Raw genomic sequence first — 57,671 nt, forward strand, 5'->3', positions numbered from 1 at the left:
TCTTGGCAGCCTGATTGGCTGGCGTAACGTCTTTATCCTCTGCATTCTGCCGAGCATGCTGGCGTTGCTGTGGCAGCTCTGGGTACTGCCGTCAATGAAGCCGGAGAGCAGCGGCAGCCTGGGCACACTGTTCCGCGTGCTGCGTCGTCCGGGAATGATCGGTGGAATGCTGGCGACCATTCTGATCTTCAGCGGTCATTTTGCCTTCTTTACCTATCTGCGTCCGTTCCTTGAAACGGTGGGGCAGGCAAGCGTGGAGAGCATCTCGCTGATCCTGCTGGGCTTTGGGATTGCCAACTTTATCGGTACCTCCGTAGCCGGACATCTGCTGGCGCGTAATCTGCGCCTGACGCTGGCGCTGGTACCGTTCGCCATGGGCGTGCTGGCACTCACCATGGTGGCGTTTGGTCATCTGGCGATACTGGATGGATTACTGGTGGCGATGTGGGGCTTTGCGTTTGGTCTGGTTCCGGTGGGCTGGTCAACCTGGCTTGCCACGACGGTGCCAGATGAAGCCGAAAGCGCAGGTGGTTTGCTGGTGGCCTCTATCCAGCTGGCAATCAGCGCCGGTGCGGCCGTGGGCGGGGCGGTATTTGACCTCAACGGCGCCAGCGGCGTCTTTGCCGGAAGCGGTTTCCTGCTGGTAACGGCGATGGTGATTGTGTTGATGGGCGTGAAGGTTAAAGCGGAGTGAATTATTAGCCGGGTAAGCGCAAGCGCCACCCGGCTTAAACCTTACAACCCTTTCTTATCCATCAGTACCGCCAGATCCACCAGGCGGTTAGAGAAGCCCCACTCGTTGTCATACCACGCCAGAATTTTCACCATCCGACCACCAATCACCAGGGTGGAGAGACCGTCAATAATCGAAGAGCGCGGGTCGCCCTGATAATCGCTGGAGACCAGCGGTTCATCGCTGTATCCCAGAATGCCTTTCAATGGCCCGCTGGCCGCGGCTTTGCGGAACGCATCGTTCACCTCTTCGGCCGTAACGTCACGGCTCAGCGTTACCGTTAAGTCCACAATCGAGACCACCGGAACCGGTACGCGCAGGGAATAGCCGGTCAGCTTGCCGTCCAGAGACGGAATGACTTTCCCCAGTGCCTTCGCGGCACCGCTGGAGTACGGCACAATCGACAGGGCTGCTGCACGTGCGCCGCGCAGATCTTTTTCCGGCTGGTCGTGTAGCGCCTGACTGTTGGTATAAGCGTGCGTGGTGTTCATCAGGCCATGCTCAATACCAAACTGCTGATGCAGGACCTGAGCGGCCGGGGCCAGGCCGTTCGTGGTGCAACTCCCGTTGCTCACTACCACGTGCTTAGCCGGATCGTACTGCTCGTGGTTAACGCCCATCACCACCGTCAGATCGTCATTTTTACCCGGCGCGGAGATGATGACGCGCTTCGCCCCACCGTGGGTGATATGCACCAGCGCTTTTTCGCGCTCGGTGAAGAAACCGGTCGCTTCAATCACCACGTCAACGTCCGCATCGCGCCAGGGAATATTCGCCGGATCGCGTTCGCTAAAGACGGTAATGCGCTGGCCGTCAACCTGCAGCGCGCCGTCCGCCGCTTCAACGGGGGCCGGTAGCGTGCCGAGCAGGGAATCATGCTTAAGCAAATGGGCGAGGGTTTTGCTGTCCGTCAGATCGTTAATCGCCACAATCTGCAGGTCCGGATTGCCCAGCGCCGCGCGCAGGAAATTACGTCCGATACGGCCGAAACCGTTAATGCCGACCTTAACCATAATGCACTCCTTATCTCTGTTGTCTGGAGTCACTGTAGGCTTCAGGCCGGATGGCGTAAACGACAAAAAAGGATCACATTACGCCATTTTACGGCAGTGAAAACGCTGACGGTATTCACCGGGTGTGAGGTGAAGTTGTTTTTCAAATACGCGACGCAGGTTGATGCTGGTGCCAAATCCGCTTTTCTCGGCGATAACGGACAGCGGATCGTCGGTCTGTTCAAGCAACTGTCGGGCTGCGGCAAGGCGCGCTTCGGTCACATAGCGTGCCGGAGACGCCCCCGTGTCGCGGGTGAATACCCGGGTGAAATTGCGCGGGCTCATGGCTACTTTTTCCGCCAGCTTTTCGACGCACAGATCGGCCGTCAGGTTTTGCAGGATCCAGGTTTGCAGCTCGCTGATGGGGCCGGAGGAGCCGGACTGCGACAGGTTATAGCGGCTGAACTGTAGCTGTCCTCCCGGGCGGCGCAGATACATCACCATATCCTGCGCCACGTCGCGCGCGAGGCTGAAGCCATAATCGTCTTCCACCAGCGCCAGGGTCAGATCAAAGCCGGAGCTCACGCCACCGGAGGTCCAGATGGGGCCATCCTGAATATAGAGCGGTCCTCCCTCAACACGGATGGTGGGGTACTGCGCTTGCATGGTTTCCAGCAGCCGCCAGTGGGTGGTTGCCCGACGGCCGTCAAGCAAACCGGTCTGGGCCAGCAGCATTGCGCCACCGCAAATGGAGGCGATCCGCCGCGCATGGGGGGCTGCAAGATGCAGCCAGTCCACCACGGCGGTGCTCTCCTGCTCGTTCATGCCGCGCCCGGTAATGATGATGGTATCAAGCGGCTCACGGGGATCCAGCTCCGGCAGGCGATAATCTGCCAGCAGATTGAGACCAGACTGGCCGTGGATCACCTGGTGCGGCTGGGTCGTGGCGATGATGATGCGATAGCAGGGCTGCGCAAGGCCTCCCGGGTGCAGGCGGTTGGCCTGCATCAGAATGTCGGCGATGCCGGCGGCTTCAAACAACATGCCGCCGTCAGGAACAATAATCAGGATCTTCTTCATGTCCTGAAAAGTACCTTTATTGCAAAATAAGTCAAGCGGAGGGCAAGGGGGTTAACGGGCGCTACGCGCCTTTCTGGCAAAGCAAAGTGATTTAAGTTCTTTGTTATTTCAGGCGTTATCCCGGATCGTCAGCATATTATCTCTGGCGAAACGGCTCTGAAGGAATGGGTAAACGAAGCTCCCTCTATTTACATCCGCAGCAACGCGACCAAATTCACCATCTCGCCTCGGGGTTTCTCTGGCGAACCGAACTGCCCACGTGGCTGTTGATCGCCACCATTTATGGCGGCTGGTTCTCGACGCTGGCATTCTGGCACATCCTCGGTCTGCTGCCTGCCACGATGTTGCTGATTGGGTTTACCGCCTGGTATATGTCTCTTCAGCATGAATTGATCCACGGCCATCCCACGCGTTTCGTGTGGCTGAACCAGCTCTTTGGCACGCTGCCGCTGGCGGTCTGGTATCCGTATGGCCTGTACAGGGATTCTCATCTGGCCCACCATCGTCACGACCATCTCACCATTCCGGTGGATGACCCGGAGTCATACTACTTTACGCAGGCGAGCTGGGCGCGATTGTCGTCCTGGCAGAAGCGGGTGATCCACGCCCGAAACACCTTTATCGGGCGACTGTTGCTGGCGCCGCTGCTGGATATTCTCCAGACGCTGGGCAGCGCGGTGGCGGCGTTTCGCCATCTGCAACTGCGGGCGATGGTGATGTGGCTTGTGCATATGGCGTTATTGGCGCTGCTTTTTACCTGGATGATGCACAACGGTTTCTCTCCGCTCTGGTTTGTGCTGGCGGTAAGCTACCCGGCGCTGGCGCTGACAAAAGTACGCTCTTTTCTGGAACATCGCGCGGCGGACGACCCGCTGGCGCGTTCGGTGATTAACGAAGCAGGCTTGTTCTGGCGCGTGCTGTTTTTAAATCTTAACTACCATTCAGTACATCACGATTTACCCGGCGTGCCCTGGTACGGGCTTAAGACGATCTACCTGCAAAACAAGCAGGCGTACCGGGAGCGTAACCACGGGTTTCTGGTCAGAGGATATGGCGAATGGATGCGACGGTTCTGGAAAACGTCGGTGGACGTCACCGTACATCCAAGGCGTCAACAGGAGGAAGGAGATGAGTAACCGGCTGGCGTTTCCGATGTATGCGGTGGATAGTACCGATACTCTTGCCCTGTGGCGGGCCGTCCAGCGTCTGCTGGTGGCGCGTGGTCTCCCGGTGGAGGAGCTTATTCCCGGCAGGCCTGAGCCTGACCTGCTGACACACTGGCAGCAGCCTAATCTTATTCTGAGCCAGACCTGCGGCTACCCGCTGATGACACAACTGCCGGAGGTGCAGGTCGTCGGCTGTTTTCACTATCGGGTACCGGGCTGCGAAGGCATTCACTACCGCAGTTTTCTGGTGGTACGTGATGAGGATAAACACCGCACGCTGGCTGATTTTCGCGAACGGCGGGTGGTATGTAACGCGCCCGATTCCCAGTCTGGCTACAATGCGCTGCGCAACCGCGTGCCGTCACGTGCGTTAAACGCCTGGTTCTCAGAGGTTATCTTTAGCGGCAGCCATCGCCAGTCGCTGATCGAAGTAAAACGTGGGGGAGGGGATATCGCGGCGATCGACTGCGTGACGTATGCGCTGTTGCAGCGGCATGAACCGACCCTGCTGGCGGGGCTAACTGTGATTGACCAGACGCCCCTTACGCCAGGACTGCCGCTAATCACTGCGTCCGGCACCACCCCCGAAACGCTTCATGCCATCCGTGATGCGCTAACCACGCTGGTGAGCGCCCCGGAATACCGGGGCGTGTGTGATGCGCTGTTTATCGGCGGGTTTAGCGTCGTGGCGCGTGAGGCCTGGTCTGTGTTAACCGGGATTACAGCGGACGGATCTCTTTCGAGCGCAGGGTGAGGCGGACAGGCACCGATTTATACGACGGCGTGCCGCTCTCTTTATCCAGATAGTCGAGCGGAACCAGCACGTTAGCCTCAGGATAGTAGGCCCCGACCGAGCCCGGGGCGATGGCATACGCCACCACAGTGATATCCTCCAGACGCTGAGCGCTGCCTGGCAGGGCGGTTTCGATATCCACCCGGTCGCCGTGCTCCAGTCCTGACTGCGCCATATCCGCTTCATTCATAAACAGCACGTCGCGACGGCCAAAGACGCCCCGGTAGCGGTCGTCGAGAGCGTAAATCGTGGTGTTGTACTGGTCGTGACTGCGCAGCGTGATCAGACGCAGGACGTTATCGCCTTCACCGCTGGCATCTTCATTGACCCCTTCAAATACCGAGAACATCGCTTTGCCCGTCGCCGTCGGCCAGATACGTTTCGTGGGCGGCAGCGGCATACGGAATCCACCGGGTACCCGGATCCGCGCGTTATAGTCCTCAAAGCCCGGAATGGTTTGCTCAATCAGATCGCGAATGCGATCGTAATCCGCAACCAGGTGCATCCAGTCCACGCGGGTTGTCTTCAGGGTCGCTTTCGCCATGCCGGCCACAATAGCCGGTTCGGCGCGAAGCAGAGGAGAGGCGGGTTTCAGCTTGCCTGAGGAGGCATGAACCATCGACATGGAATCTTCAACGGTAATGGACTGACGTCCGCTGGCCTGCATATCCAGTTCCGTGCGGCCAAGGCAGGGGAGAATGAAGGTCTCTTTACCCACCAGCAGATGCGTACGGTTCAGCTTGGTGCCAACGTGCACGCTCAGATCCAGCTTACTCATCGCCGGGAAGCCGTTTTCGTGATCGGGCATCGCCACCGCGAAGTTGCCGCCGAGGCAGATAAGCGCTCTGGCACGACCGTCAATCATGGCCTGGGTTGCCTGCACTGCGTCATGGCCATGGTGAGAGGGCGGCTCAAAGCCAAACACCTCCTTAAGACGGTTCAGAAATGCCGGGGTTGGTTTCTCGCTTATCCCGACGGTACGGTTTCCCTGAACGTTAGAGTGGCCGCGCAGCGGACAGATCCCCGCACCGGGCTTGCCTATATTGCCGCGCAGCAGCAGCACATCGGCGATCAGGCGGACGTTGGAAGTCCCTTTATTATGCTGCGTAATGCCCATGCCGTAGGTAATGATGGTGGCATTCGATTTCGCGTAGGCATCGGCGACCTGTTTCAGCGCCGCCTGGCTCAGCCCGGACTCGCGCTCAATAGCGTCCCAGCTCGTTTGCGCAATGTCTGCCGCAAAGTCTTCAAAGCCCTGTGTGTGTTCAGCGATAAACGCGTGGTCGAGCACGTTGCCGCGCCCGGCTTCCATTTGCAGCAGGTGTTTGGCGATGCCTTTTAGCGCGGCGGCATCGCCCCCGGCTTTAACCTGAAAGTAGGTAGAGGCGATGTCGGTAGAGCTGTAGGTCGCCATCTCAATCACGCTCTGCGGATCGGCAAACCGTTCCAGCGCGCGCTCGCGCAGCGGGTTCAGGACGATGATCGGCACGCCGGGGCGGGCCAGTTCATGCAGAGTGCCCATCATACGCGGATGGTTGGTGCCGGGATTATGCCCGATGGAGATCACCAGCTCCGTCTTGTCAAAATCGTCCAGCGAGACGGTGCCTTTCCCGATACCAATAGAGCGCGGTAAACCGACGCTGGTGGCTTTGTGACACATGTTGGAGCAGTCGGGAAAATTATTGGTTCCGTACTCACGGGCAAAAAGCTGGAACAGCCAGGCCGCTTCGTTGGAGGCGCGGCCGGAGGTATAAAACTCCACCTGGTCTGGTTCAAGCCCACGCAGAACCTCGCCGATGCGTTCGAAGGCATCCTCCCACTCAACGGGGCGGAAGGTGTCACTTGCCCGGTCATAGCGCAGGGGATGGGTCAGGCGCCCGTATCCTTCCAGCTCAAAGTCAGATTTTGCCAGTAACGACGTAACGGTGTTATGAGCGAGGAACTCAGGGGGCACCCGTTTGCTGGTGGCTTCCCAGGTGACCGCTTTTGCCCCGTTCTCGCAGAACTGAAATGTGGATTTATGCTCTTTGTCTGGCCACGCGCAGCCCGGGCAGTCGAAGCCGTCAGGCTGGTTGGTGCGCAACAGCGTGGCGGGAGCCTCCAGGGCATCCATCTGTGTTCGCACGGCAATTGCCGTCGCTTTTAATGCTCCCCAGCCGCCTGCAGGGCCGTCGTAAGGTCTGATGCCGGGAACGGCACGTCGTTTGTTATTCATTCCAGATTACCCTGTTAGACCGCCGGTCGTGCATGATGCGGCTGAGAAAAATTAAAGAAATCATAACTAATTTTTATCATGTCGATAATGTGTCCTGACCAAGGTGGCGTGAAGGCGACAATGTTAGTGACAGTAAAATTTTCAAACGAAAGGCGGGCAGGGGAACCTGCAATATATTTACCCGACGATGCTGAAGGCGATAAAGTGAACAATGCGCCTGGGAATAAAGATGTAGTCCTGCTTAACTGTTAATTCACTGCGGGTGGTGTAAATCGTGCCTCTAAAGGATTAAAGGCACCAGGTTATTTTGCGCCGTAAAATTAATTTTTTTCATCGTCTATGAATTGTCTTAATTCAGGGCGGAAAAGTCATCGCTATTAAAGATACGCTATCAATGCAACAAATAATTCATGGAAGATATATTCATACTCCCCCTGAAAAAATCCCCATTCTACTAATTATGGTAGTGGCGATAATAGCAGCATTGCGTTAATGACAATGGTTCTCTTTTGATTTTTTCATTTCTTAATCAATGGTTTGTGTTAGATGAACGCGTGATAATAAGACAAATTCAGCAAAGTAAGCTTTTTTTCTCAGATTAATCCTATAATGAGTCGGGTGCTTCATTAAGCAGCAGTTGTGAGGAAGGAAATATTGAATTGGTGACAAGCTCATGTAAACTTGTTTACCGTTTGTCAAAATATGTCAGGAAGACGCTGGGCCTTATTCTGAAGGGCTCGTGCGGTAGCTATGCCCGAATAATAGTAACGCCCCGAAAATATCCTGGCTATTTTAACGATAGCACTTAAGTCAAACTTCATCCCCTTTATCTCATCATCGAAATATCGCTACGGAAAAGCATATGAAAATGCGCGTATTGTTTTCACTTCTGTTTGTAATGGCGGTGGCGGGCTGTAAAGCGCCGCAGAAACCTGTGATCACCGACGATACGATCGTGACCAGCCAGGTCAACGGCGTCACCTTAACCCACCGTCATGCCATCACGCCTCCTGCTGAGTTCACTCAGGTTAACGAGCCATACCGTGCCATGTATCCGGCCTCCCTGATGAGCCGCCCTGATTTCGGTGGGAAAGTGGTCAGTACGCTTGTCACCGGTAAAACCTACGTGGTGCTGGGGCAGGTTGAACACTACTGGATGGCGCTTGCCGATGAAGGACAAGACCAGCTGATTGGTTACGTTCCAATGCGTGCGGTAATCAAAGCCGATCAGTACGAAGCCACCGTGCGTAAACAGGCTATTCGTCCTAAGGCGCGTAAAAAAGCGACCTGTGTCGATGTCGATGGTAACAGCAAAGCCTGCAAAGACAGCGCTAACGGTACCTGGATCCTGAACTAAACGGCTTTTCTGAGCGTATTTTTATGAATAATAAAAATTTTCATAAGCTGTGGTTCGTCTTTTACGCGGTGATATTCGCCCTGGTCAGTGGTTGTTCGTCGTCTTCACACAGCGACCCCTCCCGCTACAATCTGCAGTTTCAGGCTCATCCACAAATCAATGATTCTGCGCCGCTTAAAGTCAGAGTGCTGCTGTTGAAGTCCGATGCGGATTTCATGTCCAGTGACTTCTATTCCCTGCAGAACAACGCGTCAGCCACGCTTGGCGCGAATCTGCTGAACAGCGATGTTTTCTTCCTGATGCCGGGCCAGCTTTCGAAAACCCTTAGCGGACAAAGCTCACCCGAGGCGCGCTATATCGGTGTTATGGCCGAATATCAGATGCTGGATGGAAAGAAATGGCGTGTCTCACTCCCACTGCCTGTTCCGGGCGAAAACCATCTCTACCAGTTCTGGAAATGGTCATCCGATGAACTCCAGGCCAATGTCTTTCTCGACATAAATGGCATCCGGGTCATCAGCCAGTAACGCGCTTAAAAACAGGAAACCTATCATGACCAAAGCAGAGAAGGTCGTCTGGACCGAAGGCATGTTCCTGCGTCCACACCATTTTCAACGGACAGAAAGTTATCTGCTCAACCACGTTCGGGAATGGGGTGCGCTGCAGCGATCGTATCTTTGGGGCTTCCTCGATGTTGAACTGGACGAAGCGATGCTTCGCCAGGGCTGCATTGCCCTGAGCTATGCCAGCGGTGTGCTACCCGACGGTACGTTTTTCCAGGTTCGCAATGGGCGCAATGGCCCAGCCCCGCTGAAAATTCCCGACAATCTCACCAACGAAAAGGTGGTGCTCGCGCTGCCGGTACGTAGGGGAGAGCGTGAAGAGGTTATTTTCAGCGAAGAGCCCGCGTCACTGGCGCGTTTCATCGCCTTCGAGCAGGAAGTGGAAGACGATAACGCCATGTCGGTGGGGGATGCCACGGTGCAGTTTGGCCGTTTACGTCTGACCCTGATGCTGGAAAAAGATCTGACGGCCGAATGGACGGCGATTGGCATCGCGTTTGTCGCGGAAAAGCGCAACGACAACCATGTGCGTCTGGATAGCAGCTACATTCCGCCGATGCTGAACGCCTGCAACAGCCCGCAACTTTACAGCATGGTCAACGATCTCCACGGCTTGCTGGTGCAGCGCAGCCAGCAGATTGGGGGGCGTTTGCGCCAGCCTGGCCGCTTTAACACCTCTGAGCTGATCGAATTTACGCTGCTGTCGCTGGTTAACCGTCACCTGGGCGAAGTCTCCCATTTAAAAACGCTCCCGCTACTGCACCCGGAAACGCTCTGGCGCAGCTGGCTGCCGTTTGCCACGGAGCTTGCCACCTGGACCTCGCAACGCACCGCCGAAAGCGTGCTGCCGATTTACGATCACGACGACCTTGCGGGATGCTTCAGCAAGCTGATGCTGATGCTGCGTCAGGGGTTGTCGCTGGTGATGGAAGATCAGGCCATTCAGCTGCCGCTGAACGAGCGCTCTCATGGCCTGAACATCGCCACGGTGCCGGAAACCAGCATGGTGCGCGAGTTCGGCTTCGTCCTGGCGGTCAAAGCCAACGTGCCGGGCGAACACCTGCAAACCCATTTCCCTGCCCAGATGAAAGTCGCGCCGGTGTCGAAAATCCGCGATCTGGTTCAGTTACAGCTGCCGGGCATCATGCTGCGCGCCATGCCGGTTGCGCCGCCGCAAATCCCATGGCATGCGGGCTACAGCTACTTTGAGCTGGAGAAGGGCAGCGAGCTGTGGCACGAGATGGATAAGTCCGGTGCATTCGCCCTGCATCTCGCAGGGGAGTTCCCGGGTCTTGATATGGAGTTTTGGGCCATCCGTAGCCCGACTGAATAATAAAGCGAGCGCTTAATATGCAGGAACGACAGGATACCGGCAGTGATGCCGCGTTTACCGGAGCCAGTAGTAACAATCAGCTGGTGGCGGCCGCCAATCCGCTGCTCAACGCGATTCCGCAAATCCGTCATTCGGTGTCTCATGACGATCAGGTGGCACTGCGCCAGCGTCTGATCGACGAGATTCGCCGTTTTGAAGTCCGCTGCCAGCAGGCAGGGCTGGCTTATGAGGTGATCGTCGGGGCGCGCTATTGCCTCTGCACGGCGCTGGATGAAGCCGCGGCGCTGACCCCCTGGGGCAGCAGCGGTGTCTGGTCAAGCAATGGTCTGCTGGTCACGTTTCATAACGAAACCTGGGGCGGCGAAAAGTTCTTCCAGCTGCTGGCGCGTCTGTCGCAGAACCCGCGTGAACATATCCTCCTGCTGGAGATGATCAACTACTGCCTGCTGCTCGGTTTCGAAGGGCGCTATCGGGTTCTGGATAATGGCCGCACCCAGCTGGAAACTATCAAGCAGCGGCTGTGGCAGATGATCCGTGGCGTGCGCGGCAGCTATCCGGCACCGCTCTCTCCACACCCGGAAGATCGTCCCGTGCTGCGCAAGCTGTGGCGGCCGATGGTGCCGCTGTGGGCCTGTGTCGCGCTGGCCGGGTTTATCGCCTGCCTGTTCTACATCATTCTCAACTGGCGTCTTGGCGACAACACCAACCCGGTACTGGCGAAGATTTACCAGTCTCAGTTGCCTGAAACCACCATTCAGCAACCTGCGCGTCAACTGCCTGCGGTGCTTAACCTGCGTGGCTTCCTGAAGCCGGAAATCGACGCCGGTCTGGTGGCGGTGAAAGATGAAGCGGATCGCAGCGTGGTGATCCTGAAAGGAGACGGGCTGTTTGCTTCTGCTTCTACCGTGGTGCGTGACCGCTATGAGCCGGTCATCAACCGGATCGCCCAGGCGATGAACAACGTCAGCGGCAAAATTCTGGTGGTGGGCTACAGCGATAACGTGCCAATTCGCAGCGCGCGCTTCGCCTCCAACTATGAACTCTCTTTGGATCGCGCCCGGTCCGTGCAAAAAATGTTGCAGGGAAGCCTCTCCCAGCCTGACCGCGTGAAAGCGGAAGGGCGGGGAGAGATCAATCCTGTGGCGCCAAACAATACGCCTGAAAACCGCGCCCGTAACCGCCGTGTGGAAATAACTCTGCTGGTGTCGCCTGAAAATACGCAGGCTGAGCTGAACGGATTGCCGCAAGGAAACTAAGGATGCTGACGACTCTTCTTTCCATACTGACCAATCGCATTCTGTGGAGCTTCCTGGGCGTTACCGCGCTGTCGGCGGTGATCTGGATGATTGGTCCGCTGTTATCCATCGTGGATACCCGCCCGCTCGAATCTGAACAAAACCGCATCATCAGTATTGCGGTGGTTTATCTGCTCTGGGCGCAGGGGCATATTCTGCCGCGGCTCTACAACGCCTGGCTGAACCGCAAGCTGATGGACAAGCTCAATGAAAACACCGCCAAACCGGACGCGGCCGATCCCCAGAAGCGGCTGAACAGCGAGGAGCAGATCCTCGCCGGACGTTTTGATGAAGCGGCGCAAATGCTGAAGAAAGCCCACTTCAGCAAAGCGGGACACGGTGCCCAGTGGACGCAGCGCTTCAGTACGCAATATCTCTACCAGCTGCCGTGGTACGTCATTATCGGCGCACCGGGCGCCGGTAAAACCACGGCGCTGGTCAATTCCGGCCTGCAATTCCCGCTGGCGGATCGCTTCGGTAAAACCGCTCTGCGCGGCATTGGCGGCACCCGCAACTGCGACTGGTGGTTCACTAATGAAGCCGTCCTGCTGGACACCGCGGGGCGCTACACCACTCAGGAGAGCGAGCAGGTTCAGGATGCCGGGGAGTGGCTGGAATTTATCGGCCTGCTGCGTAAGTATCGCCGCCGCCAGCCTATTAACGGCGTCATTATCACCATCAGCATTTCCGATCTGCTGACGCTCTCCCCGGAAGCGGCGCGCCAGCAGGCGGTTAACCTGCGCCAGCGGCTGTCTGAGCTGCATGAACAGCTGGGTATCCGCTTCCCGGTTTACGTGATGGTGACCAAGGCGGACCTGCTTAAAGGCTTCCGCGCCTGGTTTGCTGACTACGACAAAGCGCAGCGCGACCAGATTTGGGGCTTCACGCTGCCGTGGGAACAGACCAAACACGCCGATTTCGACTTGATGGGGAACTTCCACCAGGAGTTCTCGCTGTTGCAGCAGCGTCTGGACGCCGGGCTGCCGGAGACCATGCTGAAAGAGCATGACGCCAAAACCCGTGCCGAAGCGTATCTCTTCCCGCAGGAGTTCGCGGCGCTGCGCCCGCTGCTGGCAGACTACCTGAGCACGGTCTTTGCCCGCTCTAACTTTGAGACCGAGTTCTCCCCACGCGGAATATACTTCGCCAGCGGCACCCAGGAAGGCATGCCGTTCGACCGCGTCATGGGTGAACTGAACCGCGCCCTGTCACTGCCGGAAGGGGCAGAGGCAGAGAAGTGGGATTCGGTCAGTAAAGAGGCGCCGATCCCCGGTGCAAAAGGGCAGAGCTTCTTCATTAAAAACCTGCTGCAAAACGTCATTTTCCAGGAAGCCGGTATTGCCGGTGAAAACCGCTGGTGGGAACTGCGCAACCGCGCGGTGATCTGGTCCGGATACGCGGCGCTGCTGGCGCTGCTGGTGATCCTTGGCGGACTGTGGCTGACCAGCTATGCCAAAAATAAGGCCTATCTGGAAGAGGTGGACGCTAAAGTCCCGCAGCTGGAGCAGCAGAGTAAAGCGTTACAGAATCAGCCCCAGCGCGATCTGTTCGCGCTCCTGCCGCTGCTGAACAGCCTGGTCGATCTGCCGAAAAGCGAGGCATTCGATGTCAACGACCCGCCGGTCTCCCGCCGTATGGGGCTCTATCGCGGGGATGACGTCAGCGATGCTTCCCAGTCGCTGTATCAGAAAGCGCTGGATCAGATGCTGCTGCCCGCCGTGGCGATGCATATCACCACCTGGCTGCGCAACGACAACGGCAGCGACGTGGAATACAGCTACGAGGCGCTGAAAGCCTACCAGATGCTGTATCAGCCTAAACACTACGACGGCAAATTCCTGCATTCCTGGGTGATGCTCAATTTACAGCGTAATCTGCCGCAGAACGTGACGCAGGCGCAGCTGCAACAGCTGGAGTGGCACCTGACGCAGCTGCTGGAGCCAAAAATTCAGGCTTCGCCGTATGCCCAGGACGAAGCGCTGGTGGCTCGCGAGAGGGCGCTCATCAACCAGCAGCCGCTCTCCACCCGCGTGTATGGGCGTCTGAAGCGTCTGCTGGAGCATGACGAAAACCTGAAGCCGGTCTCCCTGTCCGACCTGGGTGGCCCGCAGAGCGAACTGGTGTTCTCCCGCAAAAGCGGCAAACCGGTGAGCGAAGGCGTGCCGGGGCTCTACACCCCGGACGGCTACTGGAAGAGCTTTAACAGCCAGATTGACAGCGTGACCACGGCGCTGCACGAAGATGATGCCTGGGTGCTGGGCGCGACCACCTCCGGGGAAGACAAGCAGCAGATCGATAACGCCGTGCGTCAGCTCTACATGCGCGACTTTATCGCAAACTGGGATCGTTTCCTCGCCGACATTCAGCTTAACAACAGCGCCGATCTCTCGCAGCGCATCAACACGGCGCGCCTGCTCTCCGGCGCAAACTCGCCGCTGCGCCGTCTGGTGCAGAACCTGAGCCAGGTGCTGACGCTGTCGCGCAACGCGCCAGCGCCGGAGGACGCGGGGAAAGCGCAAGACCAGAGTAACCGCGCCACCCGTACCCTCGAAGCGCTGTTCCGCAATAACGACAATGCTCCGACGCAGGGGGCAGTAGTGACGCAGGCACCTGAACAGCTGGTGACCGACCATTACGCGCCAATGATCGAGCTGGCTCAGCCGCTGGAGAAGGGCGGCAAGACCATCGTCTTTGATGATTTCCTCAAGCAGGTGGATGAGCTGTATCGTTATCTGACCGCGGTGCAGGACGCTGCCAACAGCGGCATGCCAGCCCCGGGTGGTGAAGCAATCAGCCGTCTGCAGGCCAGCGCCGGGCGTCTGCCGGGCGGGCTGCAAACCATGTTCAGCAACATGGCGGTGGGGGCCAGCAGTGATACCCAGCGTCGCGATCTGGAAAACGTCCGTAAGCGCATTAACGTCGAAGTGGGTGGTTTCTGCCGTCAGGCAATTGCCGGTCGCTACCCGCTGGTGCGCAGCGCCAGCACCGAGGTGACGCCGGACGATCTGGCACGCATGTTTGCGCCGGGTACCGGGCTGATGGATACCTTCTTTCGCGACAACCTGACCAACAAAGTGGATACCACTCAGGCGAACTGGCGCTTTATGCCGGGGATCGACGGTAAAACGCTGCCGGGAAGTGAAGGACTGCTGCGACCGTTCCAGCAGGCCCAGTCCATTCGCGATGCCTTCTTTGCTAACGGTGCGACGACCCCCTCTTTCAAGGTGACGGTGCGTACCGTGCGGATGGATAACACCATTCTTAACCTGACGCTGGACGTTGACGGCCAACTGCTGCGTTACAGCCACGGTCCACAGGCGGTGCAGATCATGAACTGGCCAGGGCCGGGCGGCACCAACCAGGTGCGTATGCAGCTGGGTCTGGCCAACGGCAGCACCGCGACGCTGGTAACCAACGGCGCCTGGGCCCTGAACCGCTTCTTCGATAAAGCGCGCACCAGCCCTGGGGCAGGTAGTCTGAGCCGTCAGGCCACGTTCAACGTCGATGGCCATCAGGTCACGCTGGAGTTTGCGCCGAACAGCATTCGCAATCCGTTCCAGCTTCCTCGTTTCTCATGCCCATAACCGCAAGGACAGCCGTATGACGAATACCCCTGCGATGAACCGCTACAGCTGGTATGGCAAATTACCCAGCGCCGGAGATTTTTTGCAGCGTCGCTTTCCTGACACCCTACAGCGTCAGTGGTCACACTGGTTTCAGGTCGGCCTGCTGGCCTGGCAACAGGAAGAGCAGCGCAGCGGCGAACGCCAGTTTAACAAGGCGCCGGTGTGGAACTTTGTTGTCCCGCCGATGCTGGGCAGCCAGATGATCCAGATGGGCTGCCTGCTGCCGGGCCGCGACAGCGTGGGCCGACAATACCCGATCTGCATTCAACTGAGTTTCGCCCCGTCAGAGTGGTCGACCAACCTGCTCAGCCAGGCTGAAAGCTGGTATCAGCAGATTGGCCGTCTCGGGCTGCATGCGGTGCGCAACAGTTTTTCCGCCTCGCAGCTGGATGAGATGCTGATGTCGATTCCGGCGCCGCAGCCCGTCGAGCCGCAAAAGCGTTCCGACATCCTTGATGTGATTGGTTATGACGAAGACGGCCAGAGCACGCTGGGCTGGCCTCAGGCGGCGGAGTGTTTTGACCCGCTTCGTCAGACCAGCTACTGGTGGACCAACCGCTGCGACGGCTACCCGCTCTACACCCACGTCCACAGCGGAAACTTCACCGGGCAGCTCTTTACGCTGCTGTTCGATCCGGCTGGCGGCGCCCGACCAGGCCGTCACGGTCTTTATCCGCCTATGTTTGAATAAGCAGGGATCACATGAATATCGAAGAATTTCTCGCGCCGATAAGCCCCGAAAAACCCTGCGGCGACAACCTTGAGTACGACGCCGATTTTCAGGCTATGGGACAGGCAAGCCAGGGTAAAGCGGAACAGCAGTTCGGCGACACGATCATTCCCGCCGAGCCCGCTGACTGGAATACGGTAGAAAAGCTCGCCACCAGCCTGCTGGGGCGCACCAAAGATCTTCGCGTCATGCTGGCGTTAACCCATGCCTGGACCCGACGTCGTGGGCTGCCGGGCTACGCGGACGGCCTGCTGCTCGTGCAGGAGGCGATCACCCGCTACTGGGAGCCGCTCTATCCACTGCTGGAGGAGTATGGCGAAACGGACCCGTTCTATCGCATTAACGCCCTTGCCGCGCTGAGCGATAAATCTGACCTGACCGTCGCGCTGCGAAACGCCTCGCTGCTGCGCTCAAACGGCGATGAAATTTCGCTGCGTGACGCGCAGGCATTGCTGGATGGCAGCAAAACCGAATGCCCGGATTATCCCGGCGGCCGCCCAAGACTGATTGACGAACTGGCGCGCGGCGACCAGCCAGGTACAGAGGCCGTCATCCTGATTAATGAAAGGCTGCTGGCCATTCGCGATCTGCTTAGCGGTTACCTTGGTGAAAGCGGCGTACCGGAAATGGAGCAGTTGCTGAAAACCGTGGGCCTGGTCGCCAGCGCCTGTCAGGTGACCGACATCAGCAAACTGCTGCCCAATCGGGATGCACAGGCGGAACACCACGCTGAGCCGCAGACGGTGGCCACCCAACCCGTGCAGCAGGTCACCGACTGGCGCAGCGTGCAGGTTACCAGTCGCGCCGACGCCCAGCTGATGCTGGAGAAAGCGAAACAGTATTTTGCGCAGTACGAACCGAGCCACCCCGCACCGCTGATGATTGAACGGGTGCAGCGGCTGTCAGAACTTAACTTCATGGACATTATTCGCGACCTGGCGCCAGACGGCGTTAACCAACTGGAAAATATCTTTGGACGCCGCGAATGACGCGTCCAGGCATTATGACGACGGGCACGGAGCTTGTCGTTTCACCTTCACCGCGCATCTTTGATGGAGAACATCATGGCAATGAGTAACAGTGGGCAGAAATTTATCGCACGTAACCGTGCCCCCCGCGTGCAGATCGAGTACGACGTAGAGATCTACGGTGCAGAACGTAAAATTCAGCTGCCGTTCGTGATGGGCGTTATGGCCGATCTGGTCGGCAAACCGGTGGAAAATCTGCCGGCCGTCGATGAGCGTAAATTCCTCGAAATCGACATTGATAACTTTGACGAACGCATGAAGGCGCTTAAGCCACGCGTAGCGTTCCAGGTGGATAACACTCTCACCGGTGAAGGCAAGCTCAACGTCGACCTGACCTTCGACAGCATGGACGACTTCCTGCCGGATGCGGTGGCACGCAAGGTTGAGCCGCTGAACAAGCTGCTGGAAGCGCGTACTCAGCTTTCCAATCTGCTGACCTACATGGACGGTAAAAACGGCGCGGAAGAGCTGATCGCTAAAATTCTGCAAGATCCGACGCTGCTCAAATCCCTGAGCCAGTTGCCGAAAAATGACGAAAGTGCGAAAGGTAGCGAGGAGTAATCGATGAGCAACCAGACTCAACAACACGAGCAGCAGGCAGGTCAGGCGTTCAGTCAGGACGAGTTCAGCGCACTGCTGAACAAAGAGTTCCGTCCTAAAACTGACCAGGCGCGTTCCGCCGTCGAGAGCGCGGTAAAAACTCTGGCGCAGCAGGCGCTGGAAAACACCGTTACCTTCTCCAACGACACCTATCGCACCATCCAGAACCTGATTGCGGGTATCGACGAACAGCTCTCTCAGCAGGTGAATCAGATCATTCACCACGAAGAGTTTCAGAAGCTGGAGAGCGCCTGGCGCGGTCTGAGCTATCTTGTGAACAACACTGAAACCGACGAGATGCTGAAGATCCGCTTTATGAGCATCTCCAAGCAGGAGCTGGGCCGTACCCTGAAACGCTATAAGGGTGTGGGCTGGGATCAGAGCCCGATCTTCAAGAAAATCTACGAGCAGGAGTACGGTCAGTTTGGTGGTGAGCCGTTTGGCTGCATCGTCGGCGACTACTACTTTGACCACAGCCCGCAGGACGTTGAACTGCTGGGTGAAATGGCGCGCATCGGCTCTGCGGCTCACTGTCCGTTCATCACCGGTACCGCACCGGGCGTGATGCAGATGGAGTCCTGGCAGGAGCTGGCTAACCCACGCGATCTGACCAAAATCTTCCAGAACACCGAATACGCCGCCTGGCGTTCACTGCGTGAATCGGAAGATGCCCGCTATCTGGGCCTGGTGATGCCGCGCTTCCTGTCTCGCCTGCCTTACGGCATTCGTACTAACCCGGTCGACAGCTTTGACTTTGAAGAGCAGACCGACGGCGCGAACCACAACAGCTACGCCTGGGCGAATGCTGCTTACGCGATGGCGGCCAACATCAACCGCTCTTTCAAAGAGTACGGCTGGTGCACCTCCATTCGCGGCGTGGAGTCCGGCGGGGCGGTTGAAAACCTGCCGTGCCATACCTTCCCGAGCGACGACGGCGGCGTGGACATGAAATGTCCGACCGAGATCGCCATCAGCGACCGTCGCGAAGCCGAGCTGGCGAAAAATGGCTTTATGCCGCTGGTTCACCGCAAAAACTCCGACTTTGCTGCCTTCATTGGCGCGCAGTCGCTGCAAAAACCGGCCGAGTACCACGACCCGGATGCCACCGCCAACGCGCGTCTGGCCTCCCGTCTGCCGTACCTGTTCGCCTGCTGCCGCTTTGCGCATTACCTGAAGTGCATCGTGCGTGACAAAATCGGCTCCTTCCGCGAGCGCGAAGAGATGGAACGCTGGCTGAACGACTGGGTCATGAACTACGTGGACGGTGACCCGGCTAACTCCTCTCAGGAGACCAAGTCCCGCAAGCCACTGGCCGCTGCAGAAGTCCAGGTGCAGGAGATTGAAGACAACCCGGGCTACTATGCCGCGAAGTTCTTCCTGCGTCCGCACTACCAGCTGGAAGGTCTGACCGTTTCTCTGCGTCTGGTATCTAAACTGCCGTCGCTGAAGACGAAAGACGCGTAATTTTTGTGAGTTTCGCCCGGCGGCGCTACGCTTGCACGGGCCTACAATGCAACGTGAAATATAGTGACATCGCTGCACAGCGTAGGCCGGGTAAGCAAAGCGCCACCCGGCAAGAAAGTCTGGTCCTGAGAGGTTCCGGAATAACGTTCGGTAGTAAAAGACTTCTCATTCTTTCCTTTTATTCGGGAGGGAATGTAAGACTGTCAAATGACACGGGTCATTTGATGTGAGGCAGAGGTAAAATATGGACGGTTTTATTCAGCCCCATGCTTTCCTGTTTGCCATATAAGTGCTTTTTCGAAAGCAATATTGTTCATCCACGAAGAGTAGATATTATGGCTATTGATATGTTTCTGAAGGTCGAGGGTGTTACGGGCGAATCTAAAGATTCTAACCACACCGGCTGGACTGATATTACCTCCTTCTCCTGGGGCGCTTCCCAGCCAGGTAATATGAGCGTTGGCGGTGGCGGCGGTGCCGGTAAAGTTAACTTTAACGATCTGCACGTTAACGCTCTGATCGACAAATCCACCACAGCAATTCTGAAACACTGCGCCAGCGGTAAACACCTGACCAAAGTTGAGCTGTCCGTCTGTAAAGCCGGTGGCCAGCAGGTGGAATACTCTCGCATTACCCTGGAAGACGTTCTGGTAACGTCTGTTCAGTACACCGGTGCAGACAACGGCGATACCGTTGGTGTGACCTATGCATTCCAGGCTGCGAAAGTGAAACAGCAGTACTGGGAGCAGACCACCTCTGGTGGTAAAGGTGCTGAAAGCAGCGCTGGCTGGAACATCAAAGAAAACAAAGAAGCATAATAGTAGTGGGTCCGAAAGGGCCCACTTTTTCCTGAGCTTCTTTTCAAGGAGAAACAAGATGTCTCATATGCGTCCTGCTTTTGGTGCCGCCTGGAACCGATTTAAAGAAGTGAACGTCAACGTAGAACAGGTTGGCAAGTTATTGGGGGGGAAAGTTCAGCATAATATAGATGCTGGTATTTTTAAAAATGCCTGCCCCATTCGTATGAGCTATGTTTTAAATTATTGTGGCATTCCAGTTCCTTCTAATAGTAAATATGCAACTGTGACCGGGAGCGACAAGAAGCGATATATGTTCCGTGTTAAAGATATGATTGCTTTTTTACCCACGGTATTGGGAAAAGCTGACATATCTGTTTCTTCTCCAACCCCAGCACAATTTGCGGGCAAGCAAGGTATTATTATTTTTACCGGGCATGGCTGGCTTGATGCAACCGGGCATGTAACACTCTGGAACGGAAATATTTGTTCGGATGATTGTCATTTCCTTGGCTCACCGGGTAATGGTTCATTTATCCCTACTAACGCAACCTTCTGGAGCCTGAAATGAAAAAGCCATTGCTCTTTGTCTTAGCCTTCGTTGCCTCCGCCGCAAATGCCCAGACGTTGCCTGATATCAGTACTTTTTCTCAACAACAAATCTTCGAAAACTGGGTGCAGAATCGATGCATCGGTAAGATTGCGGACAGTAAAAGCCTGAAAGAAGATGCTGACGCCAGCGCCGCGGCATGGCTGGAAGCAAGCAATCTGCCTGCTGAGAATTTTGAAAAAGCTGATGAGGTGATTGTTTCTTTACTGAAACAGAAGGTAGGTGGTACCGAGCCTGGTCATTATCAGATATTGAAGTGCACCTTGATCGCTAATAGTGACGCTATTCGACCACTCAAATCCTCAAAGTAGTAAAGATGAAATCGGCCCCAAACGCCGCCGTTCTCATCCCTGAGAGCGGCAGCGTTTGAGCGCTAATCATACCAGCAGGAATACGCCATGCGATTCACGATTATTTCTACGAAACCCGGTCATCAGCCGCCGCAGAGCAGTTGTGATTTTTATGCCCCCGGGGGCACTATTGGGCGCGGTACGGATAACAATCTGGTACTGCCGGACAATGACCGTACCATCTCGCGCCTGCAGGCTATTGTTCACGTTGACGCCCAGGGCGAATGCCGCGTGACCAACCGTGGCAGCGTCACCCGCGTGGTTTTGAACGACATCCCGCTGGAGCGGGGGCGTCAGGTAGAGCTGCAGGACGGGGATATTCTCGGTATTGATGACTACCGCATCGAAGTGACGGAACTTATCCACGACACGCAGCCGGTGAGCCGCATGGCCGCCAGTATGCAGCAGCAGGCTCGCCCGACAGTGGCGCCGACACCTGCTCCGCAGCCGAAGCCAGCCAGTGCCGCACCGCGCGGCAAGGCGGAGCCAACGGCCGTGCCGTCGGAAATCTGGGATAGCCTGATGCAGGAGTTCTCTATCTCTGACAGCATCTCCAGCAACCGCGCGAAACCGCAGCCTGCGGCGTCCCACGATCCCTTCTCGCAACCCGCGGCACCCGAGCGTAACGCTGAAGACCCGCTGGCAATGTTTAATGACAGCGAGCCGAAGCTTGAGCGTAAGAATGTCGATCCCGACACGCTGTTCAGCGATGAAGCATTGTTCAAAAAAGAGAGCATTTTTGACGATGTCACCCCTTCAACGCTGGTGCCGCCGGTAGAGAGCAAACCTGCGCCTGCAGAAGAGGCGACGGATGAACTCGACCCGCTGGCCCTGTTTGGTGGTTCGGCCAGCGCGCCAGCCGCGCGTAACGATGATCCGCTCGGGCTGATGGGCGGGGCGCCATTAACCCATCCGGATGAGATCGTGCCTGAGCCATCTGCACCCGCGCCAGAGCCAGAGGCCGTACCGCAGGACGATCCGCTGGCGGATTCTCCGCTGTTTGCTCCTGAGCCACAGGATCCACCGCGTGCGGAAGAGGAAGAGCCGGTACGTACCGATTACGCAGGCTTTACTATGCCTACGCCGCAGGCCGTCGCACGCAGCAGCGCACAGACGCCGAAGGGACGTCTGCGTATCGACCCGGTCAAAAACGCGGCTGTGCCAAGCGCTACGGCGCAAAACGGTGAGAAAGGCGAGGTGCTGCAGGGCGAGCTGCTGGAGGCGCTGCTGGAAGGGATGGGCCTGAGCGAAATGCAGCCGGTGCCGCAGTTTGACCGTGAAAATATGCGTCAGTTGGGACAGATCCTCGGCATGTTCTCGCAGGGCACCGTGGCGTTGCTCTCTTCGCGCTCTATCCTCAAGCGCGGCGTAAAAGCCGATATGACCATGGTGCTGGACGATGCCAACAACCCGTTCAAGCTGCTGCCGACCGGGAAAACGGTCCTGATTCAGATGTTCGGTACGCCGATGCCGGGCTTTATGCCACCCACCAAATCAGTGCGTGACGCGCTAATCGATCTGCAGGCGCATCAGCTGGGGATGATCTCCGGTATCCGCGCCATCATCGCCGCAATGCTGCAGTCCTTTAACCCGGAGCAACTGGAAGAGCAGGCGAAGCAGAACGGCATGACCTCTCGTCTGGCGCTGCCGGGCAGCCGCAAAGCCGCGCTGTGGGACTACTTTGTTCGCAGCTATGGCGAGACGGCCGGTGAGATTGAGGATGACTTCCACACCCTGTTTGGCGAAGCGTTCCTTCATGCCTATGACATGGAGGTCAATCAGTACAAAGACTCACAGAGCGGATCGGAAGAAAAATGAATATCGCAACGGCTTCTCTCTCCCGCCAGGGAACGCGCGCCAGCAATCAGGACCAGACGGGAGAAACCATAGGGGAACGTTCAGCCTGCTTTGTCGTCTGTGACGGCATCGCTGGTCTGCCGGGCGGTGAGGTGGCCGCTGAACTGGCCCGCAACAGCATCATCTCCCGTTTTGATGGCGACAAACACCTTAACGCGCAGCATATTCGTGACTATGTGCAAACCGCGAATCGCACCATTCTCAGCGAACAGCAGGCGGTGCAGGACTATCGCCGGATGGGTACCACCCTGGTCAGCCTGTTTATCGACCGGGATTACCGTCTGGCCTACTGGGCACACGCCGGGGACAGCCGTCTGTACCTGTTTCGTCGCGGCTGGCTGTGGCATGTCACCACCGACCACAGCCTGGTTCAGCAGATGAAAGATGCCGGTCACCAGACCGATAACCTCAACAGCAACCTGCTGTATCTGGCGCTGGGCATTGAAAACGGTGGCCCGGAAGCGAGCTACAGCGACGTGGTGCAGGTTGAAGACGGCGATGCCTTTTTACTCTGCACCGACGGTTTCTGGCACGGCGTCAGCGAAGAGCAGATGAAACAGTCGCTGCATATGGTCAACACCCCACAGGAGTGGCTGACCTTAATGAACCAAATCATTCAAAAGAATGCTGAACAGGAGGGGAATGCTCAGGATAACTATACGGCGCTGGCGGTATGGATGGGCAACCCTCAGGACACCACTTTGCTGCATACGCTCTCTGACGCAGCACAATTTCTTCCCTGCGGAACTGACTAGACACACAAGGAACGATATGAAACTTTGGCTATCGGGTTTGGCACTTCTGGCGGTGGCCTCCACCGCCCAGGCTGAAAATTTCCGCATCGTGCAGTCTCCTGCGCAGAAGCTGGATATCTGGATCGACAACATCAAAGACAACACCCCGCAGAGCTGGTGTAAATCAGAGATTGCGCTGCGCATTGTGGCGAACGGCAATAAAGACGTTTCAGTGCTGGAAAACTTTGTTCCGCGTCTCGGCTCGCTGCTGGAACACCAGTGCAGCAAAGTGAATAAGCTGAGCTGGGCCCTCAACGATCCGGCAGGGACTACGCTTGCGCAGGGAACAGCAGACAAAGCTCAGGAGTGGAAGCTGGTGGTGAAACAGCAGCAGACGACACCCGCTGCGACCCAGACCAGCGGCGCGTTACTGCCACCTGACCAGAACGCTGAAACCAACACGGTGGCCGCTGACCGCACACCGTGGCAGGAGTTTACCCTCCAGGACGGCTGCCATCTGCGCACCTTCTGGGAAGGGGGATCTTCCGCGCCGGCGCTGTTTATTCCGGATTCCGACACGACCCGCTGCGGCAACGGCAGCTGGCTGAGCGGCCACACGGTTATCTCGCAGACCCGCAGCGGCGGTCAAAAAGAGATAGCGGTGACCTACATTCACGGCTTCCCGGTGATGGGGCTGAATCAAAGCGTCGACCCGGAACATGCCCTGATCACCTCCGTCAACAAAGAGCGTATGGTCTTCAGCACCCCGAACAGCGACCAGAGCTGGATGATCCTGCCTTACGACAGCGCCCTGAACGGCTGGAAAAGCAACGGCACGGTGGCCGTGGAGATCTCGCGTGAAACCGCCAGCGACGATGCAAAACTGCAGGCGCGTATTGCTGCAGTGAAGAAGGTCTGGAGCGCCTGGGTTACCCCTGGCACCACGTTGAATATTGTCCTGATTGATACCCTGCGTCCTCAGCTGCGTGACCCGGCAGTGGGCGCCTGGCGCGCGGCAAACTAAGGAATGGCTATGAATACGCTCTATCAACATCTGGCGGGCGAGTCGCTCAGCGACGCGCTGGTGCGTCTTGAAAACGAGATTAAAGCCCGTCCGGCGGATGCCGATCTCCGTGCCGCGTTTGTGCAGTTTCTCACCCTCAGCGGTAACTGGACGCGCGCGCTGACCCAGCTGAAAAGCTGGCTGGCGCTTAAGCCGCAGGCGAAACCCACCGTCACCCTGCTGGAGCAGTGCATTCAGGGAGAACTGCAGCGCGCGCAGGTGATGGCGGGAGAACGTCGTCCGGCCATGCCGGAAGCCCAGTGGCCATGGCTGACCACCCTTGCTGCCGCGCTGAGCGAGAGCGATGAACGCGCTCACGCGCTGCGTCTGGAAGCCCTTGAACAGGCGCAGGCGAGCGCGGGGCAATGGACGCTAGAGAATGATGAGACGCAGACCTTTGAATGGCTGATGGACGGCGATGCCCGTCTGGGGCCGGTGTGCGAAACCCTTGTTAACGGCCGTTACTTCTGGCTGCCGTTTAGCGCTATCGCAGAGATCCGTTTCCAGACGCCGGCCAGCGTCACCGATCTGGTCTGGCGTCATGCGCTGGTGCGTTTGACCGATGGGACGGAGCAGGTGTGTCAGATCCCGGCGCGTTATCCTTTTGCAGCCGATGCCTCTGACGCCGTTAAACTCGCACGCACCACCGAGTGGCTGCCGCTCGATGATGACGGCACTCTGTATGAAGGGTTGGGGCAGAAAGCCTGGCTCAGCGAGCAAAGCGAAAGCCCGCTGCTGTCGCTGAGTCTCGTTACTTTTGCAACGGATGGAGCCCATGAGTAATCCTGCTGGCGAAGGCGATCTGCTGCGCAGCGGCTGGCAAGCCCGCAGTAAGCAGGAGAAGGTGGGGGCGCGCGATAAAATGCAGCCCTCGCTGCTCGATCGCCTCACCGATAACGACCCGGAGAAAAAGCGCGAGTCGGCCAACAGCAACCTGATCACCCATGCCGCGCTGCGTCGCAACGTGCTGCGGGATCTGCAGTGGCTGTTTAATACCATCAATCACGACGCCTCCGGCGATTTGAGCATGCTGCCACACGTAAGCCGTTCGGTAGTGAATTTTGGCGTTGCGCCGCTGGCCGGAAAGCGCATGTCGGATATCGAATGGCACGACATTCAGCGCAAACTCACCGAGGCCATTGTCAACTTTGAACCCCGCATTTTGCCCCAGGGGCTGCAGGTCCGCTGTGTGTCGGACACCTCCTCGCTGGATCTGCACAACGTGCTCTCCATCGAGATAAAAGGGCGTTTGTGGTGTGTGCCGTACCCGCTGGAGTTTCTGTTTCGTACCGATGTCGATCTGGAAAACGGCCACTTTGAACTGAAAGATGCGGGGTGATCGTGGAAAGTAAACTGCTCGAATATTACAACCGTGAGCTGGCCTATCTGCGTGAGATGGGCGCCGAATTTGCCGAGCGCTATCCCAAAGTGGCCGGACGGCTGGGCATGCGCGGCATCGAAGTGGCGGATCCGTACACCGAACGACTGATGGAGGGCTTTGCCTTTCTGACCTCGCGCGTGCAGATGAAAATGGACGCGGAGTTTCCGCGCTTCTCCCAGCGCTTGCTGGAGATGATTGCGCCGAACTATCTCGCGCCCACTCCGTCCATGGCGATTGCTGAAATTCAGCCTGACAGCAGCCGTGGCGATTTGAGCAACGGTTTTATCGTGCCACGCGGCACAATGATGGACAGCCTGGCGCTGAAGAAAACCGGCGTGACCTGCAGCTACACCACGGCGCATGAGGTGAACCTGCTGCCGCTGAAAATCGACAAGGTTGAGCTGGGCGGTGTGCCTGCCGACCTGCCCCTGACACAGCTTGGTCTGGGCCAGCAGGGGATCAGCAGCGCCTTACGGATCCGCATTGCCTGCGACGGTCCGCAAAACCTCGGCCACCTTGATTTTGACCGGCTGGAGTTTTTCCTTAGTGGCCCGGATATCGAGGCGTTAAAGCTGCTGGAGCTGGTAATGGAGCACCATGTCGGGGTGGTCTGCCAGACCGTCAGCAAACATCCGCAGCGTGATGTGCTGGCGTCTGATGCCCTGCGTCAGGAAGGGTTTGACGCGGATCAGTCGCTACTCCCGGACGATCTGCGCAACTTTGACGGCTACCGTCTGTTGCAGGAGTACTTTGCTTTTCCGGCCCGTTTCCGCTTCATCAGCCTGAGCGGGCTGAGCAAACTGATCCAGCGCTGCGAAAACGAAAAAGCCTTCGATATCTTCATTCTGCTGGATAAAACCGATGAACAGCTGGAGCGCGTTGTCGATGCCAGCCATCTGGCCCTGCACTGCACGCCAGTGATCAACCTGTTCCCGAAGGTAGCGGCGCGTCAGAAGCTGAGCGAAGGCCAGCATGAATACCATCTGGTGGTGGATAACATCCGCCCGCTGGATTATGAAATTTACGCGGTAAACAAGATATACGGCAGTGCGGATGGTCAGCGCGACGACCAGACGTTTCGTCCGTTCTGGAGCACCTGGAGCGGCGATGCAGGCAACTACGGGGCCTACTTTTCCCTGCGCCGGGAACAACGCGTGCTCTCTGAGCACGCCCTGCGTTACGGCACCCGCACCGGCTACATTGGCTCAGAGGTCTTTGTCTCGCTGGTGGATGAGCAGCATGCACCCTGGCAGGAGAACCTGCGCTATATCTCCGCCGAGGTGCTGTGCACCAGCCGGGATCTGCCGCTGATGCTGCAGCAGGAGCTGGGACAGTTCATTATGGCTGACTCCATGCCGGTGAAGTCGCTGACCTTGCGTAAGGGGCCGACGCCGCCGCGTCCGGCGCTGGCAGAAGGGTTCAGCACCTGGCGGTTGATCAGCCAGCTACAGATGAACTACCTCAGCCTGATGGACAGTGAAAACGAAGAGGGCGCCGCCGCGCTGCGTCAGCTGTTAGGGCTGTACGCCAATCTCGCGGAGACGCCGGTTGCGCGTCAGGTAGAAGGGGTTCGTCACTGCGTGCTGGAGCCGGTTCACCGCCGCGTGCCCGAGCCGGGACCGGTCGTCTTCGCCCGTGGCATCGGCATTACCCTGACGGTGGATGAACGTGCGTTTTCCGGTGCCAGTCCCTGGCTTTTCGGTAGCGTGCTGGAGCGGCTGTTTGCCCGTCTGGTGTCGATCAACAGCTTCACGGAATTCACCCTGAAAAGTCAGCAGCGCGGCGAGATCGGCTACTGGGCGCCGCGTATGGGCAAAAGGGCACTGGTATGAGCGACGTTGTCACTGCGCCACTGAAGGTCCATCGTCTGACGCCGCTGCCGGACAGTTTCTGGCGCGGGGTTCGCGAGACGCCATGGCGCTACGATCTGTTCCAGCTGTTAAGGCGCATTGATGCTCAGGGCGGGGAACGCTACCCGCTGGGGCGTGCGCCGCTGCCAAAATTCGAGCCGCTACGCCTGGGCCAGCAGCCGTCGATGAGTTTTGCACCTTCGACGGTGGCGCAGGTACGCCAGCGCGAAGGCAACGGGCTGCACGAGGTCTCCATTCTGAGCTTCGGCCTGTTTGGTCCTAACGGGCCGCTGCCGGTTCACATGACCGAGTACGCCCGCGAGCGGATCCATCATCATCAGGACACCAGCCTGAGCGCGTTTGCCGATCTGTTCCATCATCGTCTGACGCTGCTGTTTTATCGCGCCTGGGCCGATGCGCAGCCTGCCGTCTCCCTCGACCGCGCCGACAATAAACGTTTTGAGGGATATCTGGCGTCGTTGATTGGTATGGGGCAGCCCGGCCAGATGGACAAAGGCAGCCTGAGCGCCCATGCCCGCTTTACCCACGCCGGACACCTGACCCGCCACGGACGGGATCCTGAAGGTCTGGAAAAAATCCTGCGTAACTATTTTAAAGCCCCGGTCAAACTGATCGCCAACGTACCGCAGTGGATGCCGCTTTCACCGCGCGAGCAGGCGCAGCTGGGAGCAGGACGCCGCGTGCCGCGGATGGGCGAATCTGCGTTTCTGGGCGTGGCGGTCCGCGATGTGCAGCATAAATTTCGCATCGAGATTGGCCCACTCAGCGCGGAAGAGTACAACCGGTTTTTGCCCGGTGAAGCATGGGTAACCGAACTGCGGGACTGGGTACGCCAGTACGCAGGGGTGGAATTTGAATGGGAAACACGGGTGATCCTGCGCGCTGACGCCGTGCAGGGCGCCACGCTCGGCAGCACCGGGCGATTGGGGTACAACACCTGGCTGGGCCTTCAGCCGCAGCCTGTCCCGCGTGGCGATCTGGTGTATCGCGCAGAGCGGTAATCCTTCCGTATACCGAATCATTGTTAATGGAAACTAACATGTCAGAAATTAGCCGTGCCGTGCTTTTCGGCAAACTGGATACGCTGTTATTTACCTCTCTGGAAAGCGCCACCGCGTTCTGCAAGCTGCGCGGCAACCCCTACGTCGAGCTGGTGCACTGGCTGCATCAGTTGATGCAGCAGCAGGATGGCGATCTGCAACAGGTGATCCGTCATTTTGCCCTCGACGAACAGCAGCTGACGCGCGATATCGTGGCGGCGCTCGATGCCCTGCCGCGCGGAGCCAGTTCCGTTTCCGATCTCTCCGAACATATCGACAGCGCCGTCGAGCGCGCCTGGGTCTATGGATCGCTGAAGTTTGGCGTCAGCCGTATCCGCGGCGGCCATCTGCTGATCGGCATTCTGAAAACCTGGAATCTGGCGAACGTGCTGAAGAGCATCTCGGCGCAGTTTACCCGTCTTAACGTCGAGGTGCTGATTGAGCAGTTCGATACTATCTGTGCTAACAGCAAAGAGACGCAGCAGGCCGCTGCCGCAGTGGATGCGCCAGCCGGTTCGGTGCCTGCTGCCCAGGGGACGCTGGCCCAGTATGGTCAGGACCTGACCGCCCGTGCCCGTGAAGGCAAAATTGACCCGGTGGTTGGGCGCGATGAAGAGATCCGCCAGATGATCGATATCCTGATGCGTCGCCGCCAGAACAACCCGCTGCTGACCGGGGAAGCCGGCGTCGGAAAAACGGCGGTGGTGGAAGGGCTGGCGCTGCGCATCGCCGACGGCGATGTGCCGGAGCCGCTGCAAAACATTCAGCTGTGGCTGCTGGATATCGGTATGCTGCAGGCCGGTGCCGGGATGAAAGGCGAGTTCGAAGCCCGTCTGCAGGCATTAATCAATGAAGTGCAGTCCAGCGCCACGCCAGTCATTCTGTTTATCGATGAAATCCACACCCTGATCGGTGCGGGCGGTCAGCAGGGCACCGGTGATGCCGCCAACCTGCTGAAGCCAGCGCTGGCGCGTGGACAACTGCGTACCATTGGCGCCACTACCTGGGCGGAATACAAAAAATACATCGAGAAAGATCCGGCACTGACCCGTCGCTTCCAGACGGTGCAGGTACATGAACCCGATGAGGCCAAAGCGGTTCTGATGCTGCGCAGCACCGTGTCGCCGCTGGAGACCCACCACCAGGTCTTACTGCTCGACGAAGCGGTTAGCGCAGCCGTGAAGCTTTCGCATCGCTACATTCCGGCCCGTCAGTTGCCGGATAAAGCCGTTGCGCTGCTGGATACGGCCTGCGCCCGCGTGGCGGTGAGCCAGAGTGCACCTCCGGCGCAGCTGGAAGATTGCCTGCGCCATCTTGCGGCGCTGGACGTAGAAATTGAGATAGCGGAGCGCGAAGCGCGCGTCGGTGCAGGGGAATCTGAGCGCGTCACGGCATTAACCGCAGAGCGTGACGCGTATGAGGCCAAACGTGAGGCCCTGGCCCGGCGCTGGGAAGACGAGCGTAGCCTGGTGCAGGAGATCATTCGCCTGCGTGCCGCACTGTTTGCGGCGGGTGATGAGGATACCGCTGAGCTGCGCAGCCAACTGGCAGAGCAGCAGCAGGCGCTGAACGCCTTACAGGGTGATGAACCGTTGCTGTTTGCCGCTGTGGATGAAAACGTGGTGGCGGCCGTAGTCTCTGACTGGACCGGCATCCCGCTGGGCCGGATGGTGAAAAACGAGATTGATGCGGTACTGAACCTCGCCGACACGCTGAACCAGCGGGTGATTGGCCAGCGTCACGGTCTGGATCTGATTGCCCGCCGGGTGAAAACCTCCCGGGCAAAACTCGATGATCCGAACAAGCCGGTTGGCGTGTTTATGCTCTGTGGCCCGTCCGGCGTGGGGAAAACCGAAACCGCGCTGGCGCTGGCGGAGTCGCTGTACGGTGGTGAGCAGAACGTCATTACCATCAATATGAGTGAATTCCAGGAAGCGCACACCGTTTCCACCTTAAAAGGTGCACCCCCGGGATACGTCGGGTATGGTGAAGGCGGGGTGTTAACCGAGGCCGTCCGTCGCCGTCCTTACAGCGTGGTGCTGCTGGACGAAATCGAAAAAGCGCACCCGGACGTACATGAGATCTTCTTCCAGGTCTTCGACAAAGGCTGGATGGAGGATGGCGAAGGTCGTCACATTGATTTCCGTAATACGATTATTATTCTGACGTCTAACGTCGGGACCGAGCTTATCAGCGCCATGTGTGCCGATCCGGAACTGATGCCGGAGCCGGAGGCGTTAAGCGGGGCGCTGCGCCAGCCGCTGCTGGAGGTGTTCCCACCGGCGCTGCTGGGCCGTCTGCTGGTGGTGCCGTACTATCCGCTGAGCGACGCGATGCTGGGGCAGATTGTTCGCCTGCAGCTCAAACGCATTCAGCGTCGGCTGGAAGAGAATCACAATATTATTTCCGAGTTTGATGACAGCGTTGTAGAACAGATTGTTCAGCGCTGTACCGAGGTGGAATCAGGTGGACGTATGGTGGATGCGATCCTGACCAACACCTTGCTGCCTCAGATGAGTCAGATATTACTTACCGCCAGCCGCAGCGACGAGCAGTACCGACGTCTGCATGTCACCTGCGAGCAGGGCGAGTTTCACTGTCAGTTTGCCGCGTAATAATCATCAAGAGAACTGTAAAAGATGACGGATAATGATAACAATCGGACTGTCCCAAACGCGCTCCCGGTCGGGTATCGCTTCAACGAGTTTGAAATTAAAGAGGTGATTGGCGGCGGCGGATTCGGCATCGTCTATCGCGCCTGGGATCACCAGCTCGAACGCACTATCGCTATCAAAGAATTTATGCCTTCCTCGCTCGCCGTGCGCGGCGACGACATGACGCTGGTACTGCGCAGCGAACGCTTTGGCAAAGCGTTTTCGGCGGGGCTGAACAGCTTCATTCAGGAAGCCCGCCTGCTGGCGCGCTTCAACCACCCGAACCTGCTGCACGTGTTGCGCTTCTGGGTGCAAAACGATACGGCTTACATGGGCACGCTGTTTTACAGCGGCACCACGCTTTCTCGCCTGCGCGAGGAGAAGCCGGAGCTGATTAACGAGGCATGGATCCGTCGTACGCTGCCGATGCTGTTTGGCGCAATCAAGACCATCCATGACGAGGGCTATCTGCACCGCGATATTTCGCTGGATAACATTCAGATCCAGGATAACGGCCTGCCGGTGCTGCTGGACTTCGGCTCCGCGCGTCGCACCATCGGTAACCTCTCTGACGAAACCGAGACCATGCTGCGTCCGGGCTTTGCGCCTATCGAGCAGTACACCGACGACAACGAAAGCGAGCAGGGACCGTGGACGGATATCTACGCGCTCGGCGCGGTGCTGCGCACCCTGATCGTGGGCTCACCGCCGCCGGTCAGCGTGGTGCGTTCTATTCAGGATACCTGCAAACCGCTGGCGGAAATCCAGCCGCAGGGGTACTCCCTGTCGCTGTTGCAGGCTATCGACCGTGCCCTGGCTTTGCACATGGAAGACCGTCCGCAGTCTATTGATGAGTTCGCGGCGTTAATCGAGATGCCGGTCGCCGGTATCGATGACGTGCTGACTGCTAAAAAACCGGGCACCATGCTGGTGCCGGTGGAAGAAGAGGCACCGGCTTCGGCATTTGACTGGCGTCGTTACAAGATCCCCGGGATGGTTGCCGCGGGTGTGCTGGTTGGGGTGGTCGCTGGCGCGATGCTGTTCAGCGGCGGCCACGATGCGCCAGAACAGGCTGCGCAAGCGCCGGAAGCATCCCGCACGACGGAAACCGCATCGAACGCGCCAGATGTCAAACAGGAGACCGCGAAGGTAAGCGAACAAGCGGCAACGCCTGCGACAGCGCAACCGACGCCGCCACCGGTTGAAGCCAGCCCGATTGCTCTGGTCTACATTCGCATCCTTGACGGCGAGACGTTGAAAGTGAACGGCGAGCCGAAAGCGCTGCGTCCGGCGAACAACGGCTATGCATCGCTCAAGCTGCCTGCGGGTGAGGTGAGCATTGAACTGCAGGGCAACGGCAGAACCCGTAGCCAGACGCTGGATATCGTGAAGCCTGGCACCTGGCTGGTGAATCCGTAAACAAGGCGAAAAGGGACTGGTAACAGGACGGAGCGAATGTACAACATAAAATTTGTCTATCTTTTCAGCGAGAACGTCTCGCCCGCGCTTTTTGCGAAAATTATCCACCCGTCCGTTGCCGGGCAGTGGATTATGTCGGTGCCCGACAATTCGCTGCGCTCGCTGTTTACACGTTACGACTTGCTGCACTCCATCACTGGCGCGAATCCTTACCAGTCCGGGCGCGATATCCGTAAGCTGATTGTGCAGGATCTCGACATGGGCAGAGTGGTGGCGATCGACGAGAGCTATCGTAACTGGTCGTCAGTGACGGAGATATTTTATATCAATGCTGATGGCCGTCTGCAGGCTGCCTCGCTGGACGGTCTGGGCTGGTACCCGGTGAGTACAATTGTCGACCGCTACGAAACCATGGTGCGAACCTATGGCTCCCGCCCTGCGCCAACGGTGCTGCCGAAACAGGTAGTCAAATCCAAAGCGGCACAGATGCCGGATGAGCCGACGCCGGGCAAAGACGGTAAAACCTATGCGGCACAGCTGGAGAATATGACCAAAGCTGAACGCTGGCAGGCGCGTAAGGATCTGATTGCGAAGGGGAGTAATAGCCTCTATCCGGATGCGCAAATCGCGGCTAAGCGGCTGGCGGCGAATAATATCGCGGTTGAGAAAGCGAAGCTGGCAGAGAATGTGTATAAGACCGTGAACCCGCTTGAGGCCACGCCGGGAGTACCGGAGGGGTGGAAGGATATCAGTAATGATGCGGGTGCTTTGAAGAAATATGGTCTGGATAAAGAAGTTCTTTTTGACCATGCCGATACGCCTGACTTCCTGGCGCGAGTTTATCAACCTGATTCTGCGGTTTTTGGCAGTGACATGAATCCAACAATCGTGTTCAGAGGATCAAGGCAACCTGAGTTTTTTCCCACGAAGAACATGGCTGACTGGATAAACAATGGTGCTCAAGGTTTAGGTATGGAGTCGGATTATTATAAGCGGGCAGTACGCTTGGGATCACGTCTGGCTAAATCGGTATCTAAAATCGATATTGCAGGCCACTCTCTGGGTGGTGGGTTGGCCTCTGCTACCTCTATCGCAAGCGGTCAGGCTGGATGGACATTCAATGCGGCTGGTCTGCATTCAACCACTGTTGAAAAATACGGTGGAAGCTTGCTGGGTGAGGCGGATAATATTCAGGCTTATCGTGTTGAAGGTGAATTGCTGACAAAAATCCAGGAAGTTAATCTGGCGGAAGACTATAAAATGTTGAAAGGCCACATCCCAACGCTTATAGCCAAAGAAGAAATCTCTGCCATTATGCCTAATGCTGCTGGAGTTGTTCACGATCTTCCCGGCGGGACAGGCGGTCCATTGGACCGCCATGGCATTGGTCAGGCAATAGATTGCATAGAACAGCAAAAGGATGAAGACATTTCAATTATTAGGAGTCGTGCATGAAATCGTTCTTATCAGGCTGGATAATGCTTTGTTTGATTTTAATGGTTCAGGGGTGTAAACAAAATATGGATTTAAAACCAGATAATTACTTTAGCGGACAACAGCTCACATTAGCTCGTGCAATCGAGAATGGCGAAGTTGATGAGGTAATTAAATTAGCGTCAGGGACGGATTTAAACAAGCCCGGTAAAGAAGATATGACATTGTTATTTTGGGCTGTCATGAATTCGATCAATAATCAGAAAACACCGGAGCGGTTAAATGTTATCACCATGCTGATTAAAGCGGGTGCAGACCCTCTGCAACCGAGGCCACAAGGAAAAAATAGTCCAGCTGAGTTTGTTTTAATGGCAGACAACGCGGACTGGATCAAGGCGATGTTAAATGCGGGTTTATCGCCAAATGCCGTTGATAAAACTTTTGGGAAACCAATTATTTTCCAAACACTTGAAGCCAAAAACACCAAGACGTTGCAGGCTATGCTTGATAAAGGTGCCGATATAAATATCACCGATTCTTTGGGAAATACACTACTTATTGATGCCCTGGATTTCCACTCGTACGATCATGTTCTTCTTTTACTTGAACGCGGGGCTGACCCTGAAATCAAAGCTGATAATGGTTGGACGATGGGTAATCAGTTGCAGCGTTTCCTCGATAGGGCGAAGGTAGGCAGCGACGAATATAAAAAACTTAACGAAATTAAAGATGTGCTTATTCAACATGGCGGAAAATGGCCACCAACTCCGGTTAAATAGGAAACGTATAACATATGCATCTTACTGCTCGTCGGATGCCGATTTTCATATTTCTATTACAGGGATGTATATAGAAGCCAAATCCGCAAGACTACTTAAGCGGCAAGCTAGGTGAAGTTAAAAAAGCTCCCGTAAATCGCTCTTAACAAACCCAGATAACATGATATGACCTGTTGTTCTGGGCGGTTGGATGGTCTTTTAACTGACACAAAAGAAGATGATAAGTCATATCAACCCTTAAACCAAATAAAAGAAAAATGAATCATTACGGCGGTAAATGGCCACTTGCGGCAGTATAATAAGAGATAAACAGGTCATGACTGTAAAAGACAAAGTTTTCTTTTTCTGGGGTGGCATGGATACTCTTGCCATCATACTTTATTGTCTGAATTCAGTGCAGAAGGGAAGAATGCCTGTCATTTCGGATGCTTTATCATTTATTGATTTATGGTCTGCACACAGCACTTTGGTGCCTGGTGCGCTGGTGTTACTTCTTTTTGCTTTGGATTTAGGGCTACTGCTTTCTTTTGTTCTCTCGGCAATTTTTTTCTTTAAGCGGCAACGCTGTGCAGTTAAGTTCGCTCTGTTTCAAGAAGTTTTTCGGTTGATCTCATTTCGCTGTTCCGTTGCGTTTTTCCCGCTGCTTGCAGATGTTACTAGTATATCGAATGTTTGGGTTAATCTTGTTTTGTTTATGATCTCCGAGACGCTGAAATTGTACTCCCTAATATATTATAAATATGCTAAGAAAGGGGTTCGTGCGTAGTAAAGGCTTTTAATCAAGCGCTGAAGGGATATGTGTATTCGAAGCTTTTTTGCATTAGTTATCGGCTTTGTTGAATAAATCGAACTTTTGCTGAGTTGAAGGATCAGATCACGTATCTTCCCGACAACGCAGACCGTTCCGTGGCAAAGCAAAAGTTCAAAATCACCAACTGGCCCACCTACAATAAAGCCCTCATCAACCGTGGCTCCATAACTTTCTGGCTGGATGATGAAGCTATTCAGGCCTGGTATGAGTCAGCAACACCTTCTTCACGAGGCAGACCTCAGCGCTATTCTGACCTTGCCATCACTACTGTGCTGGTCATTAAACGCGTATTCAGGCTGACCCTGCGGGCTGCGCAGGGCTTTATTGATTCCATTTTTTCTCTGATGAACGTTCCGCTACGCTGCCCGGATTACAGCTGTGTCAGCAGGCGGGCAAAGTCGGTTAATGTCAGTTTCAAAACGCCCACCCGGGGTGAAATCGCACACCTGGTAATTGATTCCACCGGGCTGAAGGTCTTCGGTGAAGGCGAGTGGAAAGTCAAAAAGCATGGCCAGGAACGCCGCCGTATCTGGCGTAAGCTGCATCTCGCCGTTGACAGTAAAACACATGAAATCATCTGCGCTGACCTGTCGCTGAACAACGTTACGGACTCAGAGGCCTTCCCCGGGTTAATCCGGCAAACCCACCGGAAAATCAGGTCAGCCGCCGCCGATGGCGCTTACGATACCCGGCTATGTCACGATGAACTGCGGCGTAAGAAAATCAGCGCGCTTATCCCTCCCCGAAAAGGTGCGGGTTACTGGCCCGGTGAATATGCAGACCGTAACCGTGCAGTGGCTAATCAGCGAATGACCGGGAGTAATGCGCGGTGGAAATGGACAACAGATTACAACCGTCGCTCGATAGCGGAAACGGCGATGTACCGGGTAAAACAGCTGTTCGGGGGTTCACTGACGCTGCGTGACTACGATGGTCAGGTTGCGGAGGCTATGGCCCTGGTACGAGCGCTGAACAAAATGACGAAAGCAGGTATACCTGAAAGCGTGCGTATTGCCTGAAAACACAACCCGCTACGGGGGAGACTTACCCGAAATCTGATTTATTCAACAAAGCCTTAGTTATCATAAATCTTTTGCGAGGATGCAGCTGGGATAGAAAATTGTAATTCCTGGATTATTTCAATGATTCTCAGTTTACGCTGGTTAAGGCTCTGAGCGTGGCGAGTTAATGAATACGCTTTATGATAAAAAAACACAACCGCGTCTACAGAGTGGTAAGTGGCCACCCGAATCGATTAAATGAGGGCTTGAGTGAATATAACTGCAAAAAATAAAATATTCTATTTCTGGGGCATTATGGATGTCATCGGCATTGTGTTTTATTTTGTCGGCCCATACCACTTGCTTCAGTCATGGTGGGATTCTACCGGTGGGAATTTTGGTGTCATCATCTTCATGCTGATAGCAGGAGGGGTAAACGGTTTATTGACGGGTCTTTTTTACCTCGTATACCTTCTGTGGCCGGTTTCATTACTCTTTTCTGCCTGGTTTTTTTTCACAGCTCATCGATATGCCGTCCGGTTTGCTCTGGCGCAGGAAGTGCTACGCCTGCTCACCATGAGTTGTTCGGTGACCTTGTTCCCGATGATTATTGTCGGTCTCGGAATGAGTGTTATATCTCTTAATATCACGCTGTTCATTTTGTCTGAAATAGTAAAAATTGGCTCGCTCATATTTGTCATGAAAAAATGGGATGCGGGTGATGGGGCAAACAAATTTTTACCGTTAACTGAACGGGACTATATCGAAAGAGCCCTCAGACTGGCGCAAAAAAGATATGCGGAAATTAATGGCAAGTACCCCAGGGAGCCAATTTTACATATGTATGATGAGATTGTGCAGCAGTTACGCATTCTGAAAAAGATTGTGATCAAAAACAAAGCTGACAAATCCGTATTAAAGAGAATGACTTTTGGCATTTATGCGGTCAGAGAATTTGAAAACTCAGATGAGCTCTTTTTCGAGAGACTGACGGAAGCATGGTATATCGCAGATCAACGTCTCCGTGGCGTTAAAGTGAAATTACCGCATGAAGTGGATCCTGACTATGTTCAGAAACAATGCGTACTGGCGGAAAAATACCCTGACGAGTTTTGAGAGTTATGGATGTCATTTTGTCAATCTGGTACGGAAGTTAAAGGATAGGCATGAATAAACAAAGTTATACAGCGATGGATTATATTGAAAATGCCCTCGGCGTTATCCAGGAGCGAAAGTCAATTCATCCTTCTTTTTCTTTGTATAACATGGCTGGAAAACAAGTGGCGTATGTCAGGGATATCCTGACAGGAAAGAATAAAGATAAAAGTAAACTCCATACGTTAAATCTTGGCGCTATGGCTGCAAAAGAATTTGAAACTACCGATGAAGAGCTTGCCCGGCATCTGTCAAATGTAAACTACATCGCTTCGCAGATGGCACAAGGGTTAAAAGTTATTCTTCCTCATGAGCAGGATAATGAATATCTAAAAAGGCAAAAGCGGTATCGAAATTAAGCAGACGGTGACTTGTGCATATCCCAAAACGTCTTGTCAATAATCTCGTCTTTGTTGATACATTTATTTAGCATAAAACATTACGGAATAACGATTATGCTCAACCGAATTACCGTTCAGCTCCCCGTCGAGGGGCTGCTTTTCTGGAAACTCTCCGGCCGCGAGGCGATGTCCGAGTCGTTCGCCCTGACGCTGACCCTGCTCGGCACGGATGCGCGTATCGACCGCAGCAAACTGCTGGGCCAGCCGGTCACGGTGACCATCCCCACCCAGAACCTGCTTACCCCGCGCTACATCAACGGTAAAGTCACGCGCGTGGCGGTGAGCGCCGTTGAGCTGACGGGCACACGCTATGCGGTGTATCAGCTGACGGTGGAGCCGGACCTGTGGCCGATGAAGCGCGACCGTAACCTGCGTATCTTCCAGGGGCAGACGGTGCCGCAGATTGTGAAAACCCTGCTGGGCGAGCATCAGGTCAACGTGGAAGATAAGCTCACCGGCAGCTACCGGGTGTGGGACTACTGTGTCCAGTATCAGGAGTCGAGCCTGGACTTCATCAGCCGCCTGATGGAGCTGGAGGGGATAGCGTATTACTTCAGCCACGAGGCCGACAAACACACCCTGGTGCTCACCGATGCCGCCACGCAGCATCAGCCGTTCAGCGGCTACGAGGTCATCCCCTATCACCAGACGCCGTCCGGCGGCAGCACGGACGAAGAGGGTATCAGCCAGTGGGCGCTGGAGGACAGCGTGACGCCGGGCATTTACAGCCTCGACGACTACGACTTCCGCAAGCCGAACGCGTGGCTGTTCCAGGCGCAGCAGAACCCGGCCTCGCCGAAGCCAGGCAGCATTGACGTGTACGACTGGCCGGGGCGCTTTGTGGAGACCGGGCATGCGGAGTTCTACGCCCGCATTCGTCAGGAGCGCTGGCAGGTGGAGCATCAGCAGATTCAGGCCACGGCCACGGCGGCGGGTATTGCGCCGGGCCACACCTTCACCCTGACCAACGCACCGTTCTTCAGCGATAACGGTGACTATCTGGTGACGGCGGCCGGGTATCATCTGGAAGAGAACCGCTATGCCAGCGGCGAAGGGGAGACCATCCACCGCATCGATTTCACGGTTATCCCGGCGTCGGTGTCGTTCCGTCCGGCGCAGTCCACGGCGTGGCCGCGTACCTACGGCCCGCAGACGGCGAAGGTTGTCGGGCCCCAGGGAGAGAGCATCTGGACGGACAAATATGGCCGCGTGAAGGTGAAATTCCACTGGGACCGTCTGGCAAAAGGGGACGACACCAGCTCCTGCTGGGTGCGCGTGTCGAGCGCCTGGGCGGGCCAGGGCTACGGTGGGGTGCAGATCCCGCGCGTGGGCGATGAGGTGGTGGTGGACTTTATCAACGGTGACCCGGACCGTCCTATTATCACCGGGCGCGTGTACAACGATGCCAGCATGCCACCGTGGGCGCTGCCGGCGGCGGCGACGCAGATGGGCTTTATGAGCCGCACGAAAGATGGCTCCGTGGATAACGCCAACGCCCTGCGGTTTGAGGACAAGGCGGGTGCGGAACAGGTGTGGCTCCAGGCCGAGCGCAATCTCGATATCAACGTCAAAAATGATGAATCGCATGCCACGGAAAAAAATCGAACCCAATATGTGGGAGAGGATGAAACCTTACGGGTGGCAAAAAATCAGAAGGCAGGGGTTAAAGGGGATGTGGTCTGCCTGACGGGCAACAGCCGCAGCGATAAAGTTGTTAATGACTTTATTATTTCAGCGGGCAATACGTTGAGGCTGGAGTGTGGTGAAAGCGCTATCGAATTATCAAAAGACGGGAGCGTGAATATCATTGGCAATAACTTTAACTTTACCGCAAAACAGAGTGCGCAAATAAACACGCTTTCCGGGGAATTGCATCTTAACCCTGCTGATGGCAGCAATGCCATCGATGCGCCAGGGGCATCTCACCAGACAGCAATCCAGCAGGAAGTGGATGGTTTTTTTGTTTTCAATGCTAATAAGTAAACGTAATTAGAAACATAAAAATCGGTTAGCTAGCGCGAAAGGAATTCCCATGATCGATCTACATTCTGATTTGAATACGATATTGAAATACGTCGATAAGTATCGTAATTACTTACCCGCTAGCGATCCTGTTACCCAGCAGAGGATGCAATATAATTATGATAATAAACCATTAGACTCATGCTCGAGCAGTTATGCACAAAAAAGATGGGACTCGACACCGTCTTGTCATATTCCATCCGAACAATCAAGGGATCGTGCAATAGGTGCGCTTATTGGTCTTGCTGTTGGAGATGCTGTTGGTACTACGCTCGAGTTTTTACCTCGTGACACTGCTCATGTAAATGATATGGAAGGCGGTGGGCCATTTCGACTTCACGCAGGTGAATGGACGGATGATACATCCATGGCATTATGTCTTGCTGAAACGCTTCTTGAAAAAGGTGATGCAGATACAACCTGGGCTTTGTTGAATAAATCGAACTTTTGCTGAGTTGAAGGATCAGATCACGTATCTTCCCGACAACGCAGACCGTTCCGTGGCAAAGCAAAAGTTCAAAATCACCAACTGGCCCACCTACAATAAAGCCCTCATCAACCGTGGCTCCATAACTTTCTGGCTGGATGATGAAGCTATTCAGGCCTGGTATGAGTCAGCAACACCTTCTTCACGAGGCAGACCTCAGCGCTATTCTGACCTTGCCATCACTACTGTGCTGGTCATTAAACGCGTATTCAGGCTGACCCTGCGGGCTGCGCAGGGCTTTATTGATTCCATTTTTTCTCTGATGAACGTTCCGCTACGCTGCCCGGATTACAGCTGTGTCAGCAGGCGGGCAAAGTCGGTTAATGTCAGTTTCAAAACGCCCACCCGGGGTGAAATCGCACACCTGGTAATTGATTCCACCGGGCTGAAGGTCTTCGGTGAAGGCGAGTGGAAAGTCAAAAAGCATGGCCAGGAACGCCGCCGTATCTGGCGTAAGCTGCATCTCGCCGTTGACAGTAAAACACATGAAATCATCTGCGCTGACCTGTCGCTGAACAACGTTACGGACTCAGAGGCCTTCCCCGGGTTAATCCGGCAAACCCACCGGAAAATCAGGTCAGCCGCCGCCGATGGCGCTTACGATACCCGGCTATGTCACGATGAACTGCGGCGTAAGAAAATCAGCGCGCTTATCCCTCCCCGAAAAGGTGCGGGTTACTGGCCCGGTGAATATGCAGACCGTAACCGTGCAGTGGCTAATCAGCGAATGACCGGGAGTAATGCGCGGTGGAAATGGACAACAGATTACAACCGTCGCTCGATAGCGGAAACGGCGATGTACCGGGTAAAACAGCTGTTCGGGGGTTCACTGACGCTGCGTGACTACGATGGTCAGGTTGCGGAGGCTATGGCCCTGGTACGAGCGCTGAACAAAATGACGAAAGCAGGTATACCTGAAAGCGTGCGTATTGCCTGAAAACACAACCCGCTACGGGGGAGACTTACCCGAAATCTGATTTATTCAACAAAGCCTACAACCTGCTTCCGGAGTAAACTTCTGGATTGGTATCAGCATGGTTATAATAGTTCTAATGGTGTTTGCTTTGATATAGGCAATATGACGCGTTATGCTTTGGAGCAATATTCAAAGTTTGGAGCGGGCTGGAACGCTAATACTGCACCCGAAGCTGCAGGCAATGCTTCTATTATTAGACTGGCGCCGGTCTCAATTTTTTTTAGAAATTCAATAAAAAAAGCATTCTACGAAGCTAAAAAACAGAGTATTGCTACACATGGTGCCGCGGAATCAATAAATAGTGCACAGTATTTAAGCTATTTACTCGTACTTATGATTAACGGTCGCAACAAAGAGTTTACTTTTGCACCACACATCCTGCCGCTACAGCCGCGTGTCATGATCGTCAACGCCGGTGAGTATAAGCAAAAAACACGCGACCAGATACGTTCAAGTGGTTATGTTATCGACACACTTGAGGCCGCAATGTGGTCCGTATGGAATACTGATAATTTCCGTGATGCCATTCTACTGGCGGCCAATCTTGCCGATGATGCGGATAGCGTTGCGGCGACGGCGGGACAAATAGCAGGCGCGTTGTATGGTTATTCCGGTATTCCGCTGGAGTGGAGAAACAAACTTGTACAACACGAACGTATCACAAAAATTGCAGGTGAATTGTTTGAAAGGGCACCTGAAGGTATTTTCGTATAATAACTTATTTTTTTATCCTCCCTTATTTGTATTATCCTTTCTGTTTTTTGGATTGTCTGGATGAAAACTGATGAAACTAATATAACCCTTGCTTTGGCAGAAAATAGGGCGGAGAGATTAATGTGTATAAATAAGGGATGTTACGATGCATTGGTTCTTCTTTATTCTCTTTATGATTTGGACGCTAGCACTCGTCTGGAATGGAAAGGATTTGTATAATAAAAAACAGTGGATCCTGACAGGGGGGATGTTCGTCCTGGTGTTACTGGTGACTGTCGTTATTGGTTTTTTGTTGAAATGGCTTGCCCAGTCAATTTCATTATTTTCCCTTGCTACGGCCAAACAATATTCGATTATGTTTTCTATGTCTTTTCTGTGCGTATGGGGGTTAAAGTTAACTGTAGTGTTGCTATGCACGATTTTTTCCGGGATAACGAAGGGGCATAAAAGGTACAACGCGGAGAATTATGAAGAAATGTTGTCTGTGACGCGTGCCGTCTCTCCAGGATTAGTTATTGTTGCTAAAACCATAATTTCACTGGGAGGTTTCCTTATGTTTCGGGTTTATGGCTTAAGTAAGCACGATGATTGAGATGATATAATTCGTACCAACCTTTCCCCTTTTCGTTTTGAAAAAAAGTGACCTCACGGTATTCATATAGAACCATTCAAATAAAGCCGCTGAAAATGTGGTTTTATTTTTGCGGCAAGGAAAGTCAATCTTACAGCTACTCATTATCGCATCAACAGCGTTTCCGCATTGCGTACTGACGATGAGTTAACGTCTGGCACTGAGATTAGCCCATAGTGGAATAACGATTATGCTCAACCGAATTACCGTTCAGCTCCCCGTCGAGGGGCTGCTTTTCTGGAAACTCTCCGGCCGCGAGGCGATGTCCGAGTCGTTCGCCCTGACGCTGACCCTGCTCGGCACGGATGCGCGTATCGACCGCAGCAAACTGCTGGGCCAGCCGGTCACGGTGACCATCCCCACCCAGAACCTGCTTACCCCGCGCTACATCAACGGTAAAGTCACGCGCGTGGCGGTGAGCGCCGTTGAGCTGACGGGCACACGCTATGCGGTGTATCAGCTGACGGTGGAGCCGGACCTGTGGCCGATGAAGCGCGACCGTAACCTGCGTATCTTCCAGGGGCAGACGGTGCCGCAGATTGTGAAAACCCTGCTGGGCGAGCATCAGGTCAACGTGGAAGATAAGCTCACCGGCAGCTACCGGGTGTGGGACTACTGTGTCCAGTATCAGGAGTCGAGCCTGGACTTCATCAGCCGCCTGATGGAGCTGGAGGGGATAGCGTATTACTTCAGCCACGAGGCCGACAAACACACCCTGGTGCTCACCGATGCCGCCACGCAGCATCAGCCGTTCAGCGGCTACGAGGTCATCCCCTATCACCAGACGCCGTCCGGCGGCAGCACGGACGAAGAGGGTATCAGCCAGTGGGCGCTGGAGGACAGCGTGACGCCGGGCATTTACAGCCTCGACGACTACGACTTCCGCAAGCCGAACGCGTGGCTGTTCCAGGCGCAGCAGAACCCGGCCTCGCCGAAGCCAGGCAGCATTGACGTGTACGACTGGCCGGGGCGCTTTGTGGAGACCGGGCATGCGGAGTTCTACGCCCGCATTCGTCAGGAGCGCTGGCAGGTGGAGCATCAGCAGATTCAGGCCACGGCCACGGCGGCGGGTATTGCGCCGGGCCACACCTTCACCCTGACCAACGCACCGTTCTTCAGCGATAACGGTGACTATCTGGTGACGGCGGCCGGGTATCATCTGGAAGAGAACCGCTACGCGAGCGGCGAAGGGGAGACCATCCACCGCATCGATTTCACGGTTATCCCGGCGTCGGTGTCGTTCCGTCCGGCGCAGTCCACGGCGTGGCCGCGTACCTACGGCCCGCAGACGGCGAAGGTTGTCGGGCCGCAGGGGGAGAGCATCTGGACGGACAAATATGGCCGCGTGAAGGTGAAATTCCACTGGGACCGTCTGGCAAAAGGGGACGACACAAGCTCCTGCTGGGTGCGTGTGTCGAGCGCATGGGCAGGCCAGGGTTACGGCGGGGTGCAGATCCCGCGCGTGGGCGATGAGGTGGTGGTGGACTTTATCAACGGTGACCCGGACCGTCCGATTATTACCGGGCGCGTGTACAACGATGCCAGCATGCCACCGTGGGCGCTGCCGGCAGCGGCGACGCAGATGGGCTTTATGAGCCGCACGAAAGACGGTTCCGTGGATAACGCCAACGCCCTGCGGTTTGAGGACAAGGCGGGTGCGGAGCAGGTGTGGATCCAGGCCGAGCGAAATATGGATACCAGCATCAAGAATGACGAAACGCACAGCGTCGGCGGCGAGCGTAGCCATTACGTAAAGAAAACGAACTGCATCGCGTGGAAGCGAATCAGATCCAGGCGGTAAAAGGCGGAACCGAGATCCTGACCGGCAAAGGAAAGCTGGATGCGGCGGTGGAGCAGTATGTCCTTGCCTCCGGCACCAAACTGCGGCTGGTGTCAGGTGAAAGTGCGATTGAACTTAACGCTAACGGCAAAATTAGCCTGATCGGTAAAGAGTTTAACTTCTTCGTTGAAGGGGATGGTCACATCACCACGGGCGGTAAGCTGCATCTCAATACGTCAGGCGCTAAGCCAGGCACAACGGCGCCGGGCGCGGGGCACAAAGGAGACATTGATGCGGCGGTTCAGGCGAAATTCACGACCAAGGGTGATTAAGGCTGGAGCGGTGCTTGTCGCGTTATTCGCGATGGGCATGCCAGAAGGACACGCAACGAAAAAAGATCTCTGGATGTTCATTGCAGAGATGAGTGTTTCACTTAGAACGCTATCCAACACCAGTGTTAATGATCTGCCGTTGCAGTTTACGCTGACGAAAGATAATGAATACATTCACTTCTATCATGCCGATGATGTCAGGCTGGCAGAGGATATGCGCATTACCGGGATTGATTTACGGGTAAGCAAAGAGCGCGACGGCATGGCACCGTTACTGAGTTTTTCCCCGTCAGGTCAGTGCATCACACTCGATGCCGTTAAAAAGCATTATCCGGAGCTGGTGTTAACGGATTATCCCCGAGGCCGCTCCGGAAATGAAGTGACCAGCTATACCGCGCCAGAAAATATGAATGGACAAAAGGTTAGTTTCAGTTTCTCCGTAAATAAACCTGATTGTCTGGACTCGGTTGTCATTAGCGCGGGCAGTGATTAACGTGAAAAATTACATTTTAATATTTCTTCGTTTTACCGCGATATTTTCCGCTCTGAACTGCTATGGGGTGTATGCACATAATATGCCGCCGGTTTTAGTAAACCAGGATTTTACTGTGCAGATGGAAGATGAGACTGTCACATTGGGCGAAAGATGGACAGATGACGTTGCGCGTAAAATTGAGGTGCCGATAGAAGGTTATTTTGTCGGTGAGGTTCCTTTTGACGGAACCCACTATAAATTCTACCAGCATCAAAAGACGGGGCTTGACATTTATGTTTCCAATCTCTGGTGGGATAAGGTCGAACGCAATGTTGACGATTATATCGTATCGCAAATTACCCTTACCGCCGGAGAGGGCAAAACACCGCGCGGTATTCATGTAGGGTCAACAGCCAGGGAACTCAGTAATGCATATGGCAAGGGGCAGATGGAAAATGATGCCGGGGAACAATGGTGTTTTTATCAGTTGGGTAACAAGCTTCTCTCGTTCGGGATTAAAGACAGCAAGGTTGTGACAATAACAATGAATTACGATAATGGCGCCCAAGAGTAATTTATGGCCAGGAAAAATTTAGCATGCGCATTGTTCACCGCGCTATTACTGGGCTCAGTTGAAACTTCAGCCGCGCTTGATCTATCGCAATACAATAGGCTCGATACCGTAGGCCACATCGTTAACGACAGCGAAGTGAATGAGACGCTCAGGAAGACGCTGGGCAGCGATTACGAGACGTTTATTAGCAATTTTGATGTCTTTGGCGAACCCCATTCAACCTCAGGCGGAGGCCTGTTTGTTGAAGGCTGGCTTAACGATCTTTATCTGGAGAATGCGTCAGCTTTGGTCGTTGAACCTGACGGCAAAATCTATACGGCCTGGGTCGTTCCTGAGTCAGACGTTATTCATTATCAGTCATCTGATCATAGTCAGGTGGTGAATGCTGATATTCAGCAATGGGCTGCCAGATTCAAAGCGATGCATTTTGCAACGAACAGCCAGGCAAAATTAACGTTTGACGGGGTGTGGGCAGGCACGTTCAGCACTGACTCGACGCTAACCCTGCGTTTAACGGAATCAGGCGACCGTATCTCCGGGTCATATTGCTATATCTCTCAGAGAGGAAACCGCATCGATTGTCCCGCAGAGGATGAACACAATCTAAGCGGTGCTATCACGGGCAATCGTGCGAACGTTAAGTTCGACTCCTCGTTTGGCGGTGTGGATGGACGAGCAGTTCTGGAAATTAACGGAAGCAAAATGACGTGGCGTTTAGTAACGCCTCCTCAAAAAGGCCGTTATTATGCTCCGCTGCGTTATACGTTAAATAAAGCGGCTCCCGTTCATAACGTTGAAACCAGAAAGCTGGATACCGATAAGTTCACTATTTTTCTGGTAAATAACTGCGGGCGTTTCGAGCGTGAGTGTGGCCAGATGGATTATCTTGGCGTTCGCAAAAGTGATAACAGTACGATCTCCTTAAAGGGGAAAACGCTTCAGGATCCCACAGGTAAAATAACCGGCTCAACCTATAAGAATGGGGACGTTACCTATACCGTGACCTATGCACCACTGAAACTGGTTGTCAGCAAAGGCGGCCATATTTTGGTTGAGCAGTCGGGCCACTGGCTTGAATAACGAAACAGCCGTTCAAAAGGCCAAATCAAACCGGACACTTTATTTCTTTCAATATTAATCATCCCGAGTCCACCTATGAAATACACCCTCCAGGAAGGTTCGTTTTCCCTTTTTCCTGCTGCCTGGCAGGATAACACGATGAACATCATTCGCGATGACGAAAGCGGGCTGTCTGTGGTTGTCAGTCGCGGGGTTATCCCGGATGGCAGCGATCATGAGAAAGAGTTCCACCGCCAGTGGGAGCTGCTGCGCCCACAGATGGGGGAGATCGTCCAGAGTGAATTTCAGCGCGTAAAAGCCGGTCCTGACGGAAAAATCAACGGTCTGGCAGTTGAAACCTCGTTTGACCGTAACGGCCAGCGCCTGTGGCAAAAACAGCTGGCGGTGCAGACCCCGGGTAAACCGGTCCTGATGATTTTTACTCTCTCGGCACTCAGAGCATTCAATGAAGAAGACGAGGCGCGCTGGAGCGCGCTTAAGCAAAGTTTGACGCTTAACGACAACCGGAATGTGTAAGGCATGAGCGATAACAACGCGGCCCGCAAGGGTGACGAGATTATTCACTCCAGCATTTTCGCGGATATCACCAGCATTGTGGCGGAAGGTGCCGCCTACGCGGTGATCGGCGCGGCGGTAGGGCTGGCAGCAACTGCCGCCGCACCACTGCTGGGGGCCGGGGCAGCCGCTGCGGGCGTGGCGGCGATTGGATCCAGCTGCCTGTTAAGCGGGATCGTTGGCGGCGTACTGGCTAACCTGGCGGGTGTTACTGACGATATCAGTAATATCGCGGAGGGACTGGGTGATGCGCTGTTCCCGCCGTCTCCCGCAGGTAAAATCACCACCGGCTCCAGCAACGTGCTCACCAATAGCCTTCCCGCTGCACGCGCGGCCGGAACGCTGACCCCCGCAGATACGCCACCCCCAGAGCCACAGTCACCGGGTAGTTTTGCCGATTACGCCGGCATGTTGCTCTCTGCTGCCGGACAGTTCGGCAGCGAAATGTGGCAGCCGAGCGTGGCCTCCGCTGCGGCCGGTACATCGCCGCTGGAAGAGGATAAGGTCGCGTGTGAAAAACACTCCGGACCACAGTATCTGGCGGAAGGCTCTAAAAGCGTCTTTATCAATGGACAACCGGCAGTACGTGCCAAAGATCGCACCACCTGCGAAGGCACCGTTTCCGATGACGTTTCCCCGAATGTGATCATCGGCGGCGAGACGCTGACGGTTCGCGATATCAAGAGCGGCAAAACGCCGGGGCTGGCACTGGGGATGATTGCGCTCTCCCTGCTGCGCGGCCGTCCGGGCAAGATTTTAAAAAACATGCCCTGTGCCCTGGCAGCAGCCGGGGGCGGGATGCTGGCCGATATGGCCGTCAATGCCGTATTTGGTTCCTCGCACCCGGTTCATGCCGCCACCGGCGTGAAGGTGCTGAATGACGATGATGAGCTCGATTTCTCGCTGCCCGGGCGTTTTCCGCTTCGCTGGCAGCGCAGTTATAACAGCCTGACCACCCGCGAAGGGTTGTTTGGCCTGGGCTGGGCAACAACCTTTGACAGTTATCTGACGCTTGAAGAGAACAATGCCACCTGGTTCGACGAAACCGGGCGTGAGCTGAGCTTTGAACTGCCACCCGTCGACCACGCATTCTACAGCATCAGCGAGGGTATCATCATCCGCCGCAACGAGAGCGGTGATGTGGCGATAGCCGATGATGACGGCGCGGTGTGGCGCCTGTATAAACCGACACGCGTGAATCCATCCGTTCTGCGTCTGGCCTCCCTTAGCGACGAATACGGCAACGCACTGCTGACGGAGTGGGATGAGCACGGCAGGCTGGTCGGTTTGCACGATGAGCCGCGGGCAATAGACGTCTCCCTGCTCTATGAGGACGAACGGTTCCCACAGCGCGTAACCGCTGCCAGCCATTTTGACGGCAGCCGTAGCTGGCCGCTGATGCAATGGGGTTACGATGCGCGTGGCCAGCTGGCGAGCGCGACGGATGCCTCTGGTGTAGTCACCCGCGAATACCGCTATAACGACCATGGCCTGATGGTCTGGCATCGTCTGCCGGGCGGGCTGGAAAGTGAATACCGCTGGAAAAAATTTGACCACTGGCGCGTGGTTGAAAACCGCACCAGTACCGGGGATGGCTGTCGCTTCACCTACGATCTTGACGCCGGGTTGACCACCGTCGAACACTACGACGGTCAGAAACGTCAGCACTACTGGAACGCGCAAAATCTGATCGTCCGCTACGTTGACGAGCGCGGCGAGAACTGGTGCTACACGTGGGATGAGAACGAGCTCCTCACGCAACGCATTGATCCGCTCGGGAACACCGTCACCTTCGTTTACGACGAGATGGGCAACCGGGTGCAGGAGATCGACCCTGACGGCAATGCCCGCACCACGACCTGGCTTGAACACCGCGCGCTACCGACGGCCATCATTGAAGCCGACGGCAGCGCTACCCGGTTCTGGTACGACGAACATCACGGCCTGAACCGCGTGGTGGACCCAATGGGGCAGACCACGCTGCTGCGCCGGGATGAGTTTGGTCAGGTCGTTGAAGAGGTGGATGCCGCCGGAAACAGCCGCCATCATGAGTACAACGAAGCAGGACAAGTGGTGCGTGCGACAGACTGCTCTGGCCACACCACCCGCTACCAATATCATCCGCTGGGCTGGTTGATGACCGAGACGGGCGCCGACGGCGAAGAGACGCGTTATCGCTACGACGCTGCCGGGCGCCCGGTACAGCTCGATCGCCCGGAAGGCTGGACAGAGTCGCTAAAATGGAACAAACGTGGCCTGCCGGTGAAGCATGCTGGCGCCGACGGGAAAGAAAGCGAGTTCAGATACGATGAGGCCGGACGCTTAACCGCCACGCGTAATACCCAGGGTGAAGAGGTCCGCCGCCGCTGGGACAGCAGAGGGCGTCTGATTGCCCTTGAAAATGAAAACGGCGAAGCGTATCAGTTCCGCTGGGGGCCTGACTCGCTCTTGCTGGAGGAGGTGGGGCTCGATGGTGTGGCCTCGCAGTATCGCTACGACGCCTGTGGGCGCACGATAGCGCGTACCTTTGCTGCCGGTCATCCGGAGGCCATCACCCACGCCTTTGCCTGGAGCGCGAGCGGGCAACTGGTCGCCCGCACTACGCCGGAAGGGCAGACCCGCTACCACTACACCCCGTCAGGGCTGCTGACCCGGATTGGGCTGCACCCGGCGCTTTCAGCCGACGCGTGGAGTACCGAGGCTGAGCAGGAGCTTTCCTTTGAGTATGACGCACTTGGTCGCGTGACCCGCGAAGCGGGCGAGCACGGTGAGCTGGCATGGCAGTATGATGCCCTTGGCAACCGCACCTCCGTTACGCTGCCGGATGGCCGCGAACTCAAACAGTTCTACTACGGCAGCGGGCATCTGCTCAGCATTGCCCTTGATAAGTTGTCGGTATCCGACTTTACCCGCGACGAACTCCACCGGGAGACCAGCCGCACGCAGGGGCTGCTCACCACCCGCAGCGAATACGACCGTTTAGGCCGCCTGCATCGCCGGGACGTCTTCACCGGCAACGCCCAGCGCCCGTCACCTCGCCGCTGGTCCCGCCGCTGGGATTATGACTACCGCAATAACCTGGTGCGGGAAGAACGGGATGATAATCCGTTCAGCTGGTACCGCTGGCAGTACGACAGCGCCGGGCGCCTGCTCGTTCAGGACGGCACGCTGCCCGGGCAGGAGCAGTGGCGCTGGGATGCGGCCGGTAACCCGCTCGACGGATCTGCTGAAAAGATCACGCACAACCGTCTGACGCAGCTGAACGGCATTCGCTGGCGTTATGACATCCACGGCCGCACCGTGGAGAAGGATAACGGCCAGACCCGCTGGCACTATCGGTACGACGGTGAACACCGCCTGACAGAAGTGATCAGCCAGCCGCGGGATCGTAACAGGCCGCAGACGCAGGTCAGCTTCCGTTACGATCCGCTTGGACGCCGCATCAGCAAAACGCGCCAGCAGATGCTGGGCGGACAGGCAACCGGTAAGCCCATCACCACCCGGTTTGTCTGGGAAGGGTTCCGCCTGCTGCAGGAGCTGCACGGAGACGTGCCGCTGACCTATGTCTACAGCGATCAGGACAGCTACGACCCGCTGGCACGTATTGACGGCGTTGATGCTCCGGAGATTTTCTGGTTCCACTGCCAGCCGAACGGCACGCCGGAACGGATGACGGATATCGAAGGGCAGGTGCGCTGGGAAGGCGTTAACAGCGCCTGGGGCAAGCTGCTACGGGAAAGCGAGACGCAGCTATCAGGATATTCCCAGAACCTGCGGATGCAGGGGCAATACCTGGACCGTGAGACAGGGCTGCACTACAATCTGTTCCGGTATTACGACCCGGACTGCGGGCGGTTTACGCAGCAGGACCCGATAGGGCTGGCGGGAGGGATAAATCTTTACCAGTATGGTGCTAATAGTCTAACCCGAATAGACCCTCTGGGATTAAAACAAGAGGAAGTTATACGCTATATGAGTAAAGATGAAGCGATTGCATCAGCTGCTGAACGCGGTGGTAAAGGCGGATTGGTTCCTAATAATCGTGGCGATAAAGCCATATGGGTTAATCATGATAGTCGACCAGGATTTAACCCTGGTAATGAAAAGTATCGTGCAGTTATGACTGTAAATGATTCTGGGGTTGAGCTTCTTAATCAACACAGTGATATATCAAAGGTTGATTATAAAGAGACCGGCCTGAAGGATGGCGTTCTTTCAAAAAGAAATGAACCAGGAGCAAAGGGTATCGGTAAAAATATCCTGGCTCGTTTTAATGATAAAATTACCTCATTCCAGATTGAAAAGAAAGATGCTAAAGGTAATTGGAAGAAATGTGGCAAGAGGATTACTTAATGATTTTTGAAATGTTTCTACATAAAATTGAACACTTCACTAATGCGAGAGCAGAGATTGAAAGTTTTGGGAAATATATCTACATTCAGGATGAACCGGACCTTTTCCCCGTTTGTTTTAAAAAAGAAAATGGAAAGCATGCAGAATTAAGTCGTTGGCAAAATTGTTTCCCTAAAGCTACGTTACAGCGTGCATTGAATAAGTTAGACTTAAGTGATGGTGAGAAATATGCATTTGAAGTTCTCCTTTCTCGATTAGGTTATCTGTTTCAAATAGATAACCGACAGCGTATAGATAAAGATATCTTTATATTGTTTTATGTATATCAGCTCGTTTCTTTAAAAAATAACAAGAAAGATTACTCAATAAAAGCAAAAAACTACTTTTTAAAATTTTTGTGTTTTGAAATGGGTATGGATGATGACTCATATAAATTGCTTTGCATTACTAATGATGGGTTGTGTATAAATACTACTCAGCATGGTGCTGTATCAGTATTGTCATTGCTTGAGAAATTTTATGCACAATTTGAAAACAAGAAAAACCTTGAAGACATTAAGTCTATAAAGCATTATCAATCATCGGTATTGAATTTCCTATTTACTCACGATGACAGCAATTACCATCTGTTTTTTAATGATGCGAATTGCTATCTTAGCGATCCTGAAAATTTTATTAATACATATATAAAATCCAAAAAGACAATATATAAAGCTTTGGAGCAGTGTTTTGACAAGTATCAATCTACAAAGAATCTACTAATATCAAATTTCATCCTAATGAATTACTCTTATTACATTGTTAGAGGTAATTTGGCAGATCTTAAAACTTTAAAAAAATATATTTCTTCAGAAGTATTTGGAAAAATAATTTCTGCTATATTATACAGAGGTTTTTTTGTGGATGAAGAAAAAGTACTCAAGGTAGTTGGTGATGAATATAAATCTGGACTTGAAAGTGAAGATAGGAAGTTATTTAATTTAATATATTCGATTTAATATGTTAATGTTCGACCACAATTGAGGATTTTAGGGTTCAAATAATGAACCCGAAGAATAGCCCTCGATTCTCAAAGGCCAACTTATGGCCGGTTAAGAATTTTACGGTGCGCACGTTGCCAATAAAAAATGTGTATACCTCATTCAGTGCTTTAATGCATGCTTCTATTAATATTATGGATTATTTCCTTAACAAAAAACATCATATGAATTTTTATAATGCTCAATATTTGAAGATGCAAGTATCTACAACTAAAATCATTGAAAAATGAAGCAAGTTGCATCATGACAAAAATATGCCGAAGCGATAGAGCAATACCAAAGAAACTGGCAAGCTCTCTTTTAGCCAAAATTCGAAGGGAGTTTGCCAATTAGATCTCTGCGCGCATGTATAGTATTTATTTTGATCTCACCGACTACGCTGAGGCAAAGAAATGGGAAGAGACGACACTACTCATGCGTGGAACGGATATTTACCACAGCACCTTTAATCGACATCGGCATGGTCTGTTATGAATTGAGATAATTAGTTTTTTGTAAAATAATCATACACACAACATATCCTTCACAATGACTAAAAATTGTCAAATATCATCATGAATTTAACATCACGAAGCATTACTAGCTATCTTTTTTTAATAAATTAATCTTCAAGGTGAAAGTATATACATATTAACATTCATAAAAGAATTGAAAAAGAGGGTTTTGTGTAATGAGTCTTGGATATATCAATTCTGTTGATCTTCTGATCTCACATAGTCAAATATTGTTACGCTCCCGAGATTATGATGAAAAAATGAGCCAGTGGGGAAAAGGTAATGTTTCTCAAGGTGCGGTTCTTCATAACGATTATGTTATATTCGATCCATTGCCAGAGGATGCGTTTGGAGCAAACGTCAACATCAAACTAGAGAACGTTTTCAAATTGGATGAAAATGCTCAACGCTGCATTGTTGTGCCCTTTACCGTTACTGATCAACATAAACTGCAAGTCGCTTCAGCAACTGAGAAGTTTGATTTAAGCTTGGATTTAACCGATAAAATTTATTCACTCTTTTATGAGATTTGTGAAGGGGATGAAATTTACTATAATTTCACTCTTGTACCGACAAAAGAAGCAATTGCTGCGAAGTTTTTGCTGGATGATCCTTGGGGGGGAATAAAAGATCGTCCACTCAAGGAAGGTATTTTTTAAATTTAAAAAAACTAGTATTTTTTTATTTAAAACAAATCAAACGTTAAAAAAAGTTCATCACATTGATATCTTTAACAATGTAATCTTTCCCTTCCGCACGCAGGAACTGCTTACCACCCGCAGCGAGTACAACCGCCTGGTCGCCTGCATCGCCGGAACGTCTTTACCGGCAATGTCCTTTGCCGCACCGCTGGTCCCGCCGCTGGCGTTATGACATCCACGGCCACACCGTGGAGAAGGATAACGGCCAGACGCGCTGACACTATCGGTACGACCCGCGGCTCGGACGCTGCATCAGCAAAACGCGCCAGCAGATGCTGGGTGGACAGCCAACCGATTTCTGGCCCTTTAGTTTTTTGGCTGTGAGTGATGGTATTTTTATTTTATTGCAGTTTGTGATGATTAACTCATTATATAATGCTCTTAGTCAATCTGGGCATCGGATGGTGATTTTCATTGTGCCCATTATTAAAATTAACACTTTTTTATTATGCAATGACAAAAATTTTAAACATACAAACAAATACTGCAACATTAGTTATTTATGATTTGATGTCATTAAAACATAGAATTAATGATGATGCAGATTGGTGGAGTCTTTCAGAAGATGAAGTTGAAGAAATAAATAAAGGAAATGTATTATTTCTCAATCTTGGAGATGATGGTGTCTATAAAATACTTATTAAGCATGATGTTGATGAATATACCGGGTCGCTATTTTTAAAAGCACCTTCTGGAAAGGTTTTCGTTGGGGCTGGAGAGGATATCACGGGCGGAGATCTTGAGCCTGATGATTCAGATGTTATATCAGGTGAGTTTATGACTTTCGATCCTGGTAGTTACGAAGTTAAATATAAAAAGCAAGGCTCAGATGTTCTAATTTCCTTTACAAAAGCAACATTTACTGAAAACTCATTAGAAGAAGGAGTTTATCTCTGAGTTACATCCACGCCTTGGCGTGGATTTTTTCATTCAAAACAAATCAAACGTTAAACAAGAAGTTCATCACATCGCCATCATTAACGATGTAATCTTTACCTTCAGTACACATTCTGGCTGCCTCTTACGCTCCTTGCTGAATCTTACCCTCAATAAGCTGTCCTTATACCCGCGACTAACTCCACCGTGAAACAAGCAGCACGCAGGGGCTGCTTACCACACGAAGCAAATATGATATTGCAGGTTATGGTAGTGATTGGGGTGGGGAAGTATTGAAAGATGCGTTATCAATTCGGAAAGGGAATGGCTTTTGAAAGTAAAATATAAAGAGGGTGACATCTTTGTCATTCCAATGAGTAATGGGAAGTATGCGCTTTGCCAGGTTGTTTTTGCTCCAAAGCAAAAGTTTAAGCAAGCAATAGGTTTCTGCATTTTATCAATACAGGATACGGAGGAGTTTGAAGAGAAAAGTTCACTAACATCTCTATCTTTTGAAAAATTTGGCAAAGTGATGAAGGTTATTTTCACTGGCAACCAAAATATTAGCAAAGGCATTTGGAAAATTATTGGTCATACTAATCTCACAGAAGAAAAAAAACAATTAAAAATATTTAATTATGCTGGTGGTTTATATGATGGGGAGGAGGAAATCAGGCGTTTGTCTGTTGCTGAATATCCTAATTACACAACTATGGGGGTTTCAGGCTTTGAGCTTGTCGACAATGTTCTGATAAATATTTGATCATCAGGGGAAGGGAGTTTCCCCAGCTAGTTTTCATACAACAGCAACTCATTAACACCTTTAATAAATTCACAAGTTTTTATGATCGTCTGGCCAAATAGTGTTGCAACAATGCATGCTGGAGAAGAATAGCCACAAGTTTGTCGCCACAGATCTGGATATCAATACTCATACTTTCACCCCGAGCGGGAGAGAACAGTCGGTCGTCTGCACTACGGTGGAATGGCTGACCGGCTACCACGACATCCCGTCAGGTCTGCACTACAACTTTTTCCGGTATTATGACCCGACAGCGGGCGGTTTACGCAGCAGGATCCGATAGGGCTGGCGGGCGGGGATAAATCTTTACCAGTATGCGCCGAATGCTCTAGGGTGGGTGGATCCGTGGGGGTTGAGCCGTAAATGTAAGGATCCATCTAAAGAAGCTACGAGATGGCAAGGTCAAGGTGATTACAAAGGTATAGATGTCTACAAAAACAGGAAACTGAAAAAAGGCACGATTCTGCATGCATTATATCCAAACGGTGATACTCCTCCATCATATGCAGTGACTTATCCAACCGTTAGGCAAAATAAAGGAAATGCTATAGGCTACCATGAAGCACTTCAGGTTAAAATAGATCCTCATCGTACCTTAAGAACGCAAGTAAGAGCTTATTATGTTGATGTCGCATATGGAAGAGCATTGCCTAATAACATTTATGGCCGAGGGGGAGGGATGCAATTCTTTATCCCTGAGGAATTTAGAAATCTACTGATACCGGGGAAGATTAGATGCATATGATTGATTTTGAAATTAACATGGCAGATGGCAAAGTTAAGTTGGATAATAAAGATCTTTTGATACAAAGGGAGGATGAATTTATAGTTTCAGAACCATACAAATATCTTGAGTCAATAAACAAAGTGCAAAGACTAATTCCTTATTATTATACCGTTAATGCCGTTCTTTGGTTTAGTAAAGAATTTGAGCTTATAGTACGTCCATTATGCTTTAGTAACTTACCATTTGTGGTGCAATTAATTTATAAATAAGGTGAATATTATAAATCAATAAATGATTGGAATAAAGTTTCTAACATTGATATGTTAAACAAAGAAGTAGATTTCCTATATCGCTGGGTATCGGAGGTATATGATCTTGGCAAACCAGATGAAAAGGAAAAACATAGTGTAACATGGAGTATGGAATGGGATGATATAACTATTTGCTATGATATTAAATCCTTTAATTGCGGTGTGTGTTTAACATGGAGTTAACAATCTAAAATATCCCTCTTGACTAGAAATATAGGTTGCGAAGAGTTTGCGAGTTCCTGATGAATAGATTAAATAATTTAGCAAATGCACTTCAACAAATAATTTTAGAATTTTCTGCAAATGGAAAGAATGAATCTGCCGCATTCTTTCAAACTCACTATGATATGATAATAAAGTCAGGATATACAATTTCTGTTGAAGTGCTTGAAATACTATCAAATTGCAT

At 53.9% G+C, this 57,671-nt stretch carries 48 protein-coding genes and 5 pseudogenes (2 of these 53 only partly in view); 49 read left to right on the forward strand and 4 right to left on the reverse strand.

The window, feature by feature from the left end; genetic code table 11:
* Window positions 1-694, forward strand: the 3' portion of a protein-coding gene (locus ECL_RS07480; protein ID WP_013096167.1) for an MFS transporter. Its footprint begins 494 nt before the window's first position; 694 of the gene's 1,188 nt are visible here — the last part of the coding sequence; the start codon falls outside the window, past its left edge; its stop codon occupies window positions 692-694.
* Between the two features lie 41 nt (window positions 695-735).
* Here ECL_RS07480 and gap read toward each other — a convergent pair whose 3' ends face one another.
* Complete coding sequence (gene gap, locus ECL_RS07485; protein ID WP_013096168.1) at window positions 736-1,746, reverse strand: type I glyceraldehyde-3-phosphate dehydrogenase; 1,011 nt, start codon at window positions 1,744-1,746, stop codon at window positions 736-738.
* A 78-nt stretch (window positions 1,747-1,824) separates the two neighbouring features.
* Window positions 1,825-2,805, reverse strand: a complete 981-nt coding sequence (locus ECL_RS07490; protein ID WP_013096169.1) for a GlxA family transcriptional regulator — start codon at window positions 2,803-2,805, stop codon at window positions 1,825-1,827.
* 164 nt (window positions 2,806-2,969) lie between these two features.
* Between ECL_RS07490 and ECL_RS07495 the strand changes: the two genes are divergently transcribed.
* On the forward strand, window positions 2,970-3,941 hold the full coding sequence (locus tag ECL_RS07495) for a fatty acid desaturase (RefSeq protein WP_013096170.1): 972 nt from the start codon (window positions 2,970-2,972) through the stop codon (window positions 3,939-3,941).
* Window positions 3,934-4,725, forward strand: a complete 792-nt coding sequence (locus ECL_RS07500; protein ID WP_044158197.1) for a phosphate/phosphite/phosphonate ABC transporter substrate-binding protein — start codon at window positions 3,934-3,936, stop codon at window positions 4,723-4,725. Before ECL_RS07495 ends, ECL_RS07500 begins: the two co-directional genes overlap by 8 nt.
* Here the strand turns inward: ECL_RS07500 and ECL_RS07505 are convergent.
* Entirely contained in the window at window positions 4,691-6,979 is a 2,289-nt protein-coding gene (locus ECL_RS07505; RefSeq protein WP_013096172.1) for an FdhF/YdeP family oxidoreductase, read from the reverse strand. The two genes, ECL_RS07500 and ECL_RS07505, sit on opposite strands and share 35 nt — an antisense overlap.
* An 862-nt stretch (window positions 6,980-7,841) precedes the next feature.
* Between ECL_RS07505 and ECL_RS07510 the strand changes: the two genes are divergently transcribed.
* The 42 genes and pseudogenes from ECL_RS07510 to ECL_RS07710 all read left to right on the forward strand — a co-directional run bounded on the left by ECL_RS07510 (window position 7,842) and on the right by ECL_RS07710 (window position 55,443).
* Complete coding sequence (locus ECL_RS07510) at window positions 7,842-8,336, forward strand: hypothetical protein (RefSeq protein ID WP_013096174.1); 495 nt, start codon at window positions 7,842-7,844, stop codon at window positions 8,334-8,336.
* Between the two features lie 23 nt (window positions 8,337-8,359).
* Entirely contained in the window at window positions 8,360-8,863 is a 504-nt protein-coding gene (gene tssJ, locus ECL_RS07515; protein ID WP_013096175.1) for a type VI secretion system lipoprotein TssJ, read from the forward strand.
* Window positions 8,864-8,888: 25 nt separating this feature from the next.
* The gene (gene tssK / locus ECL_RS07520) at window positions 8,889-10,232 is read left to right on the forward strand and encodes a type VI secretion system baseplate subunit TssK (RefSeq protein ID WP_013096176.1); all 1,344 of its coding nucleotides are present in this window, start codon (window positions 8,889-8,891) and stop codon (window positions 10,230-10,232) included.
* A 17-nt stretch (window positions 10,233-10,249) separates the two neighbouring features.
* Complete coding sequence (locus ECL_RS07525) at window positions 10,250-11,488, forward strand: DotU family type VI secretion system protein (protein ID WP_013096177.1); 1,239 nt, start codon at window positions 10,250-10,252, stop codon at window positions 11,486-11,488.
* 2 nt (window positions 11,489-11,490) lie between these two features.
* A complete protein-coding gene (gene tssM, locus ECL_RS07530; RefSeq protein ID WP_013096178.1) occupies window positions 11,491-15,111 on the forward strand; it encodes a type VI secretion system membrane subunit TssM in 3,621 nt (1,206 codons plus the stop codon).
* A 16-nt stretch (window positions 15,112-15,127) separates the two neighbouring features.
* Entirely contained in the window at window positions 15,128-15,844 is a 717-nt protein-coding gene (tagF, locus tag ECL_RS07535) for a type VI secretion system-associated protein TagF (protein WP_013096179.1), read from the forward strand.
* An 11-nt stretch (window positions 15,845-15,855) separates the two neighbouring features.
* The gene (gene tssA / locus ECL_RS07540) at window positions 15,856-16,872 is read left to right on the forward strand and encodes a type VI secretion system protein TssA (RefSeq protein ID WP_013096180.1); all 1,017 of its coding nucleotides are present in this window, start codon (window positions 15,856-15,858) and stop codon (window positions 16,870-16,872) included.
* Window positions 16,873-16,947: 75 nt separating this feature from the next.
* Window positions 16,948-17,472 carry a type VI secretion system contractile sheath small subunit gene (tssB, locus tag ECL_RS07545; protein ID WP_008502644.1) on the forward strand — a complete coding sequence of 175 codons (525 nt, stop codon included), beginning with the start codon at window positions 16,948-16,950 and terminating at the stop codon, window positions 17,470-17,472.
* Window positions 17,473-17,475: 3 nt separating this feature from the next.
* A complete protein-coding gene (gene tssC, locus ECL_RS07550) occupies window positions 17,476-18,975 on the forward strand; it encodes a type VI secretion system contractile sheath large subunit (protein ID WP_013096181.1) in 1,500 nt (499 codons plus the stop codon).
* 335 nt (window positions 18,976-19,310) lie between these two features.
* Window positions 19,311-19,793, forward strand: a complete 483-nt coding sequence (locus ECL_RS07555) for an Hcp family type VI secretion system effector (protein ID WP_008502640.1) — start codon at window positions 19,311-19,313, stop codon at window positions 19,791-19,793.
* Window positions 19,794-19,851: 58 nt separating this feature from the next.
* A complete protein-coding gene (locus ECL_RS07560; protein ID WP_013096182.1) occupies window positions 19,852-20,343 on the forward strand; it encodes a type VI secretion system amidase effector protein Tae4 in 492 nt (163 codons plus the stop codon).
* The gene (locus ECL_RS07565) at window positions 20,340-20,693 is read left to right on the forward strand and encodes a T6SS amidase immunity protein Tai4 family protein (RefSeq protein WP_013096183.1); all 354 of its coding nucleotides are present in this window, start codon (window positions 20,340-20,342) and stop codon (window positions 20,691-20,693) included. The genes ECL_RS07560 and ECL_RS07565 overlap by 4 nt, the downstream gene beginning before the upstream one ends.
* Window positions 20,694-20,780: 87 nt before the next feature.
* Window positions 20,781-22,550, forward strand: coding sequence for a type VI secretion system-associated FHA domain protein TagH (tagH, locus tag ECL_RS07570; protein ID WP_013096184.1), 1,770 nt, complete (start codon window positions 20,781-20,783; stop codon window positions 22,548-22,550).
* Complete coding sequence (locus tag ECL_RS07575; RefSeq protein WP_013096185.1) at window positions 22,547-23,344, forward strand: PP2C family protein-serine/threonine phosphatase; 798 nt, start codon at window positions 22,547-22,549, stop codon at window positions 23,342-23,344. Before tagH ends, ECL_RS07575 begins: the two co-directional genes overlap by 4 nt.
* Window positions 23,345-23,360: 16 nt before the next feature.
* Window positions 23,361-24,347: a hypothetical protein gene (locus ECL_RS07580; RefSeq protein WP_013096186.1), complete on the forward strand. Its 987-nt coding sequence runs from the start codon at window positions 23,361-23,363 to the stop codon at window positions 24,345-24,347.
* A gap of 9 nt (window positions 24,348-24,356) precedes the next feature.
* A complete protein-coding gene (locus ECL_RS07585; protein WP_013096187.1) occupies window positions 24,357-25,169 on the forward strand; it encodes a type VI secretion system accessory protein TagJ in 813 nt (270 codons plus the stop codon).
* Window positions 25,162-25,725 carry a type VI secretion system baseplate subunit TssE gene (tssE, locus tag ECL_RS07590; RefSeq protein ID WP_013096188.1) on the forward strand — a complete coding sequence of 188 codons (564 nt, stop codon included), beginning with the start codon at window positions 25,162-25,164 and terminating at the stop codon, window positions 25,723-25,725. Before ECL_RS07585 ends, tssE begins: the two co-directional genes overlap by 8 nt.
* A gap of 2 nt (window positions 25,726-25,727) precedes the next feature.
* Window positions 25,728-27,599, forward strand: coding sequence for a type VI secretion system baseplate subunit TssF (gene tssF, locus ECL_RS07595; RefSeq protein WP_038420938.1), 1,872 nt, complete (start codon window positions 25,728-25,730; stop codon window positions 27,597-27,599).
* Window positions 27,596-28,639, forward strand: coding sequence for a type VI secretion system baseplate subunit TssG (tssG, locus tag ECL_RS07600; protein ID WP_013096190.1), 1,044 nt, complete (start codon window positions 27,596-27,598; stop codon window positions 28,637-28,639). Before tssF ends, tssG begins: the two co-directional genes overlap by 4 nt.
* A 38-nt stretch (window positions 28,640-28,677) precedes the next feature.
* A complete protein-coding gene (tssH, locus tag ECL_RS07605) occupies window positions 28,678-31,293 on the forward strand; it encodes a type VI secretion system ATPase TssH (RefSeq protein ID WP_013096191.1) in 2,616 nt (871 codons plus the stop codon).
* 24 nt (window positions 31,294-31,317) lie between these two features.
* Window positions 31,318-32,751 (forward strand): serine/threonine protein kinase, encoded by a 1,434-nt coding sequence (locus ECL_RS07610; RefSeq protein ID WP_013096192.1) that lies wholly within the window; start codon window positions 31,318-31,320, stop codon window positions 32,749-32,751.
* 36 nt (window positions 32,752-32,787) lie between these two features.
* A complete protein-coding gene (locus ECL_RS07615) occupies window positions 32,788-34,206 on the forward strand; it encodes a Tle-like phospholipase domain-containing protein (RefSeq protein WP_013096193.1) in 1,419 nt (472 codons plus the stop codon).
* On the forward strand, window positions 34,203-34,964 hold the full coding sequence (locus ECL_RS07620) for an ankyrin repeat domain-containing protein (protein ID WP_013096194.1): 762 nt from the start codon (window positions 34,203-34,205) through the stop codon (window positions 34,962-34,964). The genes ECL_RS07615 and ECL_RS07620 overlap by 4 nt, the downstream gene beginning before the upstream one ends.
* A 316-nt stretch (window positions 34,965-35,280) precedes the next feature.
* Entirely contained in the window at window positions 35,281-35,730 is a 450-nt protein-coding gene (locus ECL_RS07625) for a hypothetical protein (RefSeq protein ID WP_164928058.1), read from the forward strand.
* A gap of 95 nt (window positions 35,731-35,825) precedes the next feature.
* The gene (locus tag ECL_RS07630) at window positions 35,826-36,794 is read left to right on the forward strand and encodes an IS5-like element IS903B family transposase (RefSeq protein WP_013087110.1); all 969 of its coding nucleotides are present in this window, start codon (window positions 35,826-35,828) and stop codon (window positions 36,792-36,794) included.
* A gap of 252 nt (window positions 36,795-37,046) precedes the next feature.
* On the forward strand, window positions 37,047-37,892 hold the full coding sequence (locus ECL_RS27665; RefSeq protein ID WP_013096195.1) for an immunity protein Tsi6 family protein: 846 nt from the start codon (window positions 37,047-37,049) through the stop codon (window positions 37,890-37,892).
* A gap of 50 nt (window positions 37,893-37,942) precedes the next feature.
* Window positions 37,943-38,290 carry an immunity protein Tsi6 family protein gene (locus ECL_RS07640; protein ID WP_013096196.1) on the forward strand — a complete coding sequence of 116 codons (348 nt, stop codon included), beginning with the start codon at window positions 37,943-37,945 and terminating at the stop codon, window positions 38,288-38,290.
* A 96-nt stretch (window positions 38,291-38,386) separates the two neighbouring features.
* Window positions 38,387-40,315 carry a type VI secretion system Vgr family protein gene (locus tag ECL_RS07645; protein ID WP_013096197.1) on the forward strand — a complete coding sequence of 643 codons (1,929 nt, stop codon included), beginning with the start codon at window positions 38,387-38,389 and terminating at the stop codon, window positions 40,313-40,315.
* A gap of 49 nt (window positions 40,316-40,364) precedes the next feature.
* On the forward strand, window positions 40,365-40,808 hold the full coding sequence (locus ECL_RS07650) for an ADP-ribosylglycohydrolase family protein (protein WP_082208141.1): 444 nt from the start codon (window positions 40,365-40,367) through the stop codon (window positions 40,806-40,808).
* Window position 40,809: 1 nt separating this feature from the next.
* The gene (locus tag ECL_RS07655) at window positions 40,810-41,778 is read left to right on the forward strand and encodes an IS5-like element IS903B family transposase (RefSeq protein WP_013087110.1); all 969 of its coding nucleotides are present in this window, start codon (window positions 40,810-40,812) and stop codon (window positions 41,776-41,778) included.
* 60 nt (window positions 41,779-41,838) lie between these two features.
* Window positions 41,839-42,531: pseudogene (locus tag ECL_RS07660) on the forward strand (ADP-ribosylglycohydrolase family protein); the annotation flags it as partial.
* A 145-nt stretch (window positions 42,532-42,676) separates the two neighbouring features.
* Window positions 42,677-43,123, forward strand: coding sequence for a hypothetical protein (locus tag ECL_RS07665; protein ID WP_235123302.1), 447 nt, complete (start codon window positions 42,677-42,679; stop codon window positions 43,121-43,123).
* A 229-nt stretch (window positions 43,124-43,352) separates the two neighbouring features.
* Window positions 43,353-45,274: pseudogene (locus tag ECL_RS07670) on the forward strand (type VI secretion system Vgr family protein).
* Window positions 45,275-45,284: 10 nt separating this feature from the next.
* Window positions 45,285-45,767 carry a hypothetical protein gene (locus ECL_RS07675; RefSeq protein ID WP_013096201.1) on the forward strand — a complete coding sequence of 161 codons (483 nt, stop codon included), beginning with the start codon at window positions 45,285-45,287 and terminating at the stop codon, window positions 45,765-45,767.
* A 115-nt stretch (window positions 45,768-45,882) separates the two neighbouring features.
* Window positions 45,883-46,323, forward strand: coding sequence for a hypothetical protein (locus ECL_RS07680; RefSeq protein WP_225368447.1), 441 nt, complete (start codon window positions 45,883-45,885; stop codon window positions 46,321-46,323).
* A gap of 3 nt (window positions 46,324-46,326) precedes the next feature.
* Window positions 46,327-47,403, forward strand: coding sequence for a hypothetical protein (locus tag ECL_RS07685; protein ID WP_013096203.1), 1,077 nt, complete (start codon window positions 46,327-46,329; stop codon window positions 47,401-47,403).
* Between the two features lie 75 nt (window positions 47,404-47,478).
* Window positions 47,479-47,919 carry a DcrB-related protein gene (locus ECL_RS07690; RefSeq protein WP_044158315.1) on the forward strand — a complete coding sequence of 147 codons (441 nt, stop codon included), beginning with the start codon at window positions 47,479-47,481 and terminating at the stop codon, window positions 47,917-47,919.
* Window positions 47,920-47,922: 3 nt separating this feature from the next.
* Window positions 47,923-52,311, forward strand: coding sequence for an RHS repeat-associated core domain-containing protein (locus tag ECL_RS07695; RefSeq protein WP_013096205.1), 4,389 nt, complete (start codon window positions 47,923-47,925; stop codon window positions 52,309-52,311).
* Window positions 52,311-53,309 (forward strand): hypothetical protein, encoded by a 999-nt coding sequence (locus ECL_RS07700; protein ID WP_013096206.1) that lies wholly within the window; start codon window positions 52,311-52,313, stop codon window positions 53,307-53,309. Before ECL_RS07695 ends, ECL_RS07700 begins: the two co-directional genes overlap by 1 nt.
* Window positions 53,310-54,021: 712 nt before the next feature.
* Entirely contained in the window at window positions 54,022-54,504 is a 483-nt protein-coding gene (gene comJ / locus ECL_RS07705; RefSeq protein ID WP_044158313.1) for a competence protein ComJ, read from the forward strand.
* 94 nt (window positions 54,505-54,598) lie between these two features.
* Window positions 54,599-54,839 (forward strand): annotated as a pseudogene (locus ECL_RS27955) (RHS repeat domain-containing protein); the annotation flags it as partial.
* A 160-nt stretch (window positions 54,840-54,999) separates the two neighbouring features.
* Window positions 55,000-55,443 (forward strand): DUF6386 family protein, encoded by a 444-nt coding sequence (locus tag ECL_RS07710; protein WP_044158311.1) that lies wholly within the window; start codon window positions 55,000-55,002, stop codon window positions 55,441-55,443.
* Window positions 55,444-55,486: 43 nt separating this feature from the next.
* Here ECL_RS07710 and ECL_RS27670 read toward each other — a convergent pair.
* A pseudogene (locus tag ECL_RS27670) lies at window positions 55,487-55,567 on the reverse strand (DUF933 domain-containing protein); the annotation flags it as partial.
* 186 nt (window positions 55,568-55,753) lie between these two features.
* On the opposite strand from ECL_RS27670, the gene ECL_RS07720 reads away from it, so the two are divergent.
* The 4 genes and pseudogenes from ECL_RS07720 to ECL_RS07735 form a co-directional block, all read left to right on the forward strand.
* Window positions 55,754-56,185, forward strand: a complete 432-nt coding sequence (locus tag ECL_RS07720; protein WP_013096210.1) for an immunity 26/phosphotriesterase HocA family protein — start codon at window positions 55,754-55,756, stop codon at window positions 56,183-56,185.
* 235 nt (window positions 56,186-56,420) lie between these two features.
* Window positions 56,421-56,969: pseudogene (locus tag ECL_RS07725) on the forward strand (RHS repeat-associated core domain-containing protein); the annotation flags it as partial.
* On the forward strand, window positions 56,960-57,220 hold the full coding sequence (locus tag ECL_RS07730) for a hypothetical protein (protein ID WP_013096212.1): 261 nt from the start codon (window positions 56,960-56,962) through the stop codon (window positions 57,218-57,220). The pseudogene ECL_RS07725 and the gene ECL_RS07730, both read left to right, overlap by 10 nt.
* A 284-nt stretch (window positions 57,221-57,504) precedes the next feature.
* Window positions 57,505-57,671 carry the 5' portion of a hypothetical protein gene (locus tag ECL_RS07735; protein ID WP_126347844.1) on the forward strand. 106 nt of this gene lie beyond the right edge of the window, so only the first 167 of its 273 coding nucleotides appear in the window; it begins with the start codon at window positions 57,505-57,507; its stop codon lies beyond the right edge, outside the window.

This window comes from Enterobacter cloacae subsp. cloacae ATCC 13047, from assembly GCF_000025565.1.
In the GTDB taxonomy this organism is placed as follows: domain Bacteria; phylum Pseudomonadota; class Gammaproteobacteria; order Enterobacterales; family Enterobacteriaceae; genus Enterobacter; species Enterobacter cloacae.

Coding starts and splice junctions, on each gene's coding strand:
- tssA (WP_013096180.1), top strand. CDS start 15,856: ATGAATATCGAAGAATTTCTCGCGCCGATAAGCCCCGAAAAACCCTGC.
- ECL_RS07730 (WP_013096212.1), top strand. CDS start 56,960: ATGCATATGATTGATTTTGAAATTAACATGGCAGATGGCAAAGTTAAG.
- ECL_RS07690 (WP_044158315.1), top strand. CDS start 47,479: ATGAAATACACCCTCCAGGAAGGTTCGTTTTCCCTTTTTCCTGCTGCC.
- ECL_RS07565 (WP_013096183.1), top strand. CDS start 20,340: ATGAAAAAGCCATTGCTCTTTGTCTTAGCCTTCGTTGCCTCCGCCGCA.
- tssE (WP_013096188.1), top strand. CDS start 25,162: ATGAGTAATCCTGCTGGCGAAGGCGATCTGCTGCGCAGCGGCTGGCAA.
- tssH (WP_013096191.1), top strand. CDS start 28,678: ATGTCAGAAATTAGCCGTGCCGTGCTTTTCGGCAAACTGGATACGCTG.
- ECL_RS07665 (WP_235123302.1), top strand. CDS start 42,677: ATGCATTGGTTCTTCTTTATTCTCTTTATGATTTGGACGCTAGCACTC.
- tssC (WP_013096181.1), top strand. CDS start 17,476: ATGAGCAACCAGACTCAACAACACGAGCAGCAGGCAGGTCAGGCGTTC.
- ECL_RS07685 (WP_013096203.1), top strand. CDS start 46,327: ATGGCCAGGAAAAATTTAGCATGCGCATTGTTCACCGCGCTATTACTG.
- ECL_RS07620 (WP_013096194.1), top strand. CDS start 34,203: ATGAAATCGTTCTTATCAGGCTGGATAATGCTTTGTTTGATTTTAATG.
- tssK (WP_013096176.1), top strand. CDS start 8,889: ATGACCAAAGCAGAGAAGGTCGTCTGGACCGAAGGCATGTTCCTGCGT.
- ECL_RS07610 (WP_013096192.1), top strand. CDS start 31,318: ATGACGGATAATGATAACAATCGGACTGTCCCAAACGCGCTCCCGGTC.
- ECL_RS07525 (WP_013096177.1), top strand. CDS start 10,250: ATGCAGGAACGACAGGATACCGGCAGTGATGCCGCGTTTACCGGAGCC.
- ECL_RS07510 (WP_013096174.1), top strand. CDS start 7,842: ATGAAAATGCGCGTATTGTTTTCACTTCTGTTTGTAATGGCGGTGGCG.
- ECL_RS07505 (WP_013096172.1), bottom strand. CDS start 6,979: ATGAATAACAAACGACGTGCCGTTCCCGGCATCAGACCTTACGACGGC.
- tssJ (WP_013096175.1), top strand. CDS start 8,360: ATGAATAATAAAAATTTTCATAAGCTGTGGTTCGTCTTTTACGCGGTG.
- ECL_RS07700 (WP_013096206.1), top strand. CDS start 52,311: ATGATTTTTGAAATGTTTCTACATAAAATTGAACACTTCACTAATGCG.
- tssB (WP_008502644.1), top strand. CDS start 16,948: ATGGCAATGAGTAACAGTGGGCAGAAATTTATCGCACGTAACCGTGCC.
- ECL_RS07695 (WP_013096205.1), top strand. CDS start 47,923: ATGAGCGATAACAACGCGGCCCGCAAGGGTGACGAGATTATTCACTCC.
- ECL_RS07645 (WP_013096197.1), top strand. CDS start 38,387: ATGCTCAACCGAATTACCGTTCAGCTCCCCGTCGAGGGGCTGCTTTTC.
- ECL_RS07500 (WP_044158197.1), top strand. CDS start 3,934: ATGAGTAACCGGCTGGCGTTTCCGATGTATGCGGTGGATAGTACCGAT.
- ECL_RS07575 (WP_013096185.1), top strand. CDS start 22,547: ATGAATATCGCAACGGCTTCTCTCTCCCGCCAGGGAACGCGCGCCAGC.
- ECL_RS07580 (WP_013096186.1), top strand. CDS start 23,361: ATGAAACTTTGGCTATCGGGTTTGGCACTTCTGGCGGTGGCCTCCACC.
- ECL_RS07710 (WP_044158311.1), top strand. CDS start 55,000: ATGACAAAAATTTTAAACATACAAACAAATACTGCAACATTAGTTATT.
- ECL_RS07650 (WP_082208141.1), top strand. CDS start 40,365: ATGATCGATCTACATTCTGATTTGAATACGATATTGAAATACGTCGAT.
- ECL_RS07640 (WP_013096196.1), top strand. CDS start 37,943: ATGAATAAACAAAGTTATACAGCGATGGATTATATTGAAAATGCCCTC.
- ECL_RS07555 (WP_008502640.1), top strand. CDS start 19,311: ATGGCTATTGATATGTTTCTGAAGGTCGAGGGTGTTACGGGCGAATCT.
- ECL_RS07490 (WP_013096169.1), bottom strand. CDS start 2,805: ATGAAGAAGATCCTGATTATTGTTCCTGACGGCGGCATGTTGTTTGAA.
- ECL_RS07495 (WP_013096170.1), top strand. CDS start 2,970: ATGGGTAAACGAAGCTCCCTCTATTTACATCCGCAGCAACGCGACCAA.
- ECL_RS07625 (WP_164928058.1), top strand. CDS start 35,281: ATGACTGTAAAAGACAAAGTTTTCTTTTTCTGGGGTGGCATGGATACT.
- tagH (WP_013096184.1), top strand. CDS start 20,781: ATGCGATTCACGATTATTTCTACGAAACCCGGTCATCAGCCGCCGCAG.
- tagF (WP_013096179.1), top strand. CDS start 15,128: ATGACGAATACCCCTGCGATGAACCGCTACAGCTGGTATGGCAAATTA.
- ECL_RS07615 (WP_013096193.1), top strand. CDS start 32,788: ATGTACAACATAAAATTTGTCTATCTTTTCAGCGAGAACGTCTCGCCC.
- tssG (WP_013096190.1), top strand. CDS start 27,596: ATGAGCGACGTTGTCACTGCGCCACTGAAGGTCCATCGTCTGACGCCG.
- ECL_RS07585 (WP_013096187.1), top strand. CDS start 24,357: ATGAATACGCTCTATCAACATCTGGCGGGCGAGTCGCTCAGCGACGCG.
- comJ (WP_044158313.1), top strand. CDS start 54,022: ATGAGTCTTGGATATATCAATTCTGTTGATCTTCTGATCTCACATAGT.
- gap (WP_013096168.1), bottom strand. CDS start 1,746: ATGGTTAAGGTCGGCATTAACGGTTTCGGCCGTATCGGACGTAATTTC.
- tssM (WP_013096178.1), top strand. CDS start 11,491: ATGCTGACGACTCTTCTTTCCATACTGACCAATCGCATTCTGTGGAGC.
- ECL_RS07560 (WP_013096182.1), top strand. CDS start 19,852: ATGTCTCATATGCGTCCTGCTTTTGGTGCCGCCTGGAACCGATTTAAA.